This is a genomic window from Dawidia soli (genome assembly GCF_018598185.1).
Lineage (GTDB): Bacteria > Bacteroidota > Bacteroidia > Cytophagales > Cyclobacteriaceae > Ohtaekwangia > Ohtaekwangia soli.
The window spans coordinates 1-57671 of sequence record NZ_JAHESC010000024.1 but is presented as its reverse complement, the minus strand read 5'-3'; the positions used below and the strand labels follow the sequence as shown (position 1 = coordinate 57671).

Below are 57671 nucleotides of genomic sequence, written 5' to 3'. Positions count from 1 at the left end.
GCGGATGGCCTCGATGCCGGCGCCGATGGACTCGTGCCGGAACACGGTCGTCTTGGAAAAGACCAGTACGCGCGTGGGCTCGTCCGGCTGCCGCTTGCAGGCGCCGGTGATGGCCGCGATACAGATAAAAGAAAGCAGGGCGGAGTATAATTTCCGCAAAGAAGCAAAGTGATTTCTCATAGGGAACTGACAGGTTAACTTGGATTAGTATGAAAGGCCGAAGCCAAAAGGATATAAGGGTTTAGCGGAATCGTGTGGAAGGTCTTCCTTCTGCTGGCGCACGGCCTCCATGGACGACGGCAGCTCGAAGGGAAGCTTGCCTTCCGGTCGCGCTTTGCCGAACACGACATCCAGCAGGGCCGCGTCGCTGGCGCCATAGTTCGCCACCACGGCGCGGGCGGCGGCGTTGATCTCGGGGATCACGGCCGGGCGGTCGATGTAGAGATCCACGACAGTGGGTACTTGTTTGAGCAGCGCCAGGATGCTGTCTTTTTCGGCGCCTTTAAAGTCAAGGTCGCCGTGGTGAAAGCGCTGGGCCATAGGGTTGTCTGTTTTGACCGGGTACCACGGTGTGCGCAGGCGGATGATGGCGATGTCGGCGTCTTCCGGGCGGCTGACCACGGTGCCATAGCGCGCGGCAGTTTCGGGATTTACATTGCGCAGGTAGAGCTTGAGCTTGCCGGCGGCGAGCGGTAATACTTTGCGGCCCTTTACTTTGTCGTTCTTCAGGAGTGTGAACGAGCGGCGTTGGGCGACTTCACCGGCTTGTTTGAACTCGGCTTTGCCGACGGTCTGCACAGCTTTCTCTACATCGACATACGGATTGTCGAACAACCCCAGTATAAATTTCTGACGCAACAGGCGCCGGGCGGAGACATCCACACGCTCCACGGACAGCTTGCCGTTCATGACCAGGTTGACCACGTGGTGGGTACACTGCTCGCCGCCGAACTGGTCGCAGCCGGCTTCGAGGATCTTCCGTACGCGTTCTTCTTCACTCAGCTGCTCGGCGCCCCAGGCACGCGCCGGCCACACGACGGGGCCCATGCGCGCATCGGTCACCAGCCCCCAGTCGGTGCACACTACGCCGTCGTACTTATATTTCTCGCGCAGCAGGCCGGTGATGATCTCTTTGTTATAGGCAAAGGCGACATCTTCTTTTGTCTGGCCTTTGGGCACGCCGTAATATGGCATGATGGCCGCGGTGTGGGCGGCAAAGGCACCTTCGAACGGTATGAGGTGATATTGAAAGTTATTGCCGGGATATACCTGGCCTTTTTGAAATTCGAAGTGCGGGTCCAGCCCTTCTTTCTGCGGGCCGCCGCCGGTAAAATGTTTCGTCATGCACGCGACGCTCTGCGGCCCCAGCGCCGCCCCCTGAAAACCGAGGATGTAAGCTTTCACCATGCGCGACGACAGCTGTGCGTCTTCCCCGAACGTGCCGCTGACACGCGGCCAGCGGGGCTCGGTGGCGAGGTCGGCCATGGGGTGTAAGGCTTCGCGGATGCCGACGGCCAGGTACTCCTGCCGGGCCATGTCGGCGTGCTGGCGCATCAGGGCCTCGTCGCCGAGTGCGGCAAAGCCGAGCTGCTCGGGCCATTGCGAGAAGTCGTTGGCGGCGACGGCAAACAGCGCTTCGCTAAAGGCATTGCGCGGATCGGACGCGACGGTGACGGGGATGCCGAGGCGTGTCTTTTCTTCGGCGAGCTTTTGAATGTTATTATACCATGTGGCCAATGCCTGCTTGCCGGGTACGGCCCAGACGTTGATGTGATTCATGCGTTGTTCGAGTATCAGCCGGGCGGCCTGGGGCGCGAAGGCAAACGGACCCTTGCCGGGGCGGTCTTCGAGCGAGCCGTCGTCGTTGATGCGCGCGCCGTTGATAAACAGCAGGCCGGCCTTTTCTTCCAGCGTCATCTGGCGCAGCAGATCGTCCACGCGCTTGTCCACGGGCTGGGAAGGATCTTCGTAAACATCCATTGTACCGTTCTTGTTGAGGTCGCGGTAGGGGGGCGGGTTGGGTATGGCCCGCCAGGCGGAAGCGCCCGCCAGCAGCAACGGCGGCAGGACGCACAAAAGCATTACAGCATGGGTACGTGTCATGATTGGGTTAATTGTGTAGTCGTAACACAATGATACCTATTTCTTCGTTGTGTATGAAATACACATTGGAGTATTTATTTTTGTGACATGGAGCTGAACGAGTTTGTGAAAAAAGGGCACGAGCTGTACCTGCGGCATATTTCCATTGACTGCGTGATCGTGGGTTTTCACGACGAACAGCTGAAGGTATTGTTGCTGAAATGGAAGGAAAACGGGCAATGGTGCCTGCCGGGGGGCTTTGTGCGCAAGGACGACTCGCTCGACGTGGCGGCCACACGCATCCTGCGCGAGCGCACGGGGCTACAGGATCTTTACCTGCAGCAGTTTCACACCTTTGGCGACCCGGCGCGCGAGCGTAACAAGGAGCAGTTCTTATGGCCCCGGACCATGCCGCCCGGCAGCTGGATGCACGACCGCTTTATTTCGGTGGGCTATTACGCGCTGGTGGAGTTTTCGCAGGTCACGCCCCAACCGGACCTGCTGACGGACGAGTGCCACTGGTGCGACATACACGACGTGCCGGACCTGATTTACGATCACAACGCCATTTTGGACAAGGCGCTGGAGACACTCCGCATGCGCCTGAACGACTACCCCGTGGGACTGAACCTGCTGCCGGCACGGTTTACGATGCCCGAGCTGCAGCGGTTGTACGAAACGATCCTGGACACACCGCTGGACCGGCGGAATTTTCAGAAAAAGATGCTGGCGTTCGGCATCCTGGAACGCCTGACGGAGCGAAAAACAGGCGGCGCCCACAAGGCGCCGTACCTATACCGATTTGATCGGAAGAAATATGAAAAGGCCCTGAAACAGGGCCTCAAATTCGGATTCTGATCACCCCAGTAAGCAGCCCTGAAAGGGCGCAACAAATCTGATGCTAATGCGCAGCCCCCTCCAGCTCCTGCATGGTGTGGATGAGGTGGAGCTCCTCGGGAGAGAACTCGGAGGTCTCCTGTCGCGTGCGGCCTTCCATGAACGCATCCAGGTTGGTGTAGAAGCGCAAACGGTGTTTCCAGATCAGCTTGCCACCGATCGCCTCCTTGACGTCGCGGATGTCTTCGCGCTCGTCCAGCCAGTACATGTCATGTTTACCATTGCCGGTACCCATGTAGCCCGTCATATAGTTGATGCGGGCGTGGTCCAGCCGTTTCCGCACTTCCTGGCTGAAGTCGGACTTACCGGTGATATATAATGTTGCCCATTCCATAGTTCGTAATGATTTATGCGGTACACAGCGTATGCGTTGTAAAGAAATTTGGCAGGTCAGGAGAAGGCCGTGTATTTCTTTGGCGGAAGGTTCGCTTATTCCTTCCGGTATAAAAAGTACGCACTAGTAAGTACGGAACTATACCGCGGAAAGTTCTGTCGTACACCGAAAATATTATAACGGTATATCCATACACTACTCGCAACGTGTACTATCTCCGTCGCGCAGTGCCGATAGACCGATCGTTCAGTGTTGTAACCTGTATATATTTCGTTGCACGATACCACTACCGGCGCGTGCATTGCGCTGCGCGTTACCGGTGCCAACGATGGTGCCGTCCGTTGAGCGGAAGAAGCTGACGTTAGTCGGGGTATATGTTTTTCGTGAGGGTAGCGTGTGTACGCAAACGTGTCGCACTATGACGCATGTCAGGAAAAGAATATCTTTGGACAAATACGCGTATGATCTCCAAACGTTTTATCAGGATCACCGCGCCCGTGCTGATGATCGTGGCGCTTTATTATCTCGGGCCGTCGCCCGCCACCCCGGTGTATGACACCACGCTGCCGACGGTACCCGCCGATGCTGCTGCACTGGACCACTATGTTGCCGCAAACGAAGCCGCGCACACGCTGCGCCCCAACAACGAAGCGCGCATCGTCTGGAACGACAGCACCCGCAAAAAGACACCGTACGCCGTCGTGTACCTGCACGGCTTTACCGCCAGCCAGATGGAAGGCGACCCGGTGCACAAACGGTTTGCCCGGACCATGGGTTGCAACCTGTACCTGGCCCGTCTGGCCGACCACGGCCTGGACTCGGCAGACGTCCTGATCCGCCTGACACCCGACCGCCTCTGGGCCAGTGCCAAAGAGGCCTTGGCCATCGGCAAGCAGCTGGGCGACGAGGTGATCCTCGTGAGCTGCTCGACCGGCAGCACCCTGGCGCTGAAGCTGGCGGCGGAATTCCCAGAGGATGTGCACGCCCTCATCAACCTGTCACCCAACATCGCCATCAACAACGGCGCTGCGTTCATATTGAACGATCCCTGGGGACTCTACATCGCCCGTGCCGTATTCGGAAGCAAGTACAGCGAAGCGCCCGCACCGGTGCCCGCCGAGCGTGCGCAATACTGGGACACAAAATACCGCCTCGAGGGCGCGGTACAGCTGGAAGAGCTGATCGAGACGACCATGACGCGGGAAACGTTTGAAAAGATCCACCAGCCATCACTGACGCTGTACTACTACAAAAACGAGCAGGAGCAAGACCCCGAGGTGAAAGTGAGCGCGATGCTGGAGATGAATGCGGAATTGGCCACACCGGACAATTTAAAGGAAACCGTGGCCATCCCCGAAGCCGGTGTGCACGTCATCGCCAGTGGACTGCGGTCGAAAGCGGTGGATAAGGTGCTCGATCTGATGGTGGCTTTTGCGCAGGAGAAGCTGGGCATGGCGCCGGCCGGGCGGGCTCTGCACTAGCCAGGGAATAACGTTGCTATGGCTTATCCCTTGCTTTGGTATGGCTTTGGTATGGCTAAATATCGCTATAAGGTCGCTATAAGGTCACTGTAAGGTTGCTGTAACGTCGCGGAAAGGTTGCGATAATTCTGGTGTTGAGGGGCCGTGTGGAGGTCGTGCTCCGGATGTTTCTGAAGGTTGGTAAAGATAAAAAAAGCTGCTTTTTTCGGAGCAGCCCCCGACGAAAAAGTGTGCGCGTGAATGTGAGCGCGAAGAAAATACAAAACAGTGGAGCGTGTTCGCTCTCGCGCTCACCCTCACACTGTTTTTCCCTCTCTCCAAAAAAGCTCTTTCAGAAAAGAGCTTTAATATTTCAAATGATGGATCTCCGTATGCCCGAACATCAATCCCTTGCTCACTTCCGCATTTCCATCATACGCCACGCGCGCCTCACCAAATGAATTGATCCGCAGCTCGTCCTGGGCGCTCACCTTCACCTTGCTTTCGCCGTAGATATTGGTAGTCGTGGAGTAGCTACGCAGCGGCTGGGTGTCGATCTTATTGTGGCCGAACAGCCGGTATTTCTGAAATTCGGCAATCCCGCCGCGCACCTTCAGGTCGTTCTCGCCATACAGGCTGGTGCGCAGGTATTTTGTTTCAATGGATGCAAAGCGGATCTCGTTCTGGCCGTAGCCCTTCAGCACAAACTTGTCGGCCTTCAGCGGACTTTTGCAGGTCAGTTCCTGGTTGCCGCGGATTTCCACGTGGCGGAGGGAGCGGTAGGTAACATAGGCGGTCACCGAGGCATCGCGGTAGTAGGCGCGTTTGTGGCGGCGGTTGAGGCGCTCCATTTTTTCCGTGATCTGGGCGTCGTCCAGGTAAATGTGCACCGTTCTGCCGTGCTCGCGAATGTTGATCTTGTCGGCCGACACGCCCTGGTACACCAGGCGGATGCTTTCGTGGTCGCCTTCTTCGAGGATCAGGTTCACCTTGGGCGAAGCAATGACCTTGTTGAAAGGATGCAGGTCTTTTTTTATTTCTTCCTGTGCGGCGGCGGGCAGTGCCAGCGTGCCTGCCAGGAGGAGGGGCAGGGAAAGACGTGTGAAGATTTTCATGGGGATATTGCGTTGTTTGTCCTGAGACACCCAGCACGCATCATACCCCCACGCCCTTCCGGTAATTTTTAAAAAGTTTTATAGCAGCGAAGCCTGATACCGCTTCAACGCCTCGAAGAGCTCAGACGACACTTTCTGATACGTGTCATGATCCTCTTCAATATACTGATCGTTCCACGACCCCATCCCGCCGAACACATCCGCAAACTTCGCCGCCAGCATGCCGTGGATCCGCGCCGGTTCCCAGCCCAGCTCCGTGCAGAGCTCGCCCACCCACGCGGCCTGGTGGAAGTTTTCGATGGCCTGTTCGGAGAAACCTGCTTTTGAAAGTTGCGCGACCATTTCCTCCATGTGCGCCGCATCATAGCGCCCGGCGGGCAACGACGACTGCAACACAAACAAGCTCAGCCCGAATGCTTCCTGGAAGGGCGATTGGATCCGCGCGGCAAATGCATGGATCGCTTCCAGCGACTGGATGAACGTCCGTTGAGTATCGGCCCATGTTGCCGGTGTAAACGGCGGCGCATTTTCTGCCGGGCGGAACGCGTAGTGCTCCCACGGTTCCTGCGTGGGCTGCAAGTTCCAGCGGTCTTTGTCTTTTGATCGTGCCGCCGCGCGTTTCTGCTCTTCTTCGTCCGGGCCAAAGCTGTCGGCCAGCGCGGCCGGGATGACCGGCTTCTGTCCACCGGCTTCGCACAGGGTACAGATGCTGCGGCAGAGCGGATGGACGATGCGCTCGAGGTCTTCGCGCGACATACCCCGCAGCGTCTTCTCCCACTGGTCGGGTGCGACGATCGTGACCGACGGATCGTCATATTCTTGCAGCGTGGTGTTGAGTGTCTCCCACGTCTTCATGCCAAAGGGCTGTGCGTGCACCAGGTCGAGAATCTCTTGTGCCGATACGTCGCCCAGCGGATAGAGGTATACATACTCGCGGTCCTCGTCGAAGAAGGAGTAGTCGTATTTCACAAAGAGCCCTTTCAGCTCGTCGGGGATGACAAAGGATCGCCCGCGCACCGTGCATTCGATCTGGATCTCTTTGATCAGGTCCGGGGCGAGGTATTCAAACACGTGGCGGCCTTCCGGCGACAGTAAATATTCGGGAGTCTCTTCGGGCTCGAACACGCTGCGGTTATTCATGCCGTTGGATTCGAGGATAAGCTCGGCCGCGCGGTCCCAGAGAAGCGCGTTGTCGGGCTGACTGTTCAGCAGGGTAATGAACTGCTGTGGGGTGAGCGCGTATTGCGGACAAAAATAGGTGTTCAGCGCATAGGCTGCCGTTTGACGTGCCGTCCGGACGCGCAGCAGCAGGTCGGGGATCCCCGCAAAGGCCGCGGCCATGTGCGCGGGCATGTCGTCGCGTTCGTCGAAGGCGTGATAGGACACGTGCACCTCCTGGATCTGCTCGCTACGCAAGCGACGCAGCCACGGAGCGAACGTCTCTTCGGTGTCACCCTGCTCGGCGCCGAGCGATACGGCCCCCGGCTTACGCGCCTGGTGCAGGGAGTAGATCTTCTCCATGGTGGCGAGCAGACGCTCAACGTCTGCGTCAGACGCCCGCAGGAGCGTAGTGGTAAAAGCCAGGATGTGGTCGGTGCGTTTCATGGTGAACAGGATGAAGCCCCGAAGTAACGACATTCACCCCCCGAACGCAAACCGCCGCCGGCACAAACCTGGGGTTTATACCGGCGGCGGAAAGGATGTGTATTTCCTATTCGTTATTCCGCAACGAATTGGCCGGATTGCTCAGCGCGGCGCGGATTACTTGTACGCTCATCGTCAGGAACGCCAACGTCAGCACGGCCACGCCCGTGAACACAAAGACCTGCCACGACACCTCGGTGTGATACGCAAAGTTGGCCAGCCAGCGGTCCATGGCGTACCACGACACGGGCGCGGCCAGCACAAAGGCGATGAGGATGAGCCGGATGAAGTCGCGGGAAAGCAACGTGACGATCTGCTGTACGGAAGCTCCCAATACTTTGCGGATGCTGATCTCTTTGATGCGCTGCGAGGCGGTGAACGTTACCAGGCCGAACAACCCCAGACACGAAATGCAGATGGCGATGATCGAGAACGCATAGAATAATTTCTCCATGCGGGCTTCGTTGCGGTACATCTTGTCAAACTCCGCATCCATAAACGAATAGTTGAAGGGATACTTGGTATTATACTTCTTCCAGAGCTTTTCGGCGGTGGCCACGGCGCGCGCGGGGTCGTTCGCTTTTACATAGACCAGCCACACCCAGCTGTTGGTATGAAAGAAGGCGGTGGGCTCGATCTTGTTGCGGATGGAGCTGTGGTGAAAGTCTTTGACCACGCCGATGATCGTCGCCTTCGTATCCCACAAGGTAAAGGACTTGCCGATGGGATCCTTAATACCTGCATTCTTCACCGTTGTTTCGTTGAGAATGATGTGCGCCGTATCGGCCGGCGAGCCGGTGAAGCCGCGGCCTTGTACCAGCTCGAGGTTGAGCGTCTTAAAGAACGTTTCGTCCACGCCCATGGGGTGTATGATAAAGCCCTGGTCGGGTGCTTTGCCTTCCCAGTCGGTATCGCCTGTGGAGGCGCCGATCGACATGAGGTTCTGATTGGCGAACGATACGGCGGTAATGGAAGGGTCTTGCTTCAGCTCGTTGCGCACACCGTCGATGTTCTTAAACATATCGCCGCCCAGGGCGAACGTAAAGACGTTCTCTTTGTTAAAGCCGAGTGATTTTGTGCGGATATAGCGCAGCTGGTTGCCGACCACCAGCGTGCCGATGATGATGATCGCCGACAGCGTAAACTGCGTGACCACCAGCACCTGGCGGAAGGTGGAATTGCCGCCGCTGATGGCGAGCTTGCCGCGGATCACGTCGATGGGTTTAAACGCCGACAGGACCCAGGCCGGGTAAAAGCCCGAGACCAGCCAGGTAAGCACCAATACACTGCCTGTGAGCATGGTGACCTGCGGGTTGTCCAGCCGCACCGACAGCTCTTTACCCGACAGTGTATTGTAAAACGGTATGGCCAGCTGCATCACAAAAAATGCCAGGGCCACCGCGAGGATCGACATGACCGCCGACTCTGTCAGGAACTGGCCCACCAGGCGACCGCGGTCTGCGCCGGTCGTCTTGCGTACGCCCACTTCCTTGGCGCGCTTGGTAGACCGGGCCGTGGCCAGGTTTACATAGTTGATGCAGGCGATGAGGAGGATGGCAATGGCCGTAAGCGAAAAGATCCTGACCGTCTGCATGCCCGCTTCCTGGCCGTCGCGGCTGTAGAGGTGGAGTTGTGTGAGGGGCTGCAGGGTATAGTGCACGTTCGCGCCGTCTTGTGCCTTCTGGTGGATGCTGGTAAGCTGTTCGCCTACTTTGGCCGGCGACGCGCCCGGGTCGAGCAACAGGTAGGTCTGGTAGTGATAGTTGCCCCAGTCGGTCTCCAGCGATTTCCAGTAGTCGTTGGGCTGGTAATGCTCGACCAGGCGGGCGAACGGGTACAGCACGGAAGTCTGAATAGTAGAGTTTGCCGGAAAATCGGCGACGATGCCGCTGACCGTAAATTCGTCTTTGTCGTCCAGGCGCACCGTTTTGCCGAGCGGCTCTTCATCGCCAAACAGTTTCTTCGCCATCGATTCTGTCAGTACCATGGACTGTGTGGTAGGGAAGGGTTTCTGCGGATTGCCTTTGAGCAGCGGGAAATCGAACACGGTAAAAAAATGCTCGTCTACATACATACCCCGTTCGTGGAGGATCTCGCGACCGTTATAGTTGAACAGTACGGCGTTCCAGTCGCGGTTCAGGCGCACGACCTCGTGTACGGCGGGGATCTCCTGTTTGCCCCGCGTACCGATCGGGCCGGGGGTTGTTTCCCAGGTCATCTTGTTGCCGCTGTTGATAAAGTTGGCGTTGACGTGGTAAATATTCGGGCCGTTGTGGTGGAAGCGGTCGAAGCTGAGCTCGTCCTGAACCCAGAGCAGCATCAATACCGATGCGGCAATGCCCAAGGCCAGGCCGGCGACGTTGATGCCGGCGTACACCCGGTCGCGAAAAAGATTGCGGAGCGCCAGGCGGATGTTGTGAAAGAACATATACGTACTAAAGTTTAGGGGTTACAATACAGAGCGTTATTCATGCCGCAGCGCATCCACCGGGTTTGACAATGCCGCGCGGATGGTCTGGAAGCTGATGGTGACCACAGTGATGCCCGCCACGATCACGAGCGTCAGCACAAAAATGCCGGGGTGCAGGGGCACACGCGTAGCAAAGCTTTCCAGCCACCGTAGCCCGAGGAACCACACGACAGGTATGGCAATAACGTTGGCCAGCAGCACCAGCCCCAGGAACTCGCGCGAGAGCAGGCGCGTGATGTTCCAGACGCCCGCGCCCAGCACCTTGCGTACGCCGATCTCTTTGGTGCGCGACACGACCATGAACGAAACCAGGCCGAGCAGGCCCGTCACGGCGATCAACACGGTCACGCCCGAGAACAACCCGAACACCTGGGCCAGGCGTTGCTCCGACTCGTATTGGCGCTCGAAGCTTTCGTGCAGGAAGGAATAGTGAAAGGCGTGTCCGGGGAAGTGCTCATTCCACAGGGTATGGATGGAGGCCGTGAGCGGCGAAGCGTCTTTCGACTGGAAACGGACCGCGTAGAGGTCGCTGGCCTGCGGGTTGTAGTCCATCACGATCGGGCCGATGGCTTGCTGAAGCCCGGCCTGGTGATAGTCCCGCACGACGCCCACCACTTCGCCCGCCGGATAGCCCGAAGGGGAAGCGATGCGTTTGCCGAGCGCATCTGCCGGCGAGGCCCAGCCGAACATGGCGACGGCGCGTTCGTTCAGGACGAGGCCGTCTTTGAGTGCCGCCGTGCGCTTCAGGTCGAAATAATGCCCCGCGATCACCTGCAGTTCCAGCGCGTCGGCATAGTGCTCGTCTACGGCAATATATTCTACGGTGACGGCATCTTCACTCCGGCCCTCGGCGGCCCAGGCTACCTGGCCGGCCCAACCGCGCCGTCCGGGCAGTGCGTTGGCAAAGCTCACCTGGCTTACCGCGGCCTGCGCGCGAAGCTTGTCGCCAAAGGTCTGGAACACGTCGCGGTTTGCCGTGCGCACCACGCTGGCATCGATGACCAGCACCTCTTCGGTGGTAAAGCCCAGCGACTGCTCCTGCATGTAGCGCAACTGGTTCATGACAATGAGCGTGCCCAGCACGAGCGCGACGGAGATCACAAACTGAAATACCACCAGCGACCGCCGCAGCTGTACGCCGCGTACCGAGTATTGCATTTTACCTTTCAACACGTCTGCCGGGCGCAGGCCCGACAGGACGAGCGCCGGATAATAGCCCGACAGCACCGCGACCACGACTACCAGCAGGGCAATGCTGAACAGCACCGCCGGCGAGGTGAGCGCGGTAAGGGTATACTGTTTGTCGAGCAGCAGGTTGAAGGCCGGCAGGATGGCGGTAGTCAGCATGAGCGCGACCAACAATGCGCAGCAGGTGAGCAGCAGCGATTCGCTGAGGAATTGAAATATCAGAGTGTAGCGTGTAGAGCCGACCACTTTGCGCAGCCCGGCTTCTTTGGCGCGGTATACCGACCGTGCCGTGGTCAGGTTGATGAAGTTGATGCAGGCCAGCAGAATGACAAACACGGCGATGCCCGATACCAGGTAAAGCCGGTCGAGGCTGCCCAGCGGCCCCATGCCGTTGCTGTGCGAGGTGAGGTATAGCGTGCGCAGCGGCTGGAACAGCACGCTGGCGGTAATGCCCCAATGTTTAAACTCTTCTCCCGCATGCTCCTGGTACATGCCGGCAGTCTTTTGTTGAAACGCTTCGATATCCACGCCGGGTTTGAGCAACAGATAATTTCTGACGTTGATGTTGCCCCAGCCCTCTTCGTACGAAAACTGGCTGTTCAGCAGCGGGTACGTCGCAAACGACAGGATCATATCGGCCTGCAGGTGCGAATTACCCGGGAGGTCTTTCATGATGCCGGTCACCGCGAATGTGAGCGAGTCGGCCAGTGTCAGTGTTTTGTTCAGCGCATCGCCCCCCGGAAAGTATTTCCTTTCCATGGTCTCGCTGATGACGATGGTATAGGGTGCTTCCAGCGCCCGTTGGGGATCGCCCTTGACCAGGGGAAAGGAAAAGATGTGAAAGAACTCCGGTGACGCGAAGTACATCTTTTGCCGGATCTGCTGGTTGTCGTGGAGGATCAGCAGGCCCGAAGCGTCTTTGGCATATACCACGGACTCCACTTCCGGGTAATCCCTTAGCTTTGCCCCGATCGGCCAGCCGTTCGCATCATAGGATTTTTTGTTGACGCTCTCGGTGGTGGCGAAGGATGTCTCCACCCGGTAGAGGCGATCGAGGTTTGCATGGAATTTGTCATACGAAACTTCGTCGAGTACGTACAGCAGGATGAGGATGCCCGCCGTGAGGCCCAGGGCGAGGCCCAGTAAATTAATGGCCGTATACCCTTTGAATTTCAACAGGGAACGGATCGCGATTTTGATATAGTTCTGGAGCATATATAGTCGGGGAAGATTTATTTATTCGCTTCGGAGCGATTCAACCGGGTTTACCGCCGCGGCCATCCTCTATGATAATCTGCTGTTCAAGATCAGTGCCATGCGCAAAGAGGCCGTTTTACGCGATTTTGTCGGCTTATGCACCCTGAATAGTGTCAAAACTGGACGGGGGCGTCCGGAGGCGGTCACCCCGGGCAGCCTGTCCGCCGCCGGCTACTTCAGCTTTTTAAGGTAGTCGGCCACGTATGCCGGTATGTGTTTTCGCTTGTATTGCATGATGAACCGCGGGTGCGACAGCGGGATCACCTCTTTAAAAAATCCATGCTTACGGTTGAGCTTGTCGAGGTACTCGAAGTTCTTGCCCTCGCCCAGGCAGTAGGCGGCCTTGCGGTCGATGCCAAAGGCCAGCTGCCGGTGGATGCTGTCGACCACGAAGGGCTCGATCGCCTCTTGTAATTCGCGTATGTCGTAATAGTTGAGATTCTTGCCGTCTTTGACAAACCCCAGCGGACTGACCGAGTTGATGTAATAGCGGCTGTAGAATTTTTTTGGGCCGCCGTAGGCATCGATCATGGTATAGATAAAATCCGCCGAGAGCTCTACTTTCTTTTTCAGATCGTTTTTGATCCCAAACCGTTGTTCCAGCTTGAGCGGGTCGGTGAAGGGCACGCCGGTAAGTCCGCCGCCAAAGCGCCCCGGGTTGATGCCCATGATGATGCGGCGCGGTTTATCGTCACTATAGAACATGCGATAGAACTGCTCGCTCAGCGCATAGGCGGTAGCATCCTGGTAGGGGTTCATGGCTTCGACGCCCTGGGGCAGCCCGGGCAGCGCCAGCGAACGGTAGAAGGCGAGAATGTTATCGGCAAACGACATCATCAATACAAGATCTCAAACGCACTTTTATAGTATTCCTTGCCCTGCACAAAGTCGATCAGCTCCGAGTAGAACGGGTGCGCGCCCAGCGTGGCCGAGTCGCCGATCATCATCAGCTTGCGGCGCGCACGGGTCATGGCCACGTTGGTGCGGCGAATGTCGCCCAGGAAGCCCACCTCGCTTTTTTCGTTGCTGCGCACAAAGCTGATCGCGATCACGTCGCGCTCCTGCCCCTGGAACGCATCGACGGTGTTGATGGAGATCAACCCGTACAACGGCTGCAATACTGTGGAGGCTTCCGCCAGCTTGACCAGGTAATCTACCTGTGCCCGGTAGGGTGTAATAATGCCCAGGGTGATCTTTTCATTCACCCATTCTTCCGCGCCCACTTCTTCCGCCAGCTGCTCTACCTGGCGGATCAGCAGCTGTGCCTCCTCTTCGTTGGACCGGCTTAATGTTTCGGGGTCCTGCTTCTCGGTATATCCGCAGCCGGCCGTATCGATAAAAAGTACCGGTGCCTGGTTGGGGCGCAGCAGCGCATGGCGCACCGACGCATGGGCGACCAGCTCGTCGTGGTAAAAATACCGCGACGGGAACTGCATGATGTCTTCGTGCATGCGGTACTGCACCGTCAGCATCGACGTTTGCCGCGGGTGACGGGCAATGCCTTTTTCAAACAATGTCCGGGCCAGTCCGCGTTTGGCGGCTTCGGCCGACTTGATCGTGGGCGGCAGCTGCAAGTGGTCGCCGGCAAAGATCGCGCGTTGTGCGCGCAGCAGGGGGATCCAGCAGGCCGGCTCCAGCGACTGGCCCGCCTCGTCGATAAAGACCGTCTGAAACCGTTTGCCGCGCAGCGTAGGGTGTGACGAGCCCACCAGCGTGCAACAGATCGCGTCGCTGTTTTGCAGCAGGTCGTTGACTATATAGAACTCCAGCAGGTCGGCGTCGGCTTTGAGCAGCTTGGCCTCCTGTAAAAGCATGCGGCGCTCTTCGCGTTCGTGGTGGCCGAAGTGGCGTTTGAACTTCAGCGCTTTGCCCCGCACCTGCTCCATGCGTTTGCGCAGCTCGCGCAGGTCGCTGTACTGGCTGTGTGCGGCGATGCGCGCATCGAGCGTTTTGCTCAGCGACTGCTCGGTAACACGGGCCGGGTGGCCGATGCGCAATACACTGAGGCCCTGCTGGTCGAGCTTGTCGGCCAGCAGGTCGACGGCGGCGTTGCTGGGGGCGCAGACCAGTACTTGTTTTTCTTCTTTGATCGTGGCGACGATGGCCTGTACCAGGGTCGTTGTTTTGCCCGTGCCGGGCGGCCCGTGTACAAAGGCCACGTCGGTGGCGGCCAGTACCGTGTGCAGGGCGTCGCGCTGGCTGTCGTTGAGAGGTGCTTCGATCGTGGCGAGGGCCGTGGCGGGTAGGGGGCGCGTGCCGGCGGGCTTGTCGCTGAGTAACACCTCGCGCAGCCAGGCAATGCGGTTGTCTTCGGCTTTCATCACCTCCCGTAAGGCGAACTCCATCTCGCGGTAGCTCATCTCGTCGAACATGACGTCCACACCCAGCAGCCCGTCTTCGATCCATTCGGGGATGTCGTCGCTGTTGAGGGTGATGGTCATGAGGTTGTCGCGCACGAAGTTGACCACTCCGTTTACATGGTGCTTTTCAGGTTTGCCCGAGGCATTGGAAAAAACGCTGACCGACTTGCCGCTCTGGAATGCGTGCGGCTGGTCGAGGTGATTGGTGCGCTCTACTTCTACAATGAGCCGCTCGCCGGTGCCGATGTAATGACGATGAAACTTGAGGGGGTACCACGTGGTGCCCTCTTTGGTGCGCTGGCTGATGGACCGGAGCAACACCTTTTGCCGGTAATATTCCAGGTCCGCCTGGCGCTCCAATTGAATGAGCTCGAGGGTCTGTTGTAGTTGACTGTTCGCGGTCATGGGCGCGAAGATACAGATTCCTGCCGTGCCGCCGTAGACCCGGTGCTGGCATGCAGGGGTGCCCCCACCAACGCGGCCAGCCGGGCCAGCTGCTCCTGGTTGGAGGGCGAGTTGATGGTATACTCGATGCCGAACTTCTCGCGCGTCGTCAACCGCCAGCTGAGCGATGCCCGCGAGTTGTTTTGCCGGATGCTGTCCATCTTTTGCAGAATGGGTGTATAACTTTCCGATTGATATTCAATGTCGACGCGGTCGATCGGTCCCTTGAACCACGAGCGGGCGTGGCCGATAAACATGTCGCTGGTGATGTCCTGGAAGTTCTCGAAGTTGTTGTATACCGAGCTGATGGGCTGCGTAAAGTCGTCGACCAGCGTCTGGCCGGTCTTTGGCGAGATGGCTGCCATCTTGGGAGAATCGCGGATCGACACGAACACGATGCCCGACGTATTTTCGGCAATCCATTCTTTAAAGGCAAAGACAAACCGCACGGCGTCCGACACCCCGAAGTTATCGGAGATGCCGGCGTCCATGATCTTGAGCGACGGCTCGGTGGGCAGCGACGTGTTCGGTGTGATATAGGGAAAGGTGGCGCTCATGCGCAAGGCCGACAGAAAGCGCAGTTGCGAACCATCGTGTTCCTCAAAGAGCGTCTGGAAATCCACACCGCTGATCTTGGACGAAGTATAGCCGGGGAAGTTGGCAATGTCGCTGTTCATGTACGACACGGGGCGCGCGGCGATGTACAGCTTCCGGCCGTCGTTCACGATGGTGGGGGTGAGGATCATCATCGGCACGATCGCTTGCTGCTCGACGCTGTCATAGGCGCCGATGGATTTGTTCATCAGGCCCTCCGTGATCTGGTTCAGCTGCTCTTCAAAGGTATAGCCGCGGTCGCGGTAGTACAGGTTGCCGTTGTATTCAAATTTGGTAAAGCCCACAAACAGGTCGTTGGCCAGCAGGCTAAAGATGAGCGGGTTGAGGTTGTCGGTGGAGATCTTCTGCCGGTGGCTGGCGGCATTGGGATGGATGTTCTCGCCCAGCTTGCTGCGCAGCTTGAGCTCGCGGTAGTAGCTGGCGCCGATCAGGCCGCCCGAGGCGCCGGTGATCAGCATGGTGTGGTCCATGACGCGCCCTTCGGTAAGGCTGTCGGCCGCTTGCAGGGCGGTCAGCGTCCACAACGCGGCACGCTTGCCCCCACCGCTGGTGCACAGGAATACCATCCTGGGTTTGTGGCCCTCCGGGAACTTACGCCGCCAGTTTTCGAGCATGGTATAGGTGGCGCGTTTGTCGCGTTCGATGTGTGTCGAGTCGTTCAGCGCGCGCAGCGCGGCGATGGTATAGGGCACCGGCGGTTTGTTGTATTCCAGTCCGAAGGCCTCGTACCGTTTGGTGAAGTAATCTTCGCCCACCAGGTGGTTGACGATCAAAAATAAGGCGAGTGCCGCCGTGGCCGCCCACCCGCCAAACCAATAGGAGAAGGCGCCGGCCATCATCACAAAAATGGTCAGCAGGATGATAAAGCTGGACGCCGCCGGCAACTGAAAGGCCGGGTAATCCTTGAAGATGCCCAGGATCAGGACCAAGGCAAAGATGAGCAGCTCGATCACCACCAGGTTAAAGTGGTTCTGGTCGAATACCTGCAGGATCGTGGCCTTGTCGTAAAAGACATTGTTCTCTACCGGGCGCACGCGAAAGTTGCTGTCGATATAATAGTCTACGCGCACCTGCTTCTTGCGGGCGATGTCCAGCTTCTTCATGGCGCTGGCGCGTGTGACCTTTACGTTCTGTTTGATCTTTTCGTCGATGCGGCAAATGACGTATTTAAAAATGTCTTTGTTGGTGAACCGGAAGTAAGCGAAGAAGATCAGCGTCATGACGGCGTAGCCGCTGAGCAGGCCTGCGAGGTTCCAGGCCAGGCCGCGCGGCGTGGAATATTCGTTGTTGATCTGGAAGCCGACGATCTGGTAAATATAGGTGGCCAGGAAAATGGCGGGGATGATGCTGTTGTTGATCGCGAATTTGGTGAACGGCCGCGACAACGTGCCGACGAACGAGAAGCGATGGCCGTCGTTGATATAGCAGGTGATGTGGAACGCCGTGGTGAACCCCGCGGTGACAAGCCCCAGGATAAAGAAGCTGGTGAAGTTCACTTTGTTGAGGTACTCGGGGTCGAGGAACAGGTAGGGGATGCCCAGGTACTTGCCGAAGCTGCCGGTGACCATCGCAAACAGTACGATCCAGCACAGGAGCAATACCAGATTGCGCTTGATATTATTGAAGAGCAACTGCACGGGGAACGAGTAGAGGATCTTCGGCACCAGGAAATACAAATTTCGCAACATAGATGTTTACCCGTAAGGGAATTTCAACCGGTAAGATACACGTTTCGGAATTTCTTTGCGTATGTGGGGCGGGGGAACTATGGCCGAACGTGATACTGTTACATACTAAAAAACCGTTTGGGGTGACTGGAAAAGAAACCCTTCTGCCGGGATATTTTTTTGTACGCGTTAGTCAAATATTTCCTTACTTGGCACTGTGACCGATAAGACCTTTCACATTTACCGTTCTTCGGCAGGCTCTGGCAAAACCCGCACGCTGGCCAAGGAATACCTCAAACTTGCATTGCGTTTCCCGGAATACTTCCGGTACATCCTGGCGATGACCTTTACCAACAAGAGCACCCAGGAAATGAAGGACCGGATCATCCGGTACCTGGACGACTTCGGCCACGACCGCAGCCAGGACCTGGCCGCCGAGATCCGGCAGGAGATCGCTGCCGATGGGAAGACCTTTACAGACAGCGAGTTCCGCGACCGCAGCCGCCAGGTGCTGTCGCTCATATTGCATCAGTATTCGCAGTTTGCAGTAAGCACGATCGACGCTTTCTTCCAGCGCGTGATCCGGGCCTTTACCCGCGAAACGGGTCTGCTGGGCAATTTTCGCCTCGAGGTAGACAACGACCTGGTGCTGGAAGAGGTGATCGACCGGGTACTGGACAAGCTCACCGACGATGACGAGCTGCGGGGCTGGGTGCTGGAGTTCTCCCTCGAACGACTGGAAGAGGGCCGCGACTGGGACATCCGCTCGGCGTTGCTGGAATTCTCGCGTGAGATCTTCCGCGAAGAGTTTAAGACCATCGAGGAAGAGGTGCTCCAGGCCACCGAAGACAAACGTTTCTTTAAGGACCTGAAACAATCCCTTCAAAAAGAGGTAAAACAATTTGAGCAGCACGTGCTGGGCGAGGCCCGCGCGCTGCTGCAGGAGTTTCAAAGCCTGCAATTAGTGGTGGCGGATTTTAAATGGGGTGCTTCGGGCAGCGTCTATACATACATCGCAGGTCTGGAGGCCGAGATCAAACCGCCCGGCAGCCGCGTGCGCGACGCCCTGCTCAGCAGCGCTGCCTGGCCCGCACCCAAGTCTGCTTCCAAAGACGTGATCACCGCCCGCGCCGAGCAGGTGTGGATGCCGCGGCTGCAGGCGCTCGTCGAGCATATTGAACAGGAGAGCGTAGCGTATTTCTCAGCCGAGCAGGTATTGCGCAACCTGCACGCCTTCGGACTGCTGTCGGACATCTCCAAGACCCTGCGTGAATACCTGCGCGAGAACAACGTCATGCTGCTGTCGGATGCGCCACAATTTTTACAGGGCGTGATGCAAGGGCAGGACACTTCGTTCGTGTATGAAAAGGTGGGCTCGTTCTTCCGCCACTTTCTGGTGGACGAGTTTCAGGACACCTCGGGGCTGCAGTGGAGCAACGTGTTGCCGCTGGTACGTAACGGCATCGCCCAGAATTACCGCAGCCTGCTGGTGGGCGATATCAAACAATCGATCTACCGCTGGCGCGGCGGCGACCTGAGTATCTTACAGGAGCGCGCCCGCGAAGATGTCGGGGTATTGGTAACGGACATCTACCAGCTCGACACCAACTACCGCAGTGCCACCAACATTGTGGAAGTAAACAATGCCTTGTTCGATGCCTCGGCGGCGATCGTGAGCCGCGAGACGGGCACGGCCTTTCCACAGCAGGCCTACATCGACGCGGCGCAGAAGATCTTCCGGCAACACCCGGGCTATGTAAACATCCGCTTTTTCCGCCCGGAAGAAAAAGGTCCGGACGAAGAGGCCGGCGGCCGTTTTGACTTTCAGTCCGTATCGCTGGAACAGCTGCCGCGGCTGGTGGAAGACCTGCAGGGCCGCGGCATCGCCTTGCGCGACATCGCCTTCCTGGTGCGCGACAACAGCGAAGGTCAGGCGATCGCGCAGCACTTTATGCAATACCGCGCGTCGTCGCAGGCGAAGAGCACGTGCAAGTACGATGTGGTGTCGAACGAGTCGCTGCGGCTCGACCAGGCCACGTGCGTGCTGGTATTGATCAACGCCCTGCGGCTGCTCGACAACCCCAAGAACCAGATCGCCCGCGCGCAGCTGGCGTTTGAATACCAAAAGCTGTGGCCCACGCAGGCGTTCCCCAACCACCACCGCCTGTTCTCGGAAAGCAAGACCAAGGCGTTTGCCACCCAGGTGCCGGCGGCCTTTGCGCAGCAACAGGATGTGCTGGCAGCCCTGCCGTTGGTCGAGCTGGTGGAAACGCTCATTCATATTTTTAACCTCGGCAAGTTGCCGACGGAGATCGCCTACCTGCAGGGCTTTCAGGATGTGATCCTGGAATTTGCCGAACGCGAGAAGAACGACCTGGCCTCGTTCCTGGAGTGGTGGAACGAGAACAAATGGAAGAAGTCGATCCAGGTGGCCGGCGGTGTGGACGCCGCGCAGATCATCACCATCCACAAGTCGAAGGGCCTGCAATTTGCCTACGTCATCATTCCGTTCCTCGACTGGGAGCTCAATCACCCGCCGATGAAGTCGCCGATACTCTGGTGCCGGTCTGACGATGCGGCCTTTCGGGGAGCGGGATATTTTCCGCTGAAGTATTCCAGCAAGCTCGAAAATACCGTCTTTAAAGAATATTATACCGAGGAGCGCAAACGCATCTACCTCGACAACCTCAACCTGCTCTACGTAGCGTTTACGCGCGCCGAGGAGGGCCTGATCGTGCACGCGCCGCTGACGAAGTCGAGCAACCTGACGAACGTGGGGCGCCTGACCAAGCTGGCGATCGAGCAAAGCGAATACCTGTCGGGTCTTTGGACGGAAGAAACACTAACGCTCCAGGTCGGTGCGATCACGCCACCGCCGTCCACCAACGTTACGCCCGAAGGGGGCGTGATGCTGCGAAGCTACCCCGTTTCGCCCTGGCGCGAACGGCTGGCGGTGCGTACGGATGGCAAGGAGTTTTTTGAAGAGACCGAGAAACGCCGCAAGATCAACTACGGTATATTCTTACACACACTCATGTCGCGCGTGCGTACGGCAGCAGATATACCCCTGGTGACCGATCAGGCCCTGCGCGAAGGCCTGCTGGCGAAAGAGGAATTGGCGCCGGTGGCCGAGTCCATGCGCTGGATCGTGTCGTCGCCGGTGCTGCAGCCGGCGTTTGCCGTCGACGCAATACTAAAAACAGAAGCGGCCCTGATTATGCCCGACGGCAGCGAGCGGCGCATCGACCGGGTCACACTGCAAGACAACAGGGCCTTTGTGGTGGACTATAAAACCGGCAAACCCAAGGAAGACGACCGCCGGCAGGTGCAGGAATACCTGCGCATCCTGCAGGCGATGGGAGTGGAAGACACCCGGGGCTTCCTGGTATATGTACACGAAAAACGCTGCGAGGAGGTACACGCATAATCCATGAAGACCTTTATCCAGGAACTGGCAGAGATCATTGTACGGGAGTATCCCGATTGGAATAACCTGACCGTTGTTTTTCCCAACCGTCGTGCGGCGCTCTATTTCCGCAAGGCCCTGGGCGAAGCATTGGACACGCCGCGCTGGGCCCCCGACGTGCAGCATGTCGAAGCATTTATCGGCTCGTTCTCCGAGCTGGTGGAGGCCGACAAGCTCTCGCTGGTGGTGAAACTGTACCGCACTTTCAAGCAGGTGACGGGCTCGGACGAGGACCTCGACTATTTCTACTTCTGGGGTGAAATGCTGCTGCGCGACTTTGACGAGCTGGACAAATACCTGGTGCCCGCCGCCAGCCTGTTCCGCGATATGAGCAACCAGAAGGAGATCGACGAATACTTTGATTACCTGACGGAAGAGCAAAAGAAATTCCTGACCGACTTCTGGCAGTCCGTGGAGTTCGGCACGGCCGACAGCAAGCAACGTTTCCTGGAACTGTGGCGGGGCTTGTATACTATATATACCGAGTTCCGTCAGCAGCTCGCCGGCGAAGGCATGGCCTACGGCGGCATGATCCACCGCGCGGTAGCCGAAGGCATCGGGCAGACCATCACGCCACCCGCCGGACGGCAGTATATCTTTGCCGGCTTTAACGCGTTGACGTCCGCGGAGGAGGCCATCCTTTCGTGGTTTGTACTACACCGCAAGGCGCGCGTGTTTTGGGATGAAGATGCTTTTTATGTGCAGCCCCGTCACCGCGAGGCAGGTGCTTTCTTTCGTCAATACCGCGGCCACGCCGTGCTGGGAGCGACTTTTCCGGAGCAACCGGGCGCGTACCTGGGCACGGCCAAGGAGATCACCGTACTGGGGGTGCCGCAAAAGGCCGGGCAGCCGAAGCTGCTGGCGCAACGCCTGGAGGCGGCGCTGAAACAACCCGGCATGGAGGCGGGGCGCATCGTGGTCGTGCTGCCCGACGAGAGCCTGCTGTTGCCCGTGCTGTATGCGTTGCCGCCGTCGTTGCAGACCATCAACGTGACCATGGGCTTTCCGTTGGTCAGCACACCGTATTATACCCTGATCGATCTGCTGTTCGATCTGCACCTGCATCAGCGGAAGGGTGAGTTTTATTTCCGTTATGTGCTGGCGCTGCTCAACCATCCCTACCTGAAGGGACGTGTGGGCGACGCCGGGAACGAATGGCGCGAGTTTATCTTAAAACACAACCAGGTACACCTGGCGCCCTCGTTCTTTGAGGGCCATGCGCTGGCGCGGGTGATCTTCCAGCCTGTAGACCTGGGCGACTTCCTGTCGTACCTGCTGAACGTCATCGAGGTGCTGGCTACCTCCGGCGGACAGGAGGGACTGATGGAAAAAGAATTTGCCTTTCACTTCCACCGCATCCTGACACGCGTAAAAGAACTGGCGGCCAGCGAGCCGATGAACCTGCGCATGCAGCAGCGGATGTTCCGGCAGATCGCCCGGGCGGAGAAAGTGCCCTTTACGGGCGAGCCGCTGCGGGGCTTGCAGATCATGGGCGTGCTGGAAACGCGGAACCTCGACTTTGACCGCGTCATCGTACTGTCGCTGAACGAAGGCCTGTGGCCCGCCGCCGCGCGGCAGGGATCGTATATACCACACAACATCCGCAAGGCCTATCGCCTGCCTACGGCCGAGCACCAGGATGCCATGTACGCATACCTGTTCTACCGGCTGCTGCAACGGGCATCGATCGTAGACCTGTATTACAACACCGAGCCCGACGTACTGGGCACACGCGAAATGAGCCGCTATCTATACCAGCTCATTTACGAAACCGGCTGGCCGTTCTCCCGGCAGGTACTCTATAACCCCGTACAGATCCACCCGGTGCAGCCCATCAGCATCGAAAAGAAGGCCGACGTACTGGAGAAGCTGGAGCGATATTTTGGCAAGGCGCTGACACCGTCTACACTCAACACGTACATCGAGTGCCGGCTGCAATTTTACTTCAAACACCTGCAGGAGCTGCGCGAACCCGACGAAGTAGAAGAGGAGGCCGACGCGCGCATCTTTGGCAATATTTTACACCGGGTGATGGAGCTGTTTTACACTGCGCTGCGCCCGCCGTCGGGACCGTGGCGCATACAAGCCGGTGACTTTACAAACCTGAACGACAAGCTGGAATATTTTATCGAGCGTGCTTTTCGCGAGCACTTTCACCTGCCCGACGAAAAGCCGTTTGAATACGAGGGGCGGCAGCTGGTCGTAAAAGAGATGGTGAAACGCTTTGCCAGCAAAGTGCTGCGCCACGATGCACGCAGTGTGCCGTTTGTGATCGAGCTGCTGGAGGCCAACAATTTTACGACGACCATTGCCGTCCGGCAACGCGACAAGTCGCTGAGCATCGTCATGGGCGGCAAGATCGACCGGGTGGACCGCAAGGATGACACCGTGCGCATCATCGACTACAAGACGGGCAAAGACGAGAATCGTTTTGAAAGTATACCGGCTTTATTCCAGCGCAGCCCCAAGCGCAACAAGGCGGCCTTCCAGGCGATGCTCTATGCCTGGGTATATGCACAGCGGCACGTCCGCCGGCCCGACGAAGCGCGCGCGCTGCAGCCCGGCCTCATCAACCGACGCGAGATCTTCAAAGACGACTTTGAATACGGCCTCTTTCTGGGCCGCCAACGCCTGGAAGATGTTACCGACCTGCTGCCGGCATTTGAAGAGCAGTTGCTCATGCTGCTGGAAGAAATGTTCGACCCCGCCGTGCCCTTCGATCAAACCGAGGAGCTGAAAACGTGTCAGTATTGCGACTACAAGGAGATCTGCCAGCGGTAGGAGGTTCCACAGGCATCAGTTTTGAGTGACATGCTGCATGTTCCACTTAAACGTACTGCATCATGGCCACTACATCGAGATTACGCGGTTTTTCCAACATCAGCTTTTACGCAGACGATCACCATGCCGCAAAAAGATGGTACACGGCATTGTTTGGTGTTGAACCATACTTTAATCGCCCCGGCTATTCGGAATGGCGTATCGGCGACTATCAGCACGAGTTCGGACTGATCGATGCCAAGTATAAACCCCAGGCAGCACAACCCGGCCCGGGCGGCGCGATCATGTCCTGGCACGTAGATGATGTCAAAGGCACACTTGAACATCTGCTGTCAAAAGGCGCCAAAGAATACGAGCCCATCATCGATCGCGGCGAAGGCTTCATAACGGCGTCGGTGATCGATCCCTTTGGCAACATCCTGGGCATCATGTACAACCCGCATTACCTGGAGGTGCTCCAGGAGGCAGAAGCCAGCACCCCCGGATTGCAGTAACGAAGGTTGATATTGTTGTAACGCCTGGCACCTACCTGGCTGTTACGCCCTTTCAGGGCTTGGATATTATAGGGTGTTCATTTACCCAGGCCTCCGCTATCGCTGCAGCCTGGGCTATTATATCACGCCCCTTCAGGGCTATACGAACAGATCGCCCTGACAGGGCGTAACATATCAGCTCAGGCTGCAGGCGTGGTCAACATGTAGGGGGGATTCAAGCCCTGAAAGGGCGGCACACATCAGCCCAGGCTGCAGGCCTGGTCTACAAAATGTATAGGGCATTCAAGCCCTGAAAGGGCGCAACATCGGCGTTTTCGGTTTTTTACAATTTCCGGCGTACCGGCCGGGTGATCTTTGTATCAGAAATAACACAGATACCATGAGATCACACAGTATGAAAACGAATCAGCTCGTAAGCCTGGTGGCAGGCGTTGCCATAGCACTGGTCATCTTCTTTTTGTTGCAAGGCTGCAAAGAAAGGGAAAGAGTACACGCACAACCGACGAGGACGTTGGAAGAAGCACGCGAAGCCATCGCTGCCAGCAACGAAGTATACTTTCAGGCCTTTGTCAAAGGAGACTCGTCTTTGTTCATCGAGCGGTATGCCGACGACTGCTGCATCATGGCACCCGGCATGCCGGCGCTTTGCGGGCCCGATGCTGCCCGCCGATTCTTCCGTACGGCCTATGACGACATCGGTTTGCGAAACGGAAAGTTCATTACCACCGAGGTATACGGTCTGGGCGACGGCTATGTGGTGGAAGAAGGGCTGTGGCAATCGTTTGGCGAAAACCAGATGATGTTTGATGACGGCAAGTTCCTGGTGCTTTGGAAAAAGACCGCCAAAGGCTGGAAAATGTTCCGCGATTCCTTCAGCAGCAACCACCTGGCTCCAGGACAATAACCCCACCCGTGGTACGATCATGAAAAGAGGCAACCGGAAGGCTGCCTCTTTTCATTTAAACGCTGCCCAATCTGTTCAATTTTTTGGACGTCCTTTACCTAACGTTCATTTTTATTAAAAAAATGAACATATGGGACTAACCTGTTCAATAATTGGACATAAACTGCCTATATGTTCATTTTTTGCTAAAAAATGAACACAATCTATCGAACTGTCTAATAATTGGACGTATATTGGTCATCTGTTCATTTTTTAATAAAAAGTGAACATTTAAGCATGGCCTACGACAGAAAAGAACCCTACAACGACCTCCCGCTGCTACCGCCCTCGCCCGACGTAGAGAATGATCCATACATTCTCAGAAAGCTCGTTTCGGCGTCAAGGGCCCTGGCCGCGATGGACGGGCACGTACTGCGGCTGCCCAACCCCTATATGCTTGTGAACACCATTGCCCTGCAAGAGGCTAAGGCGTCTACGGCAATCGAGAATATCTTTACAACGGAAGACGAGCTTTACAAAGCTGTGTCCGACACTGTCCGCGAAGAGCGGGCTAATGTGGGTACAAAAGAGGTGCTGAAATACCGCGAGGCCCTGTGGGAAGGGCACCGCCGGTTGCAGGAGGATCAGACGATCACGCAGAACCTGATCACGGGTATTTTTCAACAGATCAAAAACACGGCGAGCGGCATTCGGTCGCCGCAGGCACAGATCATCATTAAACAGGGGCAAAGCGAGTTCAGAACCGGCGAGGTGGTTTATACACCGCCGCGCGGCGAAGGTGTCGTGGAACGCTTTCTTGAAAACTTACTAGAGTATCTCAACGACGACGAGCAATACCCCGCCGACCCCTTGCTGAAGATGTGCGTAGCGCACTACCAGTTCGAGGCCATACATCCCTTTGCCGACGGCAATGGCCGCACGGGCAGGATCCTGAATCTTCTATACCTGGTCAATAAAGGGCTGTTGTCCAAGCCGGTGCTATACCTCTCCAAGTATATCATTGCCAACAAAGATGAATACTATTATAATCTGAGCGCCATCACCCAGCGCAGTGCGTGGAAACAATGGATCTTATACATGCTTGATGCTGTTGAGCAAACGTCACTTTACACGAACCGGCTGATCGGCGAAACTGTTCAGCAAATGGAGGCCACGCTCGCCCACGGCAAGAAGCACATCAAGTGGTATAATAAGGATGTGAATGAGGCGCTGTTCAGCCAGCCCTACAGCCGCATGAAAACGCTGGCCAATGTGCTGGACAGGACCTCACGCACCACGTTGACCAAATACATGGACGAGCTTGTGCGCGCAAAGATCGTCATGCCCAAAAAAGAAGGCACGGAGGTATATTACATCAACGAAGACCTCATTCGCATCCTCGAAGGATAACGACTAATCGATGTCGAGACGTTCGCTGCCCCACTTCAGGTCTTCACCCCAATCCAGCTTTTCAAACCCGTCGTCGTTGCGGCTCTCTTTGCGGGGAGCGTTGCGTTGTTCCTGACGGGGTGAGCGCTGTTCCTGGCGCGGCGGCCGGGGTTGACGCGGTGGATTGTTTTGCTGCTGGCCTTGCGGGCGTGCCTGAGCCTGTTGCTCTTGCGACTGATCCTGGCCTTGAACCTGCCCCTGGCTTTGCCTATTGCGATTACGGTTCCGCCCGCGGCGGCGGCCGTTACGGCTGTTGCCTTCGTTGCGTAATTGGCCATTGCCCTCTGTCGGGGTATTGCCTTCTACGTCGGCAGACGTATTGTTTGTTACCGGGGGCTTGGGCTGTTGGTGACGACGGTTGTCTCCCTGGCGATTACCCCCCTGACGCTGGGATCGGTTGCCACCCTGATGCTGCGAGCGGTTACCCTGGCGCTGCCGGTCGGCGGGTTGTGTTGCCGGTACGATCTTCGGCATGCCGTCGCGTTGCAACGGGTAGGGATGATCTTCGACCACCGGAATGGTCTTGGCGATCAGCTTATGAATGTCTTGCAGGTATTCCTTTTCTTCTTCGTCGCAGAACGACAGGGAAACGCCGCTCGCGCCGGCGCGGCCGGTACGACCGATGCGGTGCACGTAGGTCTCGGGCACGTTGGGCAGCTCGAAGTTGATCACGTGCGTGAGCTCATCGATGTCGATACCGCGGGCGGCAATATCCGTGGCCACCAGGATGCGTGTCTTGCGGGCTTTAAAATTGATCAGCGCGCGTTGGCGTGCGCCTTGTGACTTGTCGCCGTGAATGGCCTCCGCGCGAATGCCCGACTCGTTCAGGTGGCGTGCCACGCGGTCCGCGCCGTGTTTGGTGCGGGTAAAGACCAGGGCCGTGCCGATGGTGCGGTCTTGCAGGATATGGTTCAGCAGCTTGCGTTTGTCTTTCTTGTCGACAAAGTATACCGACTGCTGAATGGTGTTGGCCGTAGACGACACCGGCGTCACTTCCACCTTTACCGGGTTTGTGAGGATGGTGTTCGCCAGCTTGGCGATCTCCGGCGGCATGGTGGCCGAGAAGAACAGTGTCTGGCGCTTGGCAGGAATGCGGGCAATAACCTTTTTTACGTCGTGGATAAAACCCATGTCCAGCATGCGGTCAGCCTCGTCGAGCACAAACATCTTGAGGTTGTCGAGCTTGACGAACTTCTGATTCATGAGGTCGAGCAGGCGGCCCGGCGTGGCGATCAGGATGTCGACGCCGTCGCGCAAAGCCTTGGTTTGCGTATGTTGCGACACACCGCCAAAGATGACCGTGTGGGTCAGGCGCAGGTGGCGGCCGTAGGCGGCAAAGCTATCGCCGATCTGGATGGCCAGCTCGCGGGTGGGGGTAAGGACCAGGGCCTTGATGCCCTCCGGGCCTTTTACGTATAATTCGTCTTCGTGCAGGTTCTGCAGGATGGGCAGCGCAAACGCTGCCGTTTTACCGGTGCCGGTCTGGGCGCAGCCCAAAAGGTCTTTTCGCTCCAACAATACGGGAATGGCCTGTGCTTGAATGGGGGTGGGAGTGGTATAGCCTTCTGTCGTTAAAGCCCGTAACAGGGGCTCAATAAGCTTTAAATTTTCAAATGTCATAGATTTTCTTGTGCCTGAAAGAGGCGGGAGGATGACTGGTGCAAACGGGCCTCTTTGTGTGAATTTGCGTTTAAATCGCGCTTTTTATATAAAATTCGAGATAATGGACACAAAAATACGGAAATAATCTGACACTACCGTCTGGCGCCAAAACCGGCAAATCGGAGGGTTCCCAGCCTCCTTTAAATTAATTCTGCTACCTTTGCACCAGAATATTTTAACATTTTCAATGAAAGAAGGAGTAGTAAAATTTTTTAATGAAGCCAAAGGTTTCGGCTTCATCAAAGAAACAGCAACCGGCCAAGAGTATTTTGTGCACATTTCTGGCCTGCTGGTAGATTCAATCCGCGAAAAAGACGTGGTAACATTCGAGCTTCAGCAAGGTAAAAAAGGAATTAATGCGGTTAACGTTCGTTTAGCCAACTAATACATCTTTCACTCTTTGCAAAAGCCAGGCCCTCAAGCCTGGCTTTTTTTTATCACAAAGTATATAGTTCCGTCACCGTTTGTCCCGGCCCTTCCTGCGGCCTGCTATACCTGCCTGCGTTAATTCATCACTATTTCGGGTAAAAAGTGGAATAAAACGTCTAGTTTTGCCTATTCCTTACACGGATACACTAACCGAACGATCGTTATGAAAACAATCCTCCTGGCGCTCTTCCTGCTGATCCAACCCATGGCAACCTCGATCTATGATTTTAAGATCAACTCCCTGGAGGGTGAACTGATCGATTTTTCCCAGTATAAAGGCAAGACGCTGCTGATCGTAAACGTGGCGTCGAAGTGCGGCTATACCCCGCAGTATGCCGACCTGGAAAAGCTGCACGAGCAATTTGGCAACAAAGTTACGGTGCTCGGTTTTCCGGCCAACAACTTCGGCTCGCAAGAGCCCGGCAGCAATTCGGAAATTGCTTCGTTCTGCCAAAAGAACTATGGCGTAAAATTCCAGATGTTTGAAAAGATCTCGGTAAAAGGCGCCGACCAGCATCCCCTCTATAAATGGCTGAAGGAAAAGACCGGCAGCGAACCCGGCTGGAACTTCAGCAAATACCTGGTAAAGCCCGACGGCACCGTGAAGTTCTATGCCTCGGGGGTCAACCCGTTGGACAAACAGATCATCGATGAGATTAATTAAAGTTACAGCCTGGATAGCTGTTACGATGGGCCTTGTAGCATTCTTTTCTTCCAAGCTGTTGTCGGCAAAAAAGCGCGGGCCTGTCGAGGGTTCGATCTACGACTTTAAAATGCGGGCCCTGGATGGTGAAGAGATCGACCTGGCCCGGTATAAAGGCAAGTACATGCTGATCGTCAACACGGCCTCCAAATGCGGCTATACCCCGCAGTATGCCGACCTCGAAAAACTGCACGAACAGTTTGGCGACAAAGTGGTTGTACTTGGTTTCCCCGCCAATAATTTCCTGTGGCAGGAGCCCGGCTCCAGCAGCGACATCGCCGCCTTCTGCCAGAAGAACTATGGCGTAAAATTTCAAATGTTTGAAAAGATCTCGGTCAAAGGCCGCGATCAGCATCCTTTATATAGATGGCTGCAGGCCCGGTCGGGTCATGCCCCCTCGTGGAATTTTTGCAAATACCTGATCGACCGCGACGGAAACGTCGTTTCGTTCTTCCCCTCCAAAGTCAATCCGCTCGACGAGCAGATCGTTAGCAAGATTTCCATCTAATCCTCTACTTTTGCGTTGCTATGAATACAAAAGTCTGGTTACAGGCCTTTCGCCTGCGTACCCTGCCGCTGGCTTTATCAAGCATCGCCATGGGTGGTTTTCTCGCCTCTGCTGCAGGCGCCTTTCAATGGGGCATCTTTTTGCTGTGTGTGCTCACGACCATCTTCCTGCAGATCCTCTCAAACCTCGCCAATGACTATGGCGACTCCATACACGGCGCCGACAGCGCCGATCGCAAAGGGCCGGCCCGCGCCGTACAAAGCGGCCGCATCACGGCAGGCCAGATGCGCGCCGCCGTCATCATTTTTGTGCTGCTGAGCCTCGCCAGCGGCATTTCACTGCTGTTCTTTTCGTTTGGCCTGGCCTGGAACGCCATTCTGTTCTTCCTGGGACTGGGACTCCTCAGCATTGGCGCCGCCATTGCCTACACCGTGGGCCGCAAGCCCTATGGCTACATCGGCCTGGGCGACCTTTCCGTGCTGATCTTTTTTGGCCTGGTGGGCGTGATGGGCTCGTACTATCTGTTCACCAAAGCCATTACCCCCTATGAGGTATTGCCGGCGCTGAGCTGCGGCCTGTTCTCGATCGCCGTACTGAATGTCAATAATATCCGCGACATCGAATCCGACCGAAAGGCGGGCAAATATTCCATTCCCGTGCGCATTGGTCGCGATAAAGCCGTGGCGTATCACTGGTGCCTGCTGGTGGGGGGCGTGCTGTGCGCCGTGTTGTATACCGTGTTTCACTACCAGTCGCCCACGCAGTTCCTGTTCCTGGCCAGCGTGCCGCTGTTTGTGCGCAATGGCCTGGCCGTAACCCACAAGCCTTCTACCGCCCTGGATCCGTTCCTGAAACAGATGGCGATGTCTACGTTGCTCTTTGTGCTGCTCTTTGGCGCCGGCCTGCTGTTGGCGTGATCTTTTAGCGGTTGTCTTTTAAACCTAACGGCGACAGGTTGTGTCTATAGCTTGTGCCCCGTCTTGCCCGCCGTAGCATCAGCGACGGAGGGCATACTGCACCGGCTGTTGCATTCGTTTACCCTGTATAACGGCTGTGCGATACCAAACGGAGCGCTGTCTACCCTATATGAACGTCATGAAACGATTCCTCTTCTTCCTGGCCGTACTACCGGCCCTTTGGGCCTGCGAACCTGAGCCCGATAACCTGCGGCTGCTCGACCAGCTCGTGGTTTCGACCAACTACGATCCCGATACGCAATTTGCAGACTTTGGGACGTACACGATCGCCACCGATACCATCGGGTATGTTTCCAACACCTCGCGCGACACGATCTGGACCTTTACCACCGCGCAGCCCTACCCCCGCAGCGTCATTAAAGCCGTGCGTGAGCAAATGGATGCGAAGGGCTTTACCTACGTAGACCGCGATGAAGACCCGGACGTGGGCATGAACATCTATATCATTGAGAACCTCAATTTGTTCCAGCAGGTATATTACCCGAACTACTATTCCAACTACTACGGCTACGGCGGCTATTATTACTACCCCATCGTGCAGACCTATGCACAGAACACCGCCACGCTGGTGGTTGAGATGATCGACCTCAAAAATCGCAATGCCAACAACCAGGTAAAGATCGTCTGGAACGCCTACATGGGGGATGTCGTCAACTCGGTAAATTATGAGCAACAGTCCGTCGATGCGATCGAGACGGCTTTTGACCAATCTCCCTACCTCCATTAATCACGCTGCTACATGAAGAAGTTACTGACCGTATTGTTTGTCCTGCTGCCCGCCTGCGCACTGCTGGCACAGGAAAACTATTTCTATATAAACCTCGACATCAACACCCCCCTGGCCAATACCGACTGGGTAAGCAAAACCAGCGGCCGCGGCGGCAAAGCCGGCTACCGGTTTATGATCGGCGAAAGCCGTTTCTCGGCAGGCATTGATTTCGGATGGGCGTACTTTGAAGAATATGCGCCGACCGAAACGTTTGACAACGGCAACGGCCACATTACCACCGACTACTTCAAAAAGCTCAATCAATACAGCTTTGCGGCCAGCGGCCAGTACAACTGGGAGCTGGGCGAGCAGGGTCTGTTCTTTCCATACGCCGGCATCGGCCTGGGCGCGCTGCACAACGAATATGTCATGGCCTACAATATCTACGAAGATGTTGACAAAGGCTGGGGCTTCCTGGCGCGGCCCGAGGCAGGGATCCTGGCGCGGTTTGGCAAACGGCGCTCGATGGGCGCGATGGCGGCGGTGCACTATGATTTTGCCACCAACAAAAGTGACGCGTACGGTTATTCCAGCTATTCGGCCGTGGGCTTTCAGATCGGCATCATGCTGATGAACCGCTAGGGCAGACAAGAACTTGCGTTTATTCGGCGTCCGTACTTTTAGGGGCGAAAAGTCGGTTTATCTTTGCACCCATGTCGCAACAGATACTGATCCTCGATTTCGGCTCCCAGTACACCCAGCTCATTGCCCGCCGCGTGCGCGAACTGAATGTCTACTGCGAAATCCATCCTTTTAATAAAATTCCTGCATTAACACCTGATATTAAGGGTGTTATCCTTTCCGGAAGCCCTTGCTCCGTGCGCGATGCCGGCAGCCCCGACGTTGATCTGAGCCTGTTTGAAGGCAAGGTGCCCGTGCTCGGCGTGTGCTACGGCGCCCAGTTGATCGCCCACAAAAGCGGCGGCAACGTGCTGCCGTCCACCATCCGCGAATACGGCCGCGCCAAGCTGTCCACTGTAGACCATCACAATTCGCTGCTGAAAGAAATCTCCCTCGACACCCAGGTGTGGATGTCGCACGGCGACACGATCGCCTCCGTACCCGACTCGTTCGAGATCGTGGCCAGCACACCTTCGGTGAAGGTGGCCGCCTACCGCGTAAAAGGCACCGACACCTACGGCATTCAATTCCACCCCGAAGTAACACACACGCTGCAAGGCAAAGAATTGCTGCGCAACTTTGTCGTACACATCTGCGGCTGCGCGCAGGATTGGACCTCCGACCAGTTTGTGGAGGCTACCGTGGCCGACCTGCAGAAAAAGCTCGGCGATGACAAGGTGGTCATGGCCCTGTCCGGTGGGGTTGATTCCACCGTCGCCGCCATCCTGATCCACAAAGCCATCGGAAAAAATCTCCACTGTATCTTCGTCGACAACGGCTTGCTGCGCAAGGGCGAGTTCGAGCAGGTGCTCGACTCGTACAAGCACATGGGCCTGAACATCAAAGGGGTTGACGCCAAAGAGAAATTTTATACCGCCCTGGCGGGGTTAACCGACCCCGAAGCAAAACGCAAAGCCATTGGCAAGACTTTTATAGATGTATTTGACGAAGAGTCGCACTTACTGACGGACGTGAAATGGCTGGGGCAGGGTACGATCTACCCCGACATCATCGAGTCGGTGTCGGTAAAGGGCCCCTCGGTCACCATCAAGTCGCACCACAACGTGGGCGGCCTGCCGGAGAAGATGAAGCTGAAGATCGTCGAGCCGTTGAATACGTTGTTCAAGGACGAAGTACGCCTGGTAGGCAAAACACTCGGCATCGACCCGAATATCCTGGGACGCCACCCGTTCCCCGGGCCGGGGCTGGGCATCCGCATCCTGGGCGACATCACGGCCGACAAGGTCCGCATCCTGCAGGAGGTGGACAGCATCTTTATCGGCGGCCTGCGCGAGCACGGTCTGTACGACAAGGTGTGGCAAGCCGGCGCCATGCTGCTGCCGGTGCAGTCGGTAGGCGTGATGGGCGATGAGCGTACCTACGAGCGTGTGGTGAGCCTGCGGGCGGTGACCAGCACCGACGGCATGACGGCCGACTGGGCGCACCTGCCGTACGAGTTCCTGGCCACCGTGTCGAGCGACATCATCAACAAGGTAAAAGGCGTGAACCGCGTGGTGTACGACATCAGCTCGAAGCCGCCGGCGACCATCGAGTGGGAGTAAGAACATAACAACCCGTATTCTAACGCATGAGAAAAAGAGCCTATAGTTTCTGTCTGGTCTTTTTGGTTTTAACGACATCGGTATACGCGCAGCTGGATTACAACAAACAGTTCTTCAATGCCAAGCAGCTTTTCCGCGAGGGGAAATACAACCTGGCCATGGAGAGCTTCAAGCCGCTGATACCGTACGACCAGCGTAACCGGTACGCTCAATATGCTTCCTTCTACTACGGCCTGTCGGCCTACAAGCAGGGCTTCCCGGCCGTGGCCAAAGACCAGTTCAACCAGCTCAAAACCCAACACGCCACGTGGGAGAAGATCGACGAGGTGAATTTCTGGCTTGCCAAAATATACTTCGACGGCAAGGACTACTTCCAGGGCATGAAGCTGCTGGCGCAGGTGAAAGACAAAAAAATGCAGCCCGACGTGGAGGCGCTTAAAACCAAAGCGCTGGCGGAAGTAAACGACGTCGAGACCCTGCGCATGATGCGCGAGGAGTATCCCAAAGACGAGACCGTGGGCAAGCTGTTGGCCGCCACGCTGGCCAAAGACCAGAGCGACCCCGAAAACCGCGCGCAGCTGGAAGCGCTGGTCGAGGCGCTGAACCTGAAGAAAACCGACTATATTCCCGAAGCACCCAAAAGCTTCAAGAAGGATATCTATACCGTGTCGGTGCTGATGCCTTTTATGGTGCAGACGCTCGAGCCATCGCCGGCGCGCAAGAAGAACCAGATCGTGCTCGACTTTTACGAAGGCATGAAGCAGGCGGTCGACACGCTGCAAAAACAAGGTGTGAAGATCAGCCTTCGCGCGTATGATACCGAACGCAGCACCGCCAAATTGCGCACCGTGCTGGCGTTGCCCGAGCTAAAGAGCTCCGACTTGCTGGTCGGCCCGTTCTTCCATGAAGAGAACCCGCCGTTGAAAGAGTTCTCGCAGCAGCAAAAGATCAACCTGTTCAACCCGCTGCTCAACAGCAGCGACCTGATCAGCGGCAACCCGTACGGCTTCTTGTTCCAGCCCTCGGAAGAAACCCTCGGCCAGAAGGCCGGTGCCTTTGTCGCCACCCACGCACGCAAGAAAAACTGCATGGTATACTACGGCACATCGCGCCGCGACTCGGTGCTCGCCGCCAACTTTGTTCAGCAGGCCCGTCAGGACGGCGTCAAGATTCTGTCGTCGCAGCGCATTGCGCGCGAAAGCATCACGAAGATACTCGCCACGCTGGCCACGCCGACGGAATACGACGAGTTTAAATACCCCAAGCAATTCACGCTGAAGAAAGACAGCCTGGGCGCCATCTTTGTCGCGACCGACGAAGCCCTGATCTATACCAAGGTGCTGAGCGGCGTGGAAACACGCGGCGACTCGGTGCTGGTGGTAGGGTCGGAGGCATGGCTGGACCAGCCCACCGTCGACCTTGAAAAATACAACACATTGCCCATCGTACTGGAGGCGCCGAACTACGCGCAGCCCGACGCGGTGCACTATCGTGCGTTCTTTCACAAGTATGTACACACCCACGGGCGCACGCCGTCGGCCTATGCGCGCATGGGCTATGAATTCATGCTGTTTACCGGGCTGCAGCTGCGCGACAACGGTGTATATTTTCAAGACGGCCTCAGCCGCCAGGCGTTTGTGCCGGGCAGCCTGACCACCGGCTATAATTACCAGTTCAGCCACGACAACCAGCTGGTGCCGTTCATCCGGTTCCGTCACGGCAAGGCAACGGTAGTAGATAAACGATAATCTTTGCAGCGATGCACGATATTTCCAGGAGCACATCCATTTTTGAACGCGCCAAACAAGTTATACCCGGCGGCGTGAACTCGCCTGTACGCGCCTTTCGCGCGGTAGGCGGCAACCCGCTCTTTATGCAACGGGCCAAGGGGCCTTTTCTGTACGACGAAGATGGCCACGAGTATGTAGACATGATCAACTCGTGGGGGCCGATGATCCTCGGCCATGCTCACCCCGTGGTGGAGGAGGCCGTAAAAGCGGCGCTGGCGTTCTCGCCTTCGTTCGGAGCACCGACCGCGCGCGAAGTGGAAATGGCCGAGCTGATCTGCTCGCTGGTGCCGTCGGTCGAGAAGGTTCGCATGGTGAACTCGGGCACCGAGGCGACCATGTCGGCCGTGCGTGTGGCCCGCGGATTCACCGGCCGCGACAAGATCGTTAAAATGGAAGGCTGCTACCACGGCCACGGCGATTCGTTCCTGATCGCGGCCGGCAGTGGTGCTTTGACATTCGGTACGCCCGATAGCCCCGGCGTTACCAAGGGCACGGCGCGCGACACGCTGCTCGCCCCCTTCAACGACCTGGAGGCCATCGAAGACATAGTAGAAGAGAACAAAGGCCAGGTGGCCGCGATCATATTAGAGCCGGTGGTCGGCAATATGGGGTGCGTGGCACCCCAGGCGGGCTACCTGCAGGGGCTGCGCTCGCTGTGCGACCGGCACAACATCGTGCTCATCTTTGATGAGGTCATGACAGGCTTCCGCCTGGCACCGGGCGGCGCGCAGGAGCTCTATGGCGTCACGCCGGATATGACGACCCTGGGGAAGATCATCGGTGGCGGCCTGCCGGTAGGCGCGTATGGCGGCCGTAAAGAAATTATGGACTTTGTATCGCCGGCCGGCCCGGTATACCAGGCAGGAACCCTGTCGGGCAACCCCCTGGCCATGGCCGCGGGCATGGCCATGCTGAAATACCTGCAGGCGCATCCGGAAGTGTATCAGCACATCGACCGGATGACCACCACGTTGGTGCAAGGCCTGGCGCAACAGGTAAAAGAGGCCGGTGTAAAGGCCACCATCAACCAGGTGGGGTCCATGTTTACACTTTTCTTTACCGACAAGCATGTGATCGACTTCGAAACGGCTAAGACGGTAGACACACAAAAGTTCGCCGCCTATTTCCAGGCGATGTTGCAACAAGGTATCTACCTGGCACCGTCGCAGTACGAAGCGATGTTCATTTCTGCAGCAATTGATGAAAAACTGATTTCCAGGATACTCGATGCCAGCCGCCACGCGTTGGCGACATTGGGATGAAAGCAGAAATATTGCTAACTTTTCGTTGATGAGGCATTCTCCTCTAACTGGAAATTTTAACCAACTTCATGAAAAACCGAGCCCTGAAGTACTCCGTCGGCTTTGCAGTCGCGGGGGTACTGATCACGTTGCTGATCGCCTACGTGGAGCGCGACACTATTAACACGTATCAACGCAACCTTCCCTACATCTCTCTCGGCGACAACCTCAAGAACCGTGTCACCAAGGCACACCTGTGGTTCGAAGAGTTGCTGGCCGGCGACGCGACGATTAACTATGAAAAGGACGTACACAAGGCCTTTGTCTCCTCGCGCGATATCTTACAAGGCGCCTACGATGGCCAGGAAACAGAGCTCGGCTCGTTTGAAAACCACGACGACGAAGACACAAAGGTCATATTAAAAGAAGGCATCATCATCCTGGAAAACCTCATGGCCGCGGCGCAAGAGCGGGTTAACCATAAGCCCCAGGCAGCGGCCCCGGTCCAGACCGACAGCACCGGCGCGATCATCGAAACACCCCCCGTGGCAGACACGCAGGGCGCCGCGCTCGATGAAAAATTCGACCGCGAGTACGAGTCCTTTCAGTCGAAAATGGACCAACTTATTACACATGTCAACAAAAATGTAAAATCTGACGCTTCCTACATCAACACCCTGGCCTGGATCTCCATTCCGCTGGTGGGTTTTGGCATCCTGGGCCTGTGCCTGCTGTTGTATAAACTGCAACGCGGTTCCGACGCGATGATGGACGAGAACGCGGTTCGCCTGGCCCAGCAACGCCAGTCAAAAGATGCCGTCACGACATTTATAGAAGCGATCTCATCGGGCAATTACAATGTGGAGCTGGAGCTGAACGATGGTGACAACCTCGGCACCACCATGGTGTCGATGCGCGACAAGCTGCGCCGCAATGCAGAAGAAGACCGTCGCCGCAACTGGTCGAACACCGGTATCGCCCAGGTAGGCGAGATCCTGCGGGCGACCAACGTGTCTACTACCGAGCTGTATGACAACATCATCAAGTTTGTTGTCAAGTATACCAAGAGCAACCAGGGTGGTCTGTTCGTGCTCAACGAAGAGAACGAACACGACAAGTACCTGGAGCTGGTAGCATGCTATGCGTTTGAGCGCAAAAAATACCTGCATAAAAAAGTCGGCATAGGCGAAGGTCTGGTGGGGCAAAGCTACCTGGAAGGACAGAAGATCTATTTGCTGGAAGTCCCCGAAGAATATGTGTCGATCACCTCGGGCCTGGGCGGTGCGAACCCGAATGCGCTGCTGCTAATGCCGCTCAAAGTGAACGAGCAGATCTATGGTGTGCTGGAGCTCGCCACATTTGGTAAATACGAAGAATTTGAGATCGGCCTGGTAGAAAAGCTGGCGGAGACCATCGCGTCGACGATCTCGACGGTACGCATCAACGAAAGCACGCGCGAGCTGCTGGAAAAGACGCAGCAACAAGCCGAGGAGATGCGCGCGCAGGAGGAAGAGATGCGCCAGAACATGGAAGAGCTCGAAGCCACCCAGGAGGAGATGCGCCGCAAGGAGAAGCACATCCAGAACATGCTGGACGGTGAAAAGCACCGGAACGAGATCAGCCAGAAGAACCGCCGTGCACAAATGGAGCTGACCAAGAACAGCGACGTGCAGTCGGGCAATTGGAATGCCGCCATCGAAAAGATCACCGCCACGATCGCCAACCAGATCCATGTATCACGCTGCGGCATCTGGGCGTTCAACAACACCCGTAACAAGCTTACATCCGAAAAACTTTATACCGCCTCAAACCGTGGCTTCTCCGTAGGAGCTGAGTGGTTGGCGAAAGATTACCCGGGCTTCTTCGAAGCCATTACCGGCGAAGAAGTGCTGGCCGTAAAAGACGCCGCCAGCCATGCCGCGACCCGCGAGCTGTACACAGGCTATCTGCGTCCGAACGGGATCGCGTCGGTGTTGAATGTACCCTTCTTTAATGAAGGTCGCATCGCCGGTATCATCAGCTGCGAGCAGCAAGGTGATGCGAAAGAGTGGACGGAAGAAGATATTGAGTTCCTGAAGTCGTGCTCCGACCTGGTGACCGTGGCCTACAATACCATGAAGATCAATACCATGGTGGAAGAGATGCAGGTTGCTCAGCAGACGCTGCAGGCCGTCATCGACAATATACCCCGCGCGGTATTCTGGAAAGACAAAGACCTGCGCTTCCAGGGCGCCAACCGCATCTTTGCGCAAGTGGCCGGCGTACGGTCGCCGCGTGAGCTGGTGGGCCTGACAGACTTTGACATGCCGTGGAAAGACCACGCCGAAGCTTATCGTAAAGACGATCTGGCCGTAATGGAAAGCCGCAAGTCGCGGCTTGACCAGGAAGAGCGTAATGTCAACAGCGCGGGCAACGAGTCGTGGGTATTGACCAGCAAGGTGGTCGTTACCAACCAGCACGGCGAGGTAACGGGCGTACTGGGCATGTTCGAAGACATTACCGACCGTAAGCATCGCGAAGCGGACACCCAGACGAAGCTCCAGGAGCTGGAAGCCTTGAAAAAGACGCTGGGGGCGAAGGGATAATTGATTTTTTACCCTAAACTCTTACCTCTGTAGCCTGAGCGGTATTCAGAGGACGGTACTTTTTGCCCGAGATTGACTATTTTTACTGAAAATACGCTAACCAACCCGGTTTATGAACTATCGCTTTTTACTAATCATGACTGCGTTTGCGGCCTGCACGGGCTCTCTTTTTGCGCAGGGTGAACGAAAGGATAAAACGGCCGTTACCTACGAAGAGCTGTACGACGAACCGTATTCCGTCAACAAGCTTTTTATCGGTATCCAACCCCTGTATGGAGAGCTGTTCGTAACCAACGTCAACGCAGGCTTTGGTATGGAGGCAGCCTACTATTATAAAGACAAGGCAGACTTCCGCGCCCACTTCCGCAAGACCTACAGCCAGCAGTTCTTCGACTTTTCACGCGACCTGGCCTATAAACAAAGCAGCATGGACAACCGCGCCGAGGTATACAACTACTTCGAGCTGGGCGGCACCTACCACGTAAAGGACTTTGAGCAGAGCTCGAAGACCAAGATGTTCTTGTACAAAAAGAGCTACCGTGGCGACAAATGGGCAGCCCGCGTGCCGCTGAGCGCCGACGTGCCGTGCAAGGTGCGCAAGATCTACGGCGTACGACTAGGGGCTATCATCTGGGACAGCTCGACCGACCTGGAGCGTGTGATCGAAAAACAAGGACTGACAAACGCCGACCTGAAGACCGCCGAAGGCGTGCCCCTGCCCGATACCGAATTTAACGACCGCGGCGAAGCCATACCCGTACACCCATTCACCAACATTTCGTCCATGGGCGCGTACATCGGGGGCTCGATGAGCTGGATCAAAAACGTAGCCGTAAACTTCGACAAGTTTGAAGAAGGTATCGACGACCTGATCTTTACCGCCTATGCCGACATCCTGCTGTCGCCGTCCATCAGCATCGACGACCTGGTATATACCAACAAAGGCCCCAACGGCGAGGCTGTCGGCCCGACCATGACCTACCTGGTGGATCCGATCAAGACCAAGATCTTCGGTTTCCGCATGGGGATCGACGGTCGTTTTAACCGTCAGTTCAGCTGGTCGTACGGCATCGAAACAGGCTATCGCCCCAGCATCGAGGGGCGCTCGTACTATGCCTTGCTGAAGATCAGCTTCCCCGTGTTCGGCACGAACCTGGACTACAAGGTAGAATCGTTCGGAAAATAAGCCCGGCCACACCATGGCCGCCATCCTCATTACCCATATCAAAGGCCTGGTACAGGTCCGCGAGCCCGGCGTAGCATCCGTAAAAGGTGCTGCCATGGACACGCTGCCGGTACTGACCAATGCCTGGCTCTGGCTGGCCGACGGCAAGATCGCCGGCATTGGCTCCATGGACCAGTTCCCCACCGTACCCGGCGCCGAGGTCATCGACGCCACCGGCCGGTTTGTGTTCCCCTCCTTTGTAGACTCGCACACGCACCTGGTGTTTGCCGCGAGCCGCGAAGAGGAGTTTGTGCTCAAGATCAAAGGTGCCACCTATGCCGACATCGCCGCAAAAGGCGGCGGGATCCTGAACTCCGCGCGCAAGCTTCAGCAAACCAGCGAAGACGAACTGGTAGCACGGGCCTTACCGCGCGCGTGGGAGATCATGCGCACCGGTACAGGCGCGGTGGAGATCAAGAGCGGCTATGGCCTTACCGTACACGATGAGCTGAAGATGCTGCGCGTCGCCCGCCGCATCGGGCAGGAAACGCCGCTTACCGTCAGGACCACCTTCCTGGGCGCACACGCCGTACCCGCCGGCATGACAAAAGACGATTACGTGCGGCAGGTCATCGAAGAAATGATCCCCGCGGTAGCCGAAGCACGGCTGGCCGACTATATCGATGTGTTCTGCGAGCAAGGATTTTTTACCCCCGCGGATACCCTGCGCATTTTTGAAGCCGGAAAAAAAGCAGGCATGAAACCGCGCGTACACGCCAACCAACTGCACCGCTCAGGCGGCGTACAGGCCGGCGTACAAGCCGGCGCGTTGAGCGTCGATCACCTGGAGAACATCGGTGACGAAGAGATCGCCGCGCTGCAGGGCAGCAACGTCATGCCTACAGCATTACCCGGTGCCGCCTTCTTTCTGAACCTCCCATTTCCGCCGGCGCGCCAGATCATCGCAGCAGGTTTGCCGCTGGCCATAGCATCCGACTACAATCCCGGCAGCGCCCCCAGCGGCAATATGCCGTTGATGCTGTCACTGGCCTGTATAAAAATGAAAATGACGCCAGAGGAGGCCATCAACGCCGCGACGATCAATACCGCCCATGCCCTGGAGCTCAGCGCCACCCACGGCAGCATCACCGTCGGCAAAGTAGCCAACGTCTTTATCACCCAGCCCATGCCGTCGTTGGCGTTTATGCCGTATGCTTTTGGTACGCCTCTGGTCGATACCGTGATTTTGAATGGTGAGTGCGTAGGAGGAGCGTAGATTAATAACGATGTTCGAGAGTTTGTTACGCCCTTACAGGGCTCAATGCACTTTGTTATGCGATGGACCCAGGGCCGAAGCGATAGCGTAGGCCTGGGTGAGGGCAAGAGGATTATGCAAGCCCTGAAAGGGCGCAACAATTTGGCCGCATATATAGCCTAGCTTTCGCGATGTTCGAATAGATAAAAATATCGAACCCAACAATATACACCTGCGATCGCATTAACCGCCGCGAGGAGAAACGGAGGCACGCGAAAGAGCGTCAGCACCACCGCCCCGATCACCCACGCAAAAGCAAAACCACCCAGCTGGTCCAGCCCACGATCGCGACGATGGAGTATACCCAAAAAGAATACAGTAGCAGCCAACAAATAGACTACACTTACCATCGCCTCGATCGCCGCGAGGTTCGCCGGAAAGTATGTGATAATAATACCGGTCTCCGGCAGCAACAGCGCGCAAAGCGTGATGACAGTATACACGATCCGTTGCGCGAACGGCAACGGCAGTTGCCGCACGATAGAAAAATGCACATGCTCGAACTGCAGCAGCTCCCAGATCAGCTGCAAATTAGCCGCGGCCACCACGGTGACTCCCATGATCAGCAAACGGCTGTCGTACGACTCGTCGGTATACAGAGAGGTAATACCGAGCAGCAGCAGGCATCCAAAGGCTTTCGTCCCGAACAGCAGCAGCGGTTGCCGGCGGACGATCCACTCTATAAAGAATAGGGGATAAGGCCGGACAAAGGTCTTGTCGAGCAAGCGCCGCAGACGGCCGGGCGTATGTTGCCGGGCGTGGAGGCGCCCCCGGTACAATAGCGCTACTGTCAGGAGCAATACAGTCGCCAACGCCAGCGGCACCGTGGCGAGCGACATCCAGGCCTTTTGCTGTATCGCGATCAACACCAGAAACATGCCGTAGCCGATCGCCGGCATAAGCTGCACCAGCACGGCACTCATCCACCCCAGCCACTGCGCACGCACCGGCAGCAGGCAGTAATGCTGCATAAACGTATTCTCGGCGCGCAGCAACAGTGTCTGGTTGAAGCGTAACACTTTAAAAGTATAGAGGGCCCAGACCGCGATCGGTGCCAGCATGCTCACCGGCATGCTGACAAAGAACGTGGCCAGCGCAACGTGCTCGGCGCCGCTCATAAAGCCCCCCGCCATGACGGCGATAAAAAGGAACAGCGTGGTGTTTGCCTGGTAGAACGGCAACACAAATACCCGCGCCAGAATATACTGCTCGGTCCTCATGCCGTCACCACGGTTTGATTCGCCACCTGGCACACGCCCCGCACGGGCAGCAGTGCAGGCTCCCACAGCTGGTGCGACGAAATGAGAAAGGTCACTCCTTGGTGCTCGACGGCCGTACGGATGCGGGCGAACAACATGCTCCGCGCCTGCTCGTCCAGGGTGATGAGAGGCTCGTCCAGCAAGATCACGCTCGGCGAGCCCAGGAAGGCCAGCGCCAGCGAAAGTTTTTTCATCATGCCGCTGGAGTAGGTCTCGCAGGGCGTCTCATAATAACTGCCCATGGCAAACGCCTCAACCAGCTCCTGCTGCTGGGCCTCAGAGGCCTGGCGGGCCTTGCCGACAAACCGCAGCAGGTCCTTGCCCGTCAGAAACCCCGGATACAGCGGCTCGGCTTCCGCGTAGTGCACCCGCCGGCGGTAGGCCACCGGGTGGGCGTGCAGGGACGTGCCATCGTCGAATTGTACGGTGCCCTGACAGGGCAGCAGGCCCGCCAGCGACTTAAAAAAGGTAGTTTTACCCGCGCCGTTCTCGCCTTTGACCCAATAGGCCCCGGACTGAAACTGCAATGTGGCAATAGACAACGCCAGGTGGTCTCCGTAGTGTTTCCTGAAATTTGACAGGCTCAACATATTTTGGGAAAAATTATTGTGAAAAACTTTCCGAAACCTCAAACTTTTTGAGCTTTTGGCGCGTCTAACATATGAATCGACACATAATCAACTCTGGTGTGATATTTGTCGTAAGAACAGTAGGACCAATTACAACATGTATTTGAAGAGAATTTTAACCGTCTGGATCATACTTCTGGCAGCCTCTTGCAAGGTTTTCGCCCAGGACGGCGACTCGCTTCGTGTACAATCCGAAACCCCCGACTTCTTTAAATCGATCCATTTGTTCCCCAACCCCGCGGTGGAATACATCAATGTAAAAGTGGATCATGCCAAGGCGACCGACATCCGCGTGACGCTGCATAATATCATTGGCAACGAAATGACCATCGAGACAGAGATCATCGACGAGCATACCCTGCGGGTGCGCGTGAAGGACTTCCCGGTCGGTTATTATCTCCTGGCCCTGCGCGACAAGAACTCACGCCATACGGGCACCTTCAAATTTGTCAAGCGATAGCGCCGATCAGCCGCCGTATGCTGGCACTGAAGTGTCGCACATCCTCCTCTTGCGTATCGAACGAACACATCAGACGTATCTCTGACGTCTTCTCATTCCATACATAAAAATAGATCTCTTCCTGTAAAGCCGGAATGATTGCCGGCGGCAGCGTAGCAAAGATACCGTTGGCCTGCACCGGCCGTGTGATCGTTACACCCGGTATGCTACGCAGCGCTTCCTCCAGCAGCCGCGCCATGGCATTGGCGTGTCCCGCGTTCCGTTTCCAAAGATCACCACTGAGCAACGCCTCGAACTGGGCGCCGATAAAACGCATCTTCGAGTGCAGCTGCATGCCTTGCTTGCGGATATACCTGAAGTGTTTAGCCAGCGCCGGGTTGAAGAACAATACAGCTTCGCCGAACATCAGCCCGTTCTTCGTGCCGCCGAACGACAGCACGTCCACACCGGCGTCTACGGTGAATTCCCGAAAGGACCTGTCAAGACTTACTGCCGCGTTCGACAGCCGGGAGCCGTCCATGTGCAGGTATAAATTGTGTTTGCGCGCGACGGCGGCAAGCGCTTTTACTTCTTCTACAGAATATACAGTACCGTACTCGGTAGACTGCGAAATGGAAATCACCCGCGCCTGGGGGTGATGCTGATCGTCCACCCGCTGAATGCGATGCTCGACATCGTGCGGGTAGATCTTGCCGTCGTCGGTAGGGATCGTTACCAGCTTACATCCCAGGAATTTCTCGGGCGCGGTAGACTCGTCCACATTGATGTGCGCCAGGTCGGAACAGATGATCGCTTCGAACGAATGCGTGATGGCGCTCAGGCCGATGACGTTGGCACCGGTGCCGTTGTAGGCAAAGAACACTTCGGTGTCGGGGGTGAAGTGCTGGCGGAAGAGGGCCGTGGCCCGGGCCGTGTATTCATCGGCGCCATAGCTCGGCGTGTGCCCCTGGTTGGCGCGCTGTAAGGCAGCAAAGATGTCGGGGTGCACGCCGGAGTAATTGTCGCTGGCAAAAGTTCGTTTCATACAGATCAGTTCTTGTCTCCACCAGCCCGGTGGTTGAGCTTGTCGAGAATATCGTCCATCAGGTCTACCTGGATCTGCTGGATCTCCAGCAGGCGTTGGTTTTGTTGTAAAATGAGGTGGTCTATTTTTTCGTGCAGCAGGCGGATCTCCAGCTCGGCCTTGAGGTTGATCTTATAGTCGTGCTCCGACCGCTGGCGGTCCTTTGCCTCCTGGCGGTTCTGACTCATCATGATGATCGGCGCCTGAATGGCGGCCAGGCAGGAGAGGATTAGGTTGAGCAGGATGAACGGGTACGGATCAAAGGGCCGGGTAAGCAGTATAAATATATTCGTACACATCCACAGCGCGATAAACAAAAAGAACAGGATGATGAACGTCCAACTGCCGCCGAACTCGGCGATCCGGTCGGCGATGCGATCGCCCAGCGACGCTTCCTTCTCCATCCGGGGCTCGATATTGGTCGAGAGCAACTCGTCCTGGTTGATGCTGTTGAGTACAGCCTGCTCGAGGTGCGACAGCTCGCCCACCTCATCTTTTAACATATTCTCGAGGTAGCGCTTGCGGTAATGCAGCAGCTCGTCCAGCGACACGTAGGCGTCGTCGGTAAAGGTGGGATGGTCTTGTTTGATCAGGGCGCGGATGCCGGGGCGTACATCGGTACCTTTGATTGCCTGCGAAGCGGGTATTTCGCGGTTTGAAAGATGGCAGTGTACCTTTTTCATGATGCGCAGAAAATTAAGGTTTAATCGGGTGGGTAAAAAACATTATTTTAGAAGGCATGTAACCCTTTTTGCGTATGGTCAATATTCTGGTTCCCACCGATCTGTCAGAGCTCTCAAAAGCCTCGGTACAATATGCCGTAAAGATCGCCAATAAATTGGGAGGCACGCTGACGCTGCTACACGTCATGAACATGGTGCCGCCCACGCGCACCGCCATGCGCCAGCGGCTGAAGGCCCTGGAAAAAGAACTGGTGCAAACGGCGCAGGAAGACCTGGAAACATTCGCCCACAGCTTGTCAAAGCAGGTAAAGTTTCCCGAACCCATCCGCTGCCGGGTAGCGGTGTCGGCATCGTCGTTTACCGACGCGGTGCGGAAAGAAGCACGCAAGCAACACACCGGGCTGATCGTGATGGGCACGCATGGCGCCAGCGGATTAAAGAAGGTCGTGCTGGGTAGCAACACTACCACGCTGATCAGCGCCAGCGCCGTGCCCGTACTGGCTGTGCCCGAGGGAGCCGCGTTCAAAGGCTTCCGGAATATGATCTATGCCACCGACATGCGCCACCTCGACAAAGAGCTGAAGATGCTGGTTTCCTACGTCGAGAAGTTTAATACCACCATCCACCTGGTGCACATCGCGTCGTCGGGACGCCAGGCCGTTGCGGCGGAAGAGAAGCTCGAAGAAGCGGCGGCGCGGTCGGAGTATAAAAAGATCGTAACGATCGTGCTGGTCGATACCAACCTGGACATCGCGCTGGATCAATATATTGAGAATTCAAAAGCCGACGTACTGGCCATGTTCACACACGGGCTGAGCTTTTACGAAAAGCTGTTCAACCGCAGCCTGACCCGGCGCATGGCCTTTCACGTCAAAATACCGCTGCTGGCCTTTAAGCAGTAGCAAATAAAAAGGGCTGCCGGCGGTGGAATTGCCAGCAGCCCAGGGCCTGGTGGAGGCACGGATACTTTTTAAAACTCGGCGTTGCCGGGGTAGCGTGGGTACGCAATCACGTCGCGGATGTTGGTCATGCCCGTTACGAACAGCATGAGGCGCTCAAAGCCGAGGCCAAAGCCGGCGTGGGGAGCCGAACCGAACCGGCGCAGGTCGAGGTACCACCACAGATCTTTCTCGGGCAGGTGCATCTCGTTGACGCGCTTCACCAGGCGCTCGTAACGCTCCTCGCGCTGTGAGCCACCGATGATCTCGCCAATGCCGGGGAAGAGCACGTCCATCGCCGCCACGGTCTTGCCGTCTTCGTTCTGGCGCATGTAAAATGCCTTGATGTCTTTCGGGTAGTTATAGAGAATGACCGGCTTCTTAAAGTGCTTCTCGACGAGGTAGCGCTCGTGCTCCGATTGCAGGTCTACGCCCCATTCTTCTACCAGGTATTGGAATTTCTTTTTCTTGTTCGGGTTCGAGTTCTTCAGGATGTCGATCGCCTCCGTGTATGACAGCCGTTGGAAGTCGTTGTCGGCCACGAAGCGCAAGCGGTCGAGCAAGCCCAGCTCGCTGCGTTGGTCCTGCGGTTTGGCGGCCTCTTCCTCCTGCGCGCGCTTGTGGAGGAACTCCAGGTCGTCCGCGCAGTGCTCCAGGGCATAACGCACCAGGTATTGCAGAAACTCCTGGGCCAGCTGCATGTTGTCCTGTAAGTCGTAAAACGCCATTTCGGGCTCGATCATCCAGAACTCCGCGAGGTGGCGCGTGGTGTTGGAGTTTTCGGCGCGGAACGTCGGACCGAAGGTATAAATATCGCCCAGGGCCAGCGCATATGTCTCGCCTTCGAGCTGACCGGATACGGTCAGGTTTGTCTCACGACCGAAAAAGTCTTCCTTAAAATTTACGTTGCCCTGCTCGTCGCGCGGCGGCTTGTTGGCGTCGAGGGTGGTGACGCGGAACATCGCGCCGGCACCTTCGGCGTCCGAGCCGGTGATGATTGGGGTATGGATATAAAAGAAGCCTCGTTCGTTAAAGAACTGGTGTACAGCAAACGCCATGGCGTGGCGCATGCGCATCACGGCACCAAAGGTATTGGTGCGCGAGCGCAGGTGGGCGATCTCGCGGAGGAACTCCAGGGAGTGCTTTTTAGGCTGCAGGGGGAATTTTTCCGCGTCGCTGTCGCCGAGTATCTCCAGGGCAGTGACCTTCAGCTCAACGCTTTGCCCCTTGGCCGGCGACGGGATCAGCTCGCCGGTAATAGAGAGGCAGGCGCCGGTGGTAATGCGCTTGAGCGTGGCGTCGTCGAGGGAATTCAGCGCGACCACGGCCTGCATATTGTTGATGGTCGACCCGTCGTTCAGGGCGATAAACTGGTTGTTACGGAAGGTCCGTACCCACCCTTGCACGAGTACTGTTTGCCCGGTGGGAGGCGTGGCGAGCAGCGCTTTGATCTTTGTTCTCTTCATAAAACTATCAGAAGTGTGTAAACCGCGGACAGGCCCGGGGGAGACGTTCAATAGGTTCTCCCGATAACGTGTAACGGCACACAATGGCCGCAAAAAACGACAAAAACTTGCAGTTTTGAAAGCTATCACCCCCGAATGTCGATAGGGTATACTCCGCAGCCGATGAGTCCTTCGGGGGCCGATCGCTTTCATGGTTGCCGCATTTTTTTAAATTTGCATGGTATTTGATCAGACGGTCAAAAAACATCCATCGATGCAGAAACTTGGACTAAATCAGTCATTACAACAAAAGCTGTCGCCGCAGCAAATACAGTTCATTAAACTGCTGCAGGTGCCTACGGCCGAGTTGGAGACGCGCATCGAAGAGGAGCTGGAGATCAACCCCGCCCTGGAAGAAGGCGAAGACAACGAGCCCGAACGGGCCGAAGAGGCCGACAACAATCAAGAAGAAGATTATTCAGACACCGCCGGCAGCGCCGAGGAGGACGTCGATATAAAAGACTACCTGCGCGACGACGACTACAGCGGGTATAAAATGCAGGGAGACGGCGATGACGACGAAGACCGCGATATGCCCCTGCCCATGTCTACCTCGTTGCACGAGCAGCTCATGGACCAGCTCGATTTCCTGGGCCTGACCGGAAACGAGTACCTGATCGGTAAACAGCTGGTCGGGAGCATTGAAAGCGACGGCTACATCCGCCGCGACCTGGAAGCAATCGCCAATGACCTGGCGTTTTCACAAGCCGTGGAAACGACCGTGGAAGAGGTCGAGAGCGTTCTCAAGAAGATCCAGACCTTCGACCCGCCCGGCATCGCGGCGCGCAACCTGCAGGAATGCCTGTTGCTACAGCTCGACCGCATGGACAACGGGCACGATATAGACGTGGCCGTGGCCAAGAAGATCATTGAAGAGTGTTACGAGGAGTTTACCAAGAAACACTACCAGAAGATCCAGCGCAAGCTGGATACCGAAGACGAAGAGTTTGTGCGCGACGCGATCGACCTGATCGTCAAGCTCAACCCCAAGCCGGGCGGCAGCAGCGCGCCCTCGATGGTGAAGAACCAGTTTATCATCCCCGACTTTATTCTGACCAATACCAACGGCAAGCTGGAGCTGGCGCTGAACTCGCGCAACGCCCCCGAGCTGCGCATCAGCCGGTCGTACACCGATATGTTCAAAGCCTACGACAAGAGCGACAAGAAAGACAAGAAGCTCAAGGAGGCCGTATCGTTTGTCAAGCAAAAGCTCGACGCCGCCAAGTGGTTTATCGACGCCATCAAGCAACGCCAGCAAACCCTGCTGCGCACCATGCGGGCGATCGTAGACTTTCAATATGACTTTTTCCTGGAAGGCGACGAGACCAAGCTCAAGCCGATGATCCTCAAAGACATCGCCAGCATGATCAACATGGACATCTCGACCGTGTCGCGCGTGGCCAGCAGCAAGGCGGTGCAGACCGACTTCGGGATCTTCCCGCTGAAATACTTCTTCTCGGAAGGCATCGCTACCGACTCCGGCGAGGAGGTGAGCAGCCGCGAGGTGAAGCAGATCATCAAAGACATTATTGAAAGCGAGGATAAGGACAAACCTTATTCCGATGATAAACTCGAAAAGATCCTCAATGACAAAGGTTATAACATCGCGCGTCGCACGGTTGCTAAATATCGCGAACAGCTCAATATTCCGGTGGCCCGTCTGCGGAAAGAGCTGTAACGCCACCGTTGTGCGGATAACCTTTCATTTTCCCATATAACCCTTTTTCTTCCAGTGAATACGGCTGCACGTGTAGTATCGTTCCTGTTCCATCCGTTGCTGATGGCCACTTATTTATTCGGGCTTTTTGCCTGGATGCTGCCGCTGGCGTTGTCGCCGCTGCGCGAAGAAGGGCATGGCAGATTTATCCTGATCATCTTTAGTATTACGTTCGCCATGCCGGCGCTGGCCATGGGCATCTTCCGGTCGATGGGTACCATCAATAGTGTGATGATGCACTCCCGCCGCGAGCGCGTGATACCGTTCCTGTTTACGACCGCGCTGTATGGCACACTGACCTATATGTTTTATACCCGCACGGGAGTACGTTTCGACGACAACCTGTTCCGGTTCATGCTCATCATCGATGCGCTGGTCGTGATCGGTACCCTGCTGACATTGTTTTGGAAAGTAAGCATGCACAGCCTGGCGGCCTGGGGCTTTACGGGCATCGTGCTGGCATTGAACCGGCTGACGGAAGACGGTTCGCTGCTATATCCCCTGATCTTTTCCCTGGTCGTTACCGGGCTGGTCATGTCGGCACGGATGCAACTGCAGGCGCACTCCCTGCGCGAAGTAACGGCCGGCGCCATTGCAGGATTACTGACCGGCTTTGCTGGTATGGTGATTTTGTTTTAGGTATCTTCGGCGTATACCAACGCCAACCCTGTATGGATTTTAAGACCTTGCGCTATGCCGTTGAGAACGGCGTGGCCACCATTACGTTGAACCGCCCCGACGTATACAACGCCCTGAACGACGAGATCACCTACGAGCTGCAAGACGCCCTGAAGGCCGTGGCAAAAGATGCCGCCGCCCGCGTGGTCGTACTGACCGGCGCCGGCAAAGCGTTTTGCTCGGGGCAGGACCTGAAGGCATCGGCGGCCACGCCGAACCGCTCCTTTCAGGAATCATTACACAAACGCTATAACCCCATCATCCGGGCGATGCGTCAATTACCCAAGCCCATCGTCTGCCGGTTGAACGGCGTCGCCGCCGGCGCAGGATGCTCGCTGGCATTGGCGTGTGACGTGGTCGTGGCCGCAGAAGAAGCCGTGCTCACGGAAGTGTTTATCAATATCGGCCTGGTGCCCGACTCGGGCTCGTCGTATTTTCTGCCGCGGCTGGTCGGCATGGCCAAAGCGTTTGAGCTGTGCACGCTCGGCTCGAAAGTAAAGGCAACCGATGCCGCCGCCTGGGGACTGATCAACCGCGCCGTGCCGGCAGACCAACTCGATGCCGCTGTAAAAACCTATACCGACTACTATGCCACGGCCCCGACAAAGGCCATCGGCCTGATCAAAAAAATGCTGCAGCGATCGGCAACGGCCACGCTGGACGACATGTTGGAGTACGAAGCCTACTGCCAGGAGATCGCCGGCGGCACCGCCGATCACAAAGAAGGTGTACAGGCATTCCTCGAGAAACGCAAACCCGCATTCACCGGCAAATAGCGCAGGTATCGCCGGCGATGTCACGGTTTACCCCAAGCAGTAATTCCACCCAGCCGTGAAAGGGCGTAACACAACAGCCCAGGCCGGAGCGCCGCGAAGGCCTGGGTTAATAGTATGGTATATCTCGCCCTTTCAGGGCTGCATCTCAATATCGGATAACAACAAAAAGTCCACGGCGCAAGCATGACTCACACCGTGGACCAGTATAGCAACGTAATATGCTTACTTCAGCAGGAACTGCGCCGTCACCTGCGCCTGGATCGTAATCTTGCGGAAGGCAGTAGGCTCTTGCGCATCGCCGCCGTCATAAGCTTGCACACGCATCCGGAGATTAGCAACCTCGGCCATCGGGAACGGGTTGTTCTCAAACTCGCGTATCATGAGCGGCGCACCAATGCTCGCGCCGATCGATTTTGCCAGTGCATCGGCTTTGTCGCGGGCAGCCTGTAAGGCTTTCACCTTCAGGTCAAGGCGCATCTTTTCCAGCTCCGAGTGGCTCACCTTCGTAACAGCAATGTCGTTTACCTTCACAGCACCGAGTTTTTCAACCAGCGTCGTCAGCTCGGTGCCGCTGGTGAGTTTTAACTGGTACACTTTCTCGCGGAAGGAGTCTTTGTCCTTGCGGCCCAGCTTGCCCAGGTCTGCACCCACGGTGGCCAGCTCCAGGCGTTTCTTATCAATGCCGGCATTTTTAAGAGCGTCGAGAAAATCTTTGTCGAGCTTTTCGAGCGCTACCTTGGCGCGGTTTTCTTCAAATTCAAGAAGGCTGATGCGAACATAAATTTCGTTGGGTTCGATCTCCTGCTGGGCGTTGCCGGAAACTTCAATGAAATGCTCACCCTTGAAAACTTCCTGTTGAGCAAAGGCAACCGAGCTGAACAGAACAAGGGCTGCAAACAAAATGCGTGACTTCATAGTCGTAATAATTAGTTTATGTAAGTGTTGAATGAAATATTCATGCCAGAAATTTCAACGGCATAGACACCGTTCGCGGCAAAAAGGTGGGAACGCAGGTTGTTTAATATCCCACAAAAAGTTTTACTTTAGCGAAGTATCATTTGCGAATGGATTTAAAAGAGACAGAATTAAAGGCGTTAGTGTCGCTGCTGGACGACGAGGATACCCAGATCGTATCGCACGTGGAGGAGAAGATACGTTCGCTTGGCACCAGCATCATACCTTTTCTCGAGCAGGAGTGGGAGAGCAACTTCAGCCCGCAGGTACAGCGGCGCATTGAAGAGCTGATCCACACGTTGCAGTACGAGCTGCTGAAAGAGCGGATCAAGGAATGGTACAACAGCCCCGAACAAGACTTGCTTACCGGCATGTGGCTGGTAGCCACCTATCAATACCCCGACCTGGAGCTGATCAAGCTGAGACAGGAGCTGGAGCAGCTTTACTATGAAACATGGCTCGAGTTCAAACCCGATCTATATCCGTTCGACCAGGTAAAAGTGGTGAACAGCGTGCTGTTCAATAAGATCAAGTTCGGTGCAAACACAAAAAACTTTCACTCACCGGGCAACTCGCTGATCAACGTTGTGTTGGAAACACGCAAGGGCAATCCCATCACCCTGTGTGTGATCTACCTGCTGGTGGCGCAGAAGCTAAAGCTGCCCGTATACGGCGTCAACCTGCCCAACCTCTTTGTGCTGACCTACAAAGACGAGCGCCATACACAATTCTATATCAATGCCTTTAACAAGGGCCTGATCTTTTCGCGGCAGGACATCGAGAATTACATCAGCGAGCTGCACCTCACGCCGCAGACGTCGTTCTTCGAACCGTGTCCCAACCTGGAGATCATCCGCCGGGTGTTCCGTAACCTGATCATGTCGTTTGACAAGATGGGCGAGCACGCCAAAGCCGAAGAAGTGAAAGAGCTGCTGCTCCTCATTGCCGACGGCAGCGACCTGGGTGTCTGAGTCGCCGGAACGTCTTCTCTTAAAATTCGAAATTAGGATTCTGCCACCCCATGGGGATGTCGGCTTCGTAGGTACGGCCGGTAGTGCGAATGCGCATTTCCAAACGGCCTTCAATGCGGAAGCCCAGCGATTGGTAGAGGGCAATTGCCTTCTCGTTGCTTTCGCGCGTGACGAGCTCCACCCGGCCAATATCCGGGCGGTTGCGTCCGATCTCCTCGAGGAAGATCGTGAAGAGCGTCCGGCCGATCTTGCGGCCCTGGAATTGGGGGTGCACGACGAGCGTGAGCTCCGACAAGACATGCTCAAATACGTGGACGCCGGGTTTATAGGCGTGAATAGAACCCACCAATACCTCGGGGTCTTCGGGGTGTATGGCCACCAGGGCCAGGCCGGTGGCAAAGCTCCGGGTAAGAAAGTTTTGGATATAGTCTTCGGTGATCTCGCTTTCCAGGCGAGCGATGCCGCCTTCATGGCGGGCTACCTCTTTGTAGAGAACCTTCAGCCGGTTCAAATCATCTATTTCTGCCGTGCGGATATGCATGTCGTTTGTACCTGTTTGCCTGCGGGCGAAGATGGCAAATTTGGACTAATCCAGTACGACGTACATAAACTTCTTTTGGCTTACCGGCAGCACATCCTGATCAGATCCCGGGGCGTAAAAAAGCCTTCCTGGTAAGGATGGGCAGGTCGTGCCCGTACCGGCGGCCGGATGGCGGGTGCATGTGCATGTTCGCAGACCGTTACGGCACGCCTAACGGTGACCAGGCGGCGATAGCCGGCACAAGGGCCGGACATGCCGCTGTTCACAATGGCCATGCGAGCCTACCAGGCATACCGCTGGTCTGCGTACCTTTTTCTTTTGAAGAGTCGCTTTTGAATCCGTTCTTCCTGCGTCAGCTTGGCCAGATTATCCTGTGCCACCAAAAAATGCAGCAGGTAAGAGTTACGGATCGGTGCCAGATTGATCTTGTTTTCCATAGCTATCCAGTTTCCGTTCATAAGACAACCGTCGTGCCAAACACCCCTACGGGCCTGGACATTTCGATTGCATGGCGAACCCTTGCTTCCGCACCATTGTACCGGTGGGCGCGTACAAGCCTGCCGGCAAAGGCGGGATTGCGGGTCGCCATTTCTGAATACGAAACAAGTACCGAAAGTGTTCCGGACGGCAATAAAAAAGGATGTCTCCGGCCGAAGCAGTGATGTATGGTTTGGCATAAAAAAAGCTCCCGGAAGGGTGTTCCGGGAGCCTGGACGGTCAATAAAGACCGAAATCTTAGATATTGGGTTGAGGCGTCGTCCGCAGGTAGGGTTTGATGCGCGTATGCCCCTTGGGGAACTTTGCTTCAATGTCTTCATCTTTCACGGCCGCCGTAATGATCACGTCATCGCCGTGCTTCCAGTTGGCCGGCGTGGCGACGCTATAGCCAGCCGTTAGCTGGAGGCTGTCTACAACACGCAGGATCTCGTCGAAGTTACGGCCGGTAGACGCCGGGTACGTCAGCATCAGCTTGATCTTTTTGTCGGGACCGATCACAAATACAGAGCGTACGGTGAACTTGTCGACGTTGGGGTGCACCATGCCGTACAGGTTGGCCGTCTTAAATTCGGGGTCGGCAATGAGCGGGTAGTTTACCGTGGTATGCTGCGTTTCGTTGATGTCGTGGATCCACTTTTTGTGCGAATCCAGCGGGTCAGCGCTGATAGCCAACACTTTAACGTTGCGTTTAGCGAACTCGCCAGTCAACTTGGCCATGGCGCCAAGCTCTGTGGTGCAGACCGGCGTGAAGTCTGCCGGGTGAGAGAACAGGATGCCCCAGCTGTTGCCGAGCCATTCGTGGAAGTTGATGGTACCTTCGGTGGTCTCGGCTGTGAAGTCCGGAGCCACGTCGCCTAATCGGAGTGACATAAATGTTATTTTTAGTGAAACAATGGGTTTTCGTTCGAGGGCTTAAAGTTAATTTTAATCCCTATTAAACAAATAGATTTATACCAAACGTTTTTTCTTGGCTTTCAGTTTCGCTTCTTTTTTGGCCAGGGAATCCAATGTCTCTGATTTCAGCATTTCAACCGTGGCATTCCGGATCTGTTTAAAAGCATCGTGGATGCTGCAGGTCTCCTCGTCTTCACATTCGGCGCACGGTTCATAAAACTTATGGGTGGCACACGACACCAGCGCGATGGCCCCGTCGAAAAGGCGTACGATCTCGGCCAGGTCTACCGTCGCAGGGTCTTGTCGCAGAAAATATCCACCGCCTTTACCCTGTTTGCTGCCCAACACCCCGGCGCGCTTCAGGTCGAGCAGGATCGCCTCGAGGAATTTCTTCGGGATGTTGCACGCATCGGAGATATCTTTGATGAGAAACTTCGCTTCAGGCTCTTTCGCCATGTGCACCAGGGCGTGGATGGCGTATTTACATTTTTTGGATAGCATACCTGCGACAATTTAATGAATTAGGAATTTTGTAGTTGTCTTCGAACATTTAATTTTGAGACCCGCACTGAACTTTGCCGAGGTAGCTCAGGGGTAGAGCAGCTGATTCGTAATCAGCAGGTCGTGGGTTCAAATCCCATTCTCGGCTCTCTGACAGGAAGACGATCGCACGCCGGTCGTCTTTTTTATTTATCGGCTCACCGGCAGCGTACGGGCAAAAGTTATTCAAGAGGATACAATAAGCAGGGGGTGTAGGCTGCTCATTCTACAAATCTAATCAACTATAACAACACTATTATTGTGGGGTTTAAACGCTGTACATAACGCATTATAGGGCACAGCCGACGAGTCGTATACTACTCGCTATTATTATGGACAATCCAAAGAGTTTTATATAAAACGACGATGGCTTTCGAAGCGATGTTAGTCCTTGATCACTCTTTTGAGGCTGACCTTTCCCCGGCACTCGTCTATGTTTGTCGTGATCGGTCCGTATCCCATAAATTCCCCTCTAAGCGCGTCGCCTGTCGGAGCGAAATGAAGGATGATGACACCCGCTTGGTGACTGCTCTCTTTTGAGTTTTCATAGGTAAGGGTTAGCAAGAAATCGTAATGGTAGTTGCCGGTGACTTTCATTTCTTGAAGCGAATGTGGATACTCACCCTGATCGTCGTATAATACTTCCAATGTCCCTTTTAGCTTTCCACGTCGCTGTGTTTTAAGGACAAGTTTGCAGGCAGCGGTACACATTACCCCTTTTATAACTTGCTGAACGCTGCCTTGAAATACATTGTTCAATTTTCGGAACCGGTTCCGACGCTCAGTCCATGTTAATTTTTCCTCTAGCTTTTTAACGAAATACAATACAACACCCGTGAGAACAGCACCAGCAATTCCAATTATTATTTTGCTCCAATCCAACTTGATATGATTTTAAATATGAATATACATATGGATTAACGACAACCGAAAATTCTCCGGAATATAATTGTCCGGGGCAGGAGTGGGTAAATATGTTATTTGATAATCGTTCTGATCGATAGGAGATTAGAACGATCTGCTGATTGAAGGCTGCAGACAATGAAGCGCTACATCGTCAATCGGGTAGAGCGGCGGGGACGTAATTGCTACGTTCGATGGTAATGAAGTTGTTATCGGCTCAAGCGGTCACCGTTGTCGCGAACGGAAGGCGAAGATCTTGAAGCGATTGTTGAAGCACTAGGATCGTATAGACGCATTTACGATACATCGTAGATGAACTATCATATAGTGTGTAATTTTAACGGTGTAAAGGCCTGAATTTGGCCCTGTGACGGAAGAAAAAGTATTACGACAGTTTGCTGAAAGTGTAGCCCGCGTGTTCGTCGGGCTGCGAAAAGAAAAAGGATACACAAGCTATGAGAGCTTTGCATTCGATCATGAATTTCCACGGGCTCAGTACTGGCGCGTAGAGACCGGACGGCATAACCTCACCCTGCGAACGTTGACCAAATTATTGATCATCCACAACCTTACGTTGGAAGAATTCCTGCAACGGGTGATCGTCGAGTCCCGCACGTTCAACCGCAAGGACGCCTGAATGAGTGCCGCCGTCCGACACCGAGCCGGAGCGATCTGAAATTTGTGACGGTATCGCTAGGCGGCTGGAGGGCAGGATCGTAGCCTTGGAAG

48 protein-coding genes and 1 tRNA gene (1 of these 49 running past the window's edge) are annotated in these 57671 nt (G+C 56.0%); 27 read left to right on the top strand and 22 right to left on the bottom strand.

Annotated features, from left to right (window positions below; translation table 11 throughout):
• A protein-coding gene (locus tag KK078_RS16915) for a ThuA domain-containing protein (RefSeq protein ID WP_254091482.1) crosses the window boundary here: on the bottom strand, positions 1-180 show its beginning. It extends 3288 nt beyond the left edge of the window; 180 of the gene's 3468 nt are visible here — the first part of the coding sequence; it begins with the start codon at positions 178-180; its stop codon lies off the left edge, out of view.
• A 24-nt stretch (positions 181-204) separates the two neighbouring features.
• Entirely contained in the window at positions 205-2103 is a 1899-nt protein-coding gene (locus KK078_RS16910) for a glycoside hydrolase family 3 protein (protein ID WP_254091481.1), read from the bottom strand.
• Positions 2104-2190: 87 nt separating this feature from the next.
• Here KK078_RS16910 and KK078_RS16905 point away from each other — a divergent pair, with 87 nt between their 5' ends.
• Complete coding sequence (locus tag KK078_RS16905; protein WP_254091480.1) at positions 2191-2940, top strand: NUDIX hydrolase; 750 nt, start codon at positions 2191-2193, stop codon at positions 2938-2940.
• A gap of 43 nt (positions 2941-2983) precedes the next feature.
• Here KK078_RS16905 and KK078_RS16900 read toward each other — a convergent pair whose 3' ends face one another.
• Complete coding sequence (locus tag KK078_RS16900; protein WP_254091479.1) at positions 2984-3313, bottom strand: hypothetical protein; 330 nt, start codon at positions 3311-3313, stop codon at positions 2984-2986.
• Between the two features lie 461 nt (positions 3314-3774).
• Between KK078_RS16900 and KK078_RS16895 the strand changes: the two genes are divergently transcribed.
• Positions 3775-4794, top strand: coding sequence for an alpha/beta hydrolase (locus KK078_RS16895; protein WP_254091478.1), 1020 nt, complete (start codon positions 3775-3777; stop codon positions 4792-4794).
• 344 nt (positions 4795-5138) lie between these two features.
• Here the strand turns inward: KK078_RS16895 and KK078_RS16890 are convergent, their stop codons facing one another.
• The 7 genes from KK078_RS16890 to KK078_RS16860 form a co-directional block, all read right to left on the bottom strand.
• Positions 5139-5888, bottom strand: a complete 750-nt coding sequence (locus KK078_RS16890; protein ID WP_254091477.1) for a GIN domain-containing protein — start codon at positions 5886-5888, stop codon at positions 5139-5141.
• A gap of 78 nt (positions 5889-5966) precedes the next feature.
• Complete coding sequence (locus tag KK078_RS16885; protein WP_254091476.1) at positions 5967-7493, bottom strand: hypothetical protein; 1527 nt, start codon at positions 7491-7493, stop codon at positions 5967-5969.
• A gap of 106 nt (positions 7494-7599) precedes the next feature.
• On the bottom strand, positions 7600-9960 hold the full coding sequence (locus tag KK078_RS16880; protein ID WP_254091475.1) for an ABC transporter permease: 2361 nt from the start codon (positions 9958-9960) through the stop codon (positions 7600-7602).
• A gap of 36 nt (positions 9961-9996) precedes the next feature.
• Positions 9997-12405 (bottom strand): ABC transporter permease, encoded by a 2409-nt coding sequence (locus KK078_RS16875; protein ID WP_254091474.1) that lies wholly within the window; start codon positions 12403-12405, stop codon positions 9997-9999.
• A gap of 213 nt (positions 12406-12618) precedes the next feature.
• Complete coding sequence (locus tag KK078_RS16870; protein WP_254091473.1) at positions 12619-13284, bottom strand: uracil-DNA glycosylase family protein; 666 nt, start codon at positions 13282-13284, stop codon at positions 12619-12621.
• Complete coding sequence (locus tag KK078_RS16865; RefSeq protein WP_254091472.1) at positions 13284-15212, bottom strand: AAA domain-containing protein; 1929 nt, start codon at positions 15210-15212, stop codon at positions 13284-13286. The genes KK078_RS16870 and KK078_RS16865 overlap by 1 nt, the downstream gene beginning before the upstream one ends.
• Positions 15209-17554, bottom strand: coding sequence for a patatin-like phospholipase family protein (locus tag KK078_RS16860; RefSeq protein WP_254091471.1), 2346 nt, complete (start codon positions 17552-17554; stop codon positions 15209-15211). The genes KK078_RS16865 and KK078_RS16860 overlap by 4 nt, the downstream gene beginning before the upstream one ends.
• A gap of 196 nt (positions 17555-17750) precedes the next feature.
• On the opposite strand from KK078_RS16860, the gene KK078_RS30675 reads away from it, so the two are divergent.
• From KK078_RS30675 to KK078_RS16835, 5 genes are all read left to right on the top strand, one after another.
• On the top strand, positions 17751-20960 hold the full coding sequence (locus KK078_RS30675; protein WP_254091470.1) for a UvrD-helicase domain-containing protein: 3210 nt from the start codon (positions 17751-17753) through the stop codon (positions 20958-20960).
• Between the two features lie 3 nt (positions 20961-20963).
• Positions 20964-23780, top strand: coding sequence for a PD-(D/E)XK nuclease family protein (locus KK078_RS16850; protein WP_254091469.1), 2817 nt, complete (start codon positions 20964-20966; stop codon positions 23778-23780).
• Between the two features lie 62 nt (positions 23781-23842).
• The gene (locus KK078_RS16845) at positions 23843-24274 is read left to right on the top strand and encodes a VOC family protein (RefSeq protein ID WP_254091468.1); all 432 of its coding nucleotides are present in this window, start codon (positions 23843-23845) and stop codon (positions 24272-24274) included.
• Between the two features lie 394 nt (positions 24275-24668).
• Positions 24669-25178 (top strand): YybH family protein, encoded by a 510-nt coding sequence (locus tag KK078_RS16840; protein ID WP_254091467.1) that lies wholly within the window; start codon positions 24669-24671, stop codon positions 25176-25178.
• Positions 25179-25454: 276 nt separating this feature from the next.
• Positions 25455-26567 carry a Fic family protein gene (locus tag KK078_RS16835; RefSeq protein WP_254091466.1) on the top strand — a complete coding sequence of 371 codons (1113 nt, stop codon included), beginning with the start codon at positions 25455-25457 and terminating at the stop codon, positions 26565-26567.
• 3 nt (positions 26568-26570) lie between these two features.
• Here the strand turns inward: KK078_RS16835 and KK078_RS16830 are convergent, their stop codons facing one another.
• Positions 26571-28226, bottom strand: a complete 1656-nt coding sequence (locus KK078_RS16830; RefSeq protein WP_254091465.1) for a DEAD/DEAH box helicase — start codon at positions 28224-28226, stop codon at positions 26571-26573.
• Positions 28227-28455: 229 nt separating this feature from the next.
• Between KK078_RS16830 and KK078_RS16825 the strand changes: the two genes are divergently transcribed.
• From KK078_RS16825 to hutI, 12 genes are all read left to right on the top strand, one after another.
• Positions 28456-28653 (top strand): cold-shock protein, encoded by a 198-nt coding sequence (locus KK078_RS16825; protein ID WP_254091464.1) that lies wholly within the window; start codon positions 28456-28458, stop codon positions 28651-28653.
• 207 nt (positions 28654-28860) lie between these two features.
• Positions 28861-29361 carry a glutathione peroxidase gene (locus tag KK078_RS16820; RefSeq protein WP_254091463.1) on the top strand — a complete coding sequence of 167 codons (501 nt, stop codon included), beginning with the start codon at positions 28861-28863 and terminating at the stop codon, positions 29359-29361.
• Positions 29348-29908, top strand: coding sequence for a glutathione peroxidase (locus tag KK078_RS16815; RefSeq protein WP_254091462.1), 561 nt, complete (start codon positions 29348-29350; stop codon positions 29906-29908). Before KK078_RS16820 ends, KK078_RS16815 begins: the two co-directional genes overlap by 14 nt.
• A gap of 20 nt (positions 29909-29928) precedes the next feature.
• Positions 29929-30825: a 1,4-dihydroxy-2-naphthoate polyprenyltransferase gene (locus KK078_RS16810; protein WP_254091461.1), complete on the top strand. Its 897-nt coding sequence runs from the start codon at positions 29929-29931 to the stop codon at positions 30823-30825.
• Positions 30826-31003: 178 nt separating this feature from the next.
• Positions 31004-31612: a DUF4136 domain-containing protein gene (locus KK078_RS16805; protein WP_254091460.1), complete on the top strand. Its 609-nt coding sequence runs from the start codon at positions 31004-31006 to the stop codon at positions 31610-31612.
• A gap of 12 nt (positions 31613-31624) precedes the next feature.
• On the top strand, positions 31625-32236 hold the full coding sequence (locus KK078_RS16800) for an outer membrane beta-barrel protein (RefSeq protein WP_254091459.1): 612 nt from the start codon (positions 31625-31627) through the stop codon (positions 32234-32236).
• Between the two features lie 71 nt (positions 32237-32307).
• Entirely contained in the window at positions 32308-33837 is a 1530-nt protein-coding gene (gene guaA, locus KK078_RS16795; RefSeq protein WP_254091458.1) for a glutamine-hydrolyzing GMP synthase, read from the top strand.
• Between the two features lie 26 nt (positions 33838-33863).
• Positions 33864-35585 carry a type 1 periplasmic-binding domain-containing protein gene (locus tag KK078_RS16790; RefSeq protein ID WP_254091457.1) on the top strand — a complete coding sequence of 574 codons (1722 nt, stop codon included), beginning with the start codon at positions 33864-33866 and terminating at the stop codon, positions 35583-35585.
• An 11-nt stretch (positions 35586-35596) separates the two neighbouring features.
• Positions 35597-36889 (top strand): glutamate-1-semialdehyde 2,1-aminomutase, encoded by a 1293-nt coding sequence (gene hemL, locus KK078_RS16785; protein WP_254091456.1) that lies wholly within the window; start codon positions 35597-35599, stop codon positions 36887-36889.
• A 68-nt stretch (positions 36890-36957) separates the two neighbouring features.
• Complete coding sequence (locus tag KK078_RS16780) at positions 36958-39453, top strand: GAF domain-containing protein (RefSeq protein WP_254091455.1); 2496 nt, start codon at positions 36958-36960, stop codon at positions 39451-39453.
• A 112-nt stretch (positions 39454-39565) separates the two neighbouring features.
• The gene (locus tag KK078_RS16775) at positions 39566-40639 is read left to right on the top strand and encodes a hypothetical protein (RefSeq protein ID WP_254091454.1); all 1074 of its coding nucleotides are present in this window, start codon (positions 39566-39568) and stop codon (positions 40637-40639) included.
• A 13-nt stretch (positions 40640-40652) separates the two neighbouring features.
• The gene (hutI, locus tag KK078_RS16770) at positions 40653-41894 is read left to right on the top strand and encodes an imidazolonepropionase (RefSeq protein ID WP_254091453.1); all 1242 of its coding nucleotides are present in this window, start codon (positions 40653-40655) and stop codon (positions 41892-41894) included.
• A gap of 158 nt (positions 41895-42052) precedes the next feature.
• Here hutI and KK078_RS16765 read toward each other — a convergent pair whose 3' ends face one another.
• Both KK078_RS16765 and KK078_RS16760 read right to left on the bottom strand, forming a co-directional pair.
• Positions 42053-43153 (bottom strand): hypothetical protein, encoded by a 1101-nt coding sequence (locus tag KK078_RS16765; protein WP_254091452.1) that lies wholly within the window; start codon positions 43151-43153, stop codon positions 42053-42055.
• Entirely contained in the window at positions 43150-43782 is a 633-nt protein-coding gene (locus KK078_RS16760) for an ABC transporter ATP-binding protein (protein ID WP_254091451.1), read from the bottom strand. The genes KK078_RS16765 and KK078_RS16760 overlap by 4 nt, the downstream gene beginning before the upstream one ends.
• Before the next feature lie 142 nt (positions 43783-43924).
• On the opposite strand from KK078_RS16760, the gene KK078_RS16755 reads away from it, so the two are divergent.
• Complete coding sequence (locus KK078_RS16755; RefSeq protein WP_254091450.1) at positions 43925-44281, top strand: T9SS type A sorting domain-containing protein; 357 nt, start codon at positions 43925-43927, stop codon at positions 44279-44281.
• Here the strand turns inward: KK078_RS16755 and KK078_RS16750 are convergent.
• Both KK078_RS16750 and KK078_RS16745 read right to left on the bottom strand, forming a co-directional pair.
• Entirely contained in the window at positions 44271-45305 is a 1035-nt protein-coding gene (locus KK078_RS16750; protein WP_254091449.1) for a threonine aldolase family protein, read from the bottom strand. The two genes, KK078_RS16755 and KK078_RS16750, sit on opposite strands and share 11 nt — an antisense overlap.
• A gap of 5 nt (positions 45306-45310) precedes the next feature.
• Positions 45311-46027 carry a DUF1003 domain-containing protein gene (locus KK078_RS16745; RefSeq protein WP_254091448.1) on the bottom strand — a complete coding sequence of 239 codons (717 nt, stop codon included), beginning with the start codon at positions 46025-46027 and terminating at the stop codon, positions 45311-45313.
• 74 nt (positions 46028-46101) lie between these two features.
• On the opposite strand from KK078_RS16745, the gene KK078_RS16740 reads away from it, so the two are divergent.
• Positions 46102-46929, top strand: coding sequence for a universal stress protein (locus tag KK078_RS16740; protein WP_254091447.1), 828 nt, complete (start codon positions 46102-46104; stop codon positions 46927-46929).
• Between the two features lie 68 nt (positions 46930-46997).
• Here KK078_RS16740 and asnS read toward each other — a convergent pair whose 3' ends face one another.
• Positions 46998-48431 carry an asparagine--tRNA ligase gene (asnS, locus tag KK078_RS16735; RefSeq protein WP_254091446.1) on the bottom strand — a complete coding sequence of 478 codons (1434 nt, stop codon included), beginning with the start codon at positions 48429-48431 and terminating at the stop codon, positions 46998-47000.
• Positions 48432-48684: 253 nt separating this feature from the next.
• Here asnS and rpoN point away from each other — a divergent pair, with 253 nt between their 5' ends.
• From rpoN to KK078_RS16720, 3 genes are read left to right on the top strand one after another with little or no spacing between them, the layout of a single operon-like run.
• Positions 48685-50148, top strand: coding sequence for an RNA polymerase factor sigma-54 (gene rpoN / locus KK078_RS16730; RefSeq protein WP_254091445.1), 1464 nt, complete (start codon positions 48685-48687; stop codon positions 50146-50148).
• Positions 50149-50202: 54 nt separating this feature from the next.
• On the top strand, positions 50203-50826 hold the full coding sequence (locus KK078_RS16725) for a hypothetical protein (protein ID WP_254091444.1): 624 nt from the start codon (positions 50203-50205) through the stop codon (positions 50824-50826).
• A 32-nt stretch (positions 50827-50858) separates the two neighbouring features.
• Positions 50859-51641, top strand: coding sequence for an enoyl-CoA hydratase-related protein (locus KK078_RS16720; RefSeq protein ID WP_254091443.1), 783 nt, complete (start codon positions 50859-50861; stop codon positions 51639-51641).
• 222 nt (positions 51642-51863) lie between these two features.
• On the opposite strand, the gene KK078_RS16715 is transcribed toward KK078_RS16720, so the two are convergent.
• Entirely contained in the window at positions 51864-52556 is a 693-nt protein-coding gene (locus tag KK078_RS16715) for an SIMPL domain-containing protein (protein ID WP_254091442.1), read from the bottom strand.
• Positions 52557-52705: 149 nt separating this feature from the next.
• On the opposite strand from KK078_RS16715, the gene KK078_RS16710 reads away from it, so the two are divergent.
• Complete coding sequence (locus KK078_RS16710) at positions 52706-53566, top strand: transglutaminase-like domain-containing protein (RefSeq protein ID WP_254091441.1); 861 nt, start codon at positions 52706-52708, stop codon at positions 53564-53566.
• A 19-nt stretch (positions 53567-53585) separates the two neighbouring features.
• Here the strand turns inward: KK078_RS16710 and KK078_RS16705 are convergent, their stop codons facing one another.
• The 4 genes from KK078_RS16705 to KK078_RS16690 all read right to left on the bottom strand — a co-directional run bounded on the left by KK078_RS16705 (position 53586) and on the right by KK078_RS16690 (position 56000).
• Complete coding sequence (locus tag KK078_RS16705) at positions 53586-54107, bottom strand: GNAT family N-acetyltransferase (RefSeq protein ID WP_254091440.1); 522 nt, start codon at positions 54105-54107, stop codon at positions 53586-53588.
• A 281-nt stretch (positions 54108-54388) separates the two neighbouring features.
• A complete protein-coding gene (locus KK078_RS16700; RefSeq protein ID WP_254091439.1) occupies positions 54389-54544 on the bottom strand; it encodes a hypothetical protein in 156 nt (51 codons plus the stop codon).
• 298 nt (positions 54545-54842) lie between these two features.
• Positions 54843-55475 carry a peroxiredoxin gene (locus KK078_RS16695; protein WP_254091438.1) on the bottom strand — a complete coding sequence of 211 codons (633 nt, stop codon included), beginning with the start codon at positions 55473-55475 and terminating at the stop codon, positions 54843-54845.
• Between the two features lie 78 nt (positions 55476-55553).
• On the bottom strand, positions 55554-56000 hold the full coding sequence (locus tag KK078_RS16690; RefSeq protein WP_254086195.1) for an RrF2 family transcriptional regulator: 447 nt from the start codon (positions 55998-56000) through the stop codon (positions 55554-55556).
• Positions 56001-56076: 76 nt separating this feature from the next.
• Here KK078_RS16690 and KK078_RS16685 point away from each other — a divergent pair.
• Positions 56077-56148, top strand: a tRNA-Thr gene (locus KK078_RS16685).
• A 275-nt stretch (positions 56149-56423) separates the two neighbouring features.
• Here KK078_RS16685 and KK078_RS16680 read toward each other — a convergent pair.
• Positions 56424-56921 (bottom strand): hypothetical protein, encoded by a 498-nt coding sequence (locus KK078_RS16680; protein ID WP_254091437.1) that lies wholly within the window; start codon positions 56919-56921, stop codon positions 56424-56426.
• 388 nt (positions 56922-57309) lie between these two features.
• Here KK078_RS16680 and KK078_RS16675 point away from each other — a divergent pair, with 388 nt between their 5' ends.
• On the top strand, positions 57310-57579 hold the full coding sequence (locus KK078_RS16675; protein WP_254091436.1) for an XRE family transcriptional regulator: 270 nt from the start codon (positions 57310-57312) through the stop codon (positions 57577-57579).
• The last annotated feature ends 92 nt before the right edge of the window (positions 57580-57671 follow it).

Excerpts from the sequence above, each read along its gene's own strand:
- asnS (WP_254091446.1), bottom strand. The coding sequence starts at position 48,431 with ATGAAGAGAACAAAGATCAAAGCGCTGCTCGCCACGCCTCCCACCGGG.
- KK078_RS16750 (WP_254091449.1), bottom strand. The coding sequence starts at position 45,305 with ATGAAACGAACTTTTGCCAGCGACAATTACTCCGGCGTGCACCCCGAC.
- KK078_RS16875 (WP_254091474.1), bottom strand. The coding sequence starts at position 12,405 with ATGCTCCAGAACTATATCAAAATCGCGATCCGTTCCCTGTTGAAATTC.
- KK078_RS16775 (WP_254091454.1), top strand. The coding sequence starts at position 39,566 with ATGAACTATCGCTTTTTACTAATCATGACTGCGTTTGCGGCCTGCACG.
- KK078_RS16810 (WP_254091461.1), top strand. The coding sequence starts at position 29,929 with ATGAATACAAAAGTCTGGTTACAGGCCTTTCGCCTGCGTACCCTGCCG.
- hemL (WP_254091456.1), top strand. The coding sequence starts at position 35,597 with ATGCACGATATTTCCAGGAGCACATCCATTTTTGAACGCGCCAAACAA.
- KK078_RS16820 (WP_254091463.1), top strand. The coding sequence starts at position 28,861 with ATGAAAACAATCCTCCTGGCGCTCTTCCTGCTGATCCAACCCATGGCA.
- KK078_RS16700 (WP_254091439.1), bottom strand. The coding sequence starts at position 54,544 with ATGGAAAACAAGATCAATCTGGCACCGATCCGTAACTCTTACCTGCTG.
- KK078_RS16870 (WP_254091473.1), bottom strand. The coding sequence starts at position 13,284 with ATGATGTCGTTTGCCGATAACATTCTCGCCTTCTACCGTTCGCTGGCG.
- KK078_RS16740 (WP_254091447.1), top strand. The coding sequence starts at position 46,102 with ATGGTCAATATTCTGGTTCCCACCGATCTGTCAGAGCTCTCAAAAGCC.
- KK078_RS16910 (WP_254091481.1), bottom strand. The coding sequence starts at position 2,103 with ATGACACGTACCCATGCTGTAATGCTTTTGTGCGTCCTGCCGCCGTTG.
- KK078_RS16695 (WP_254091438.1), bottom strand. The coding sequence starts at position 55,475 with ATGTCACTCCGATTAGGCGACGTGGCTCCGGACTTCACAGCCGAGACC.
- KK078_RS16800 (WP_254091459.1), top strand. The coding sequence starts at position 31,625 with ATGAAGAAGTTACTGACCGTATTGTTTGTCCTGCTGCCCGCCTGCGCA.
- hutI (WP_254091453.1), top strand. The coding sequence starts at position 40,653 with ATGGCCGCCATCCTCATTACCCATATCAAAGGCCTGGTACAGGTCCGC.
- KK078_RS16865 (WP_254091472.1), bottom strand. The coding sequence starts at position 15,212 with ATGACCGCGAACAGTCAACTACAACAGACCCTCGAGCTCATTCAATTG.
- KK078_RS16815 (WP_254091462.1), top strand. The coding sequence starts at position 29,348 with ATGAGATTAATTAAAGTTACAGCCTGGATAGCTGTTACGATGGGCCTT.
- KK078_RS16850 (WP_254091469.1), top strand. The coding sequence starts at position 20,964 with ATGAAGACCTTTATCCAGGAACTGGCAGAGATCATTGTACGGGAGTAT.
- KK078_RS16900 (WP_254091479.1), bottom strand. The coding sequence starts at position 3,313 with ATGGAATGGGCAACATTATATATCACCGGTAAGTCCGACTTCAGCCAG.
- KK078_RS16805 (WP_254091460.1), top strand. The coding sequence starts at position 31,004 with ATGAAACGATTCCTCTTCTTCCTGGCCGTACTACCGGCCCTTTGGGCC.
- KK078_RS16860 (WP_254091471.1), bottom strand. The coding sequence starts at position 17,554 with ATGTTGCGAAATTTGTATTTCCTGGTGCCGAAGATCCTCTACTCGTTC.
- KK078_RS16745 (WP_254091448.1), bottom strand. The coding sequence starts at position 46,027 with ATGAAAAAGGTACACTGCCATCTTTCAAACCGCGAAATACCCGCTTCG.
- KK078_RS16720 (WP_254091443.1), top strand. The coding sequence starts at position 50,859 with ATGGATTTTAAGACCTTGCGCTATGCCGTTGAGAACGGCGTGGCCACC.
- KK078_RS16705 (WP_254091440.1), bottom strand. The coding sequence starts at position 54,107 with ATGCATATCCGCACGGCAGAAATAGATGATTTGAACCGGCTGAAGGTT.
- rpoN (WP_254091445.1), top strand. The coding sequence starts at position 48,685 with ATGCAGAAACTTGGACTAAATCAGTCATTACAACAAAAGCTGTCGCCG.
- KK078_RS16825 (WP_254091464.1), top strand. The coding sequence starts at position 28,456 with ATGAAAGAAGGAGTAGTAAAATTTTTTAATGAAGCCAAAGGTTTCGGC.
- KK078_RS16830 (WP_254091465.1), bottom strand. The coding sequence starts at position 28,226 with ATGACATTTGAAAATTTAAAGCTTATTGAGCCCCTGTTACGGGCTTTA.
- KK078_RS16835 (WP_254091466.1), top strand. The coding sequence starts at position 25,455 with ATGGCCTACGACAGAAAAGAACCCTACAACGACCTCCCGCTGCTACCG.
- KK078_RS16845 (WP_254091468.1), top strand. The coding sequence starts at position 23,843 with ATGGCCACTACATCGAGATTACGCGGTTTTTCCAACATCAGCTTTTAC.
- KK078_RS16790 (WP_254091457.1), top strand. The coding sequence starts at position 33,864 with ATGAGAAAAAGAGCCTATAGTTTCTGTCTGGTCTTTTTGGTTTTAACG.
- KK078_RS16690 (WP_254086195.1), bottom strand. The coding sequence starts at position 56,000 with ATGCTATCCAAAAAATGTAAATACGCCATCCACGCCCTGGTGCACATG.
- KK078_RS16710 (WP_254091441.1), top strand. The coding sequence starts at position 52,706 with ATGGATTTAAAAGAGACAGAATTAAAGGCGTTAGTGTCGCTGCTGGAC.
- KK078_RS16760 (WP_254091451.1), bottom strand. The coding sequence starts at position 43,782 with ATGTTGAGCCTGTCAAATTTCAGGAAACACTACGGAGACCACCTGGCG.
- KK078_RS16765 (WP_254091452.1), bottom strand. The coding sequence starts at position 43,153 with ATGAGGACCGAGCAGTATATTCTGGCGCGGGTATTTGTGTTGCCGTTC.
- KK078_RS16895 (WP_254091478.1), top strand. The coding sequence starts at position 3,775 with ATGATCTCCAAACGTTTTATCAGGATCACCGCGCCCGTGCTGATGATC.
- KK078_RS16885 (WP_254091476.1), bottom strand. The coding sequence starts at position 7,493 with ATGAAACGCACCGACCACATCCTGGCTTTTACCACTACGCTCCTGCGG.
- guaA (WP_254091458.1), top strand. The coding sequence starts at position 32,308 with ATGTCGCAACAGATACTGATCCTCGATTTCGGCTCCCAGTACACCCAG.
- KK078_RS16890 (WP_254091477.1), bottom strand. The coding sequence starts at position 5,888 with ATGAAAATCTTCACACGTCTTTCCCTGCCCCTCCTCCTGGCAGGCACG.
- KK078_RS16715 (WP_254091442.1), bottom strand. The coding sequence starts at position 52,556 with ATGAAGTCACGCATTTTGTTTGCAGCCCTTGTTCTGTTCAGCTCGGTT.
- KK078_RS16880 (WP_254091475.1), bottom strand. The coding sequence starts at position 9,960 with ATGTTCTTTCACAACATCCGCCTGGCGCTCCGCAATCTTTTTCGCGAC.
- KK078_RS16840 (WP_254091467.1), top strand. The coding sequence starts at position 24,669 with ATGAAAACGAATCAGCTCGTAAGCCTGGTGGCAGGCGTTGCCATAGCA.
- KK078_RS16780 (WP_254091455.1), top strand. The coding sequence starts at position 36,958 with ATGAAAAACCGAGCCCTGAAGTACTCCGTCGGCTTTGCAGTCGCGGGG.
- KK078_RS16905 (WP_254091480.1), top strand. The coding sequence starts at position 2,191 with ATGGAGCTGAACGAGTTTGTGAAAAAAGGGCACGAGCTGTACCTGCGG.